Source organism: Actinomadura sp. NPDC048394, from assembly GCF_040651755.1.
Taxonomy (GTDB): domain Bacteria; phylum Actinomycetota; class Actinomycetes; order Streptosporangiales; family Streptosporangiaceae; genus Spirillospora; species Spirillospora montaniterrae.
In genome coordinates, this window is sequence record NZ_JBEZJL010000054.1 from 1 (window position 1) to 56411 (window position 56411).

Sequence of the window (56411 nt, forward strand, 5' to 3'; positions counted from 1 at the left end):
TCGCGACCGACAGCTCGGAGGCGAGCGGGCCGAAGAACGCGTGGATGAGGCCGTCGTAGCGGACGAGTTCGGTCTCCACTCCGGCGTCCTTCAACTGGACGGCGCGTTCCGCCGTCCGGCCCGGCACGGGCGCTACGCGGTCGCGATCTTCTCCTGGAAGGCGCGGAGGGCGGCGGCGCCGACGGCCTTGTCCTGGTCGCCGTTGCCGCCGCTGACGCCGACCGCGCCGACGACCTCGCCCTCGTGCACGATCGGGAAGCCGCCGACGAAGATCGCGAACTTGCCGGGCAGCATCTGGTTGATGCCGAACGCCTCGTTGCCGGGCAGCGCGGGCCCGTTCGGCGGCTCGTTGAACTTGTGGGTGTCGCGCTGGTGGCCGGCCGCGGTGAACGCCTTCGCGATCGCGATCTCCACGCCGGTGAGGCGGGCGCCGGTCATCCGGTGCAGCGCGATCGGGTGCGCGCCGTCGTCGGCGATGCAGATCGTCTGCTTCACCCCGATGCGTCGTGCCTCCTCCTCGGCGGCGGTCAGCATGACCAGGGCGTCTTCCAGGGTGAGCCGGTGAACGGTGTGCACGGGACCTCCGGTCGTCTCGAGCGGAAACGCCGTCCCGGAACGCCCCCGCCGCCGTTTCGATGGCGATTTGCGAGGGGTATTGCCGGAATCGGAATTGTCACGCAGGATGTGGCTGACGGTTGAAGCGCCGGCTCTCACCGTCCGCCACGCGTTGCCTTGATGTCCCGTCAGTCTCGGAGGACCGCCGCCACCGGGGCTATGTACACTCTGCCGAACGATCCGGACGGGATGTGGGCACATGGCACAACCATCGGTATCCGCGACGACCCCCGCACCGGCCGCCTCCGGGCCCGCGCCCGCACCGGCGCCCGCGCCCGCACCGGCCGGGGACCAGGTGCCGGTCCGGACCCTGCTCGCCGAGCCGCTGCTGCGCGGCACCCTGGTCGCCGGGGCGTCCGGGCTCGACCGCGGCGTCGGCTGGTGCCTGCCGCTGTCGGAGACCCGCACCGACCCGGGCACCGGCCCCGACCTCGCCGGCGTCGCCGTCCACCTGCCGGTGACCGCGCTGGCCCCGCCCGACGAGGCGGCGGCGCTGGTCGCCGGCCTCGTCCGCCGGGGCGCCGCCGCGCTGCTGGCCTGGCGCCCGCGCGGCGCCGCCGCCGACCCCGCCGACGCCGACCTCGCCGGCGCGGGCCTCGCCGCCGCCGTCCGGGCCGCCGACGCGGCGGGCGTCCCGCTGCTGGAGCTGCCCGCCGAGGCCGACTACCGGGCGGTGAGCCGGCTCGTCGGGCAGAAGGCGCTCGCGCAGGCCGCGCACATCCTGGAGTACGGGACGCGGGTGCACCGCACGCTCGCCGAGGTCCTCGCGCACGGCCCGGGCATCCCGGCGATGGCGCACGCGATCGTCGGGCTGTCGCGCTGCTCGGTGCTGATCTGCGACGCGGAGGGCGAGCGGCTGGCCTGGGCGGAGACGCCCGACGGCCCCGCCCCCGACCCCGACGCCGTGCAGGCCGCGCTCCCGGCGCCCGCCCCGCGCGCTCCGGACGCCGTCCTGGACGGCCACGCGCACGCCGCCGAGACGGAGCTGGCCGTCGCGCCCGGCGTGACGCTGAACGCGCTGATCACGCCCGTCGTGGTCGGCGGCGAGCCGTTCGGGCGGCTGGTGATGGTCGAGCGGACGTGCCCGCCGGACCCGCACGACCTCGCGCAGCACCGCGTCGTCGCCGAGCACGGCGCGACGCTGATCGGGTCGGAGATGCTGCGGCAGCGGTCGGTGCGCGCCGCGGAGGAGCGGGCCCGCGGCGACTTCGTCGAGGCCCTCGTCCACGGCCGGTTCGCCGACCCCCACGAGCTGGGCGCGCGCGCTCGGCACCACGACTTCGACGTGGACGGCCACTACGCGGTGCACGTGGTGTCGGCGGCGGCGCTACTGCCGGTCGGCCGCGACTACCTGCGCCGGACGGTCACCGCCACCCGCACCGCGCAGACGCTGGAGCCCGCGGGCTGCACGCTGACGGCCGCGATCGGCTCCACGATCGTGGTGATCCGGCAGGTGACGGCCGGGCCGGACCCGCTCAAGCAGCGGGCGGAGGCGGCCCGGTTCGCCGAGCGGCTGCACCGGGCGCTGCGCCCGCAGCTCGGCGACGACCTGCGGGTGACGCACGGCCGTCCGGGCGGCGGCGCCGCGGGCGTCGCGGCCGGGTACCACGAGGCGCGGCTCGCGATGGGCCTCGCCTGGCACACGTCGGCGGCGCCCGTCTGCGGCTACGACGACCTGCGGGTGTTCGCCGCGCTGAAGGACGTCGCGGGCAGCGCGGAGGCGAAGTCGTTCGCGCAGGAGACGCTCGCGCCGCTGCGCCGCGCGAACGGCGGCGACCTGGAGCAGATCGTCCTCGCGTACATCAGGACGTCCGGGAACCTGAACGCGGCGGCCCGCGAGCTGGGCATGCACCGCAACACGATGCTCTACAAGCTGGACCGGGCGTCGCGGGCGCTGCGGATGGACATCCGGTCGGCGGACGCGCAGTTCATGTTCTGGCTGGCGCTGCACATCGACACGCTGACGACGGTCACCGGCACCCTCGCCGACGAGATGGCCCCGCCCGCCGCCGCGCCCCGCTAACGGAGCGGGTCGCCCGCTAACGGAGCGGGTCGGGGCCCGCGAAGGACGCCAGGAGGCCCAGGGCGGCCGTCGCGGCGCAGGCGGTGAAGATCAGGCCGAACGCGGGAGCGTGGTCGAGGACGGCGCCGACCCACGCGGCGCCGACCGCGGACCCGCCGAAGCGCAGCAGGTTGAACAGGCCGAGGCCGGCGCCGATCCGGCCCGCGTCCGAGCGGGTCGCGCCGGTCGCGGCCGGGGTCTGGACGAACGCGACGCCCGCCCCGGTGAGCGCCAGCGCGGCGAGCAGCAGCGGGATCGTCCCGGACCAGGCGAGGACGGCGGCGACGAGCGCCTGCCCCGCGATGAGGACGGCGAGGCCGCCGCGCAGGACCATCCGGGCGCCGAGCCGCTCCATGAGCACGCCGGTGACGGGCCCGAGCAGCGACATCACCAGCGGCAGGCTCAGCAGGTAGGCGCCCGCGACGAGGGTCGCGGTGTGCCGCTGCGTGGTCAGGTACACGGGGACGGCGAGCAGCGTCGCGCCGAGGCAGAACATCTGCGCGAGGACGCTGAGGCACGACCGCAGGTAGCGGGTCTCGATCAGCAGGCGCGGCGGCAGGAACGCGTCGGGCCGCCCGCGCGAGGTCGCGACGTACCCGATCGCGGCGAGCAGCCCGGCGAGGGCGCCGCACCACACGACGGGCGAGGCGGCGCCGAGGCTCGCGGCGGCGGACGTGGCGCCGAGCCCGAACGCGGCGGCGAGGGTGAGCAGCGCGGCGCCGCGCCAGTCGAGCGGGACGGCCCGCGCCCGCCCCGGCGGGACGAGCCGGACCGCGAGGACGGCGGCGGCCAGGCACACCGGCACGACCGGCCAGAACACCGCGTGCCAGCCGAACCAGGTGGCGAGGCCGCCGCCGAGCGTGGGCCCGGCGGCCTGCCCGACGCCGTTGGCGGCGGCCCACAGGCCGAGCGCCCGGCCGCGCCGGTCGCCGTCGAACCGCGCGGCGATGAGCGCCATGACGGCGGGCAGCATCGCGGCGGTCGCGACGCCCTGCACGGCGCGCATCGCGACCAGGAGCGGCAGCGTCCCGGCGATCCCGGCGCCCGCCGACGCGACCGCCAGCACGACCATGGCCGCGACGAACACCCGGCGCGGGCCGATCCGGTCGCCGAGCCACCCCGACACGGGCAGCAGCACCGCGAACGTCAGCGTGAACGCGACGACGACCAGGGTCCCGGCGGAGATCGGCGCGTCCAGGTCCCGCAGGATCATGGTCAGCGGGACGTTGACGATCGTGTTGGCGACCGTGCCGGTGAACGTGCCGAGCAGCAGCGGGACGAGCGCCGCCCACGACCCGCGCCCCGCCTCACCGTGCCCCCGGGCGCCGCGGCCCCGGTCGAGCGTGGTCATCCGCGGGCGAGCTTGCGGCGGCGCGGGCCGCCGTCCGCGGCGTCCTCCGGCGGGACGTGCACGAGGATCCGCCCGTCCTCCTCCTTCACCGGGTACACGCGGATCGCCTTGGTCGCGGGAGGCGTGATCGGCTCGCCGGTGGCGAAGTCGAACACGCTGCCGTGGCAGGAGCACAGCAGGCCGTCCTCGGTGGCGCGGCCGGACGACAGCAGGCAGTCCAGGTGGGTGCAGTAGTTGGACATGGCGTGCACCTCGCCGTCCCAGCGGGCGACGGCCACCTCGGCCTCGCCCACGAAGAAGCGGCGGACGACGCCCTCGGGCACCTGGCCCGAGCGGGCCACGGGCTGGTATTCCATCGGTCGCTCCTGTGATCTCGGTGACGGCTAGAGCGCGTCGAACAGTTCGGTGAGGTCGGCGTCCTCGTCGCGCAGGACGTCCGGGTCGGGCGCGGCGCCGGCGCCGATGAGCTGCCGCGCCACGGCGAGGTCGCCGCCGCGGTCGACGGTGAACGCGCCGCGCAGCACCCCGCCGGTGAGGTAGAAGGCGACGAAGTCGAAGTCCTCGACCCGGCCGCGGACGACGATCCGGTCGGCGCCGTCGCAGTGCCCGGCGTGCTGGAGGTTGCGGCCGAACTGGTCGGACCAGAACCACGGCGGCGCGGTGTGCGCGGACCTGCCGCCGAGGATGTTCTTCGCGGCGGCCATCCCCTGCGCGTTGGCGTTGTCGAAGTGCTCGGCGCGGACGCGGCGCCCCAGCTCGGGCCGCCACTGCAGGGCGACGTCGCCCGCCGCGTAGACGCCGTCGACGGACGTCCGGCAGTACTCGTCGACGGGGATCCCGCCCGCGGTCTCGATCCCGGCGCCGGTGACGGCCTCGACGTTCGGGACCATGCCGGCGCCGACGACGACCACGTCCGCCTCCAGCGACGCGCCGCCGCTGGTCGTGACGACCGCGCCCGACGCGGTCTCGGCGTACCCCTCGACCTTCTCGCCGGTGCGCAGGTCGACGCCGCTGGTGCGCAGCAGCGCGGCCATGACGTCGCCCATCAGGTCGCCGAGGACGTGCCCGAGCGGCCGTGCCGCCTGCTCGACCAGCGTGACCTGCGCGCCGAGGCCGATCGCGGTGGACGCGACCTCGCAGCCGACGAACCCGGCGCCGATCACCACGACCCGCGCGCCCGGCCGTAGCTCGGCGCGCAGCCGGTCGGCGTCCTCGATGGTGCGCAGGTAGCGGACCCGGTCGCCGTCGATCCCCGGCAGGCGGCGCGGCCGCCCGCCGGTCGCGATCAGCAGCGCGTCGGCCCGCAGGGACGAGCCGTCCGCCAGCTCCAGGCTCCGCTCGCCGGGCCGGATCGCGGTCGCCGCGGCGCCGAGCCGCAGCTCTACGCCGTTGCACTCGCACCAGTCGGGGGTGAGCAGGTACAGCTCGTCGCGGTCGTCCTCGCCCGCCAGGTACTCCTTCGACAGCGGCGGGCGCTGGTACGGGACGTGCGGCTCGGCGCCGACCAGGGTCACGCGGCCCTCGAAGCCGCGGCGGCGCAGCGTGCGGGCGGCGACGGCGGCAGTCTGCCCCGCCCCGGCCACCACGACCGACTCGATCATTGTGCGCCCTCCTTCACGGGCTCCTCTTCCAGGACGCGCGGACGCGGGTCCACGTACACGGCGTCGCCGGCGATCCGCACGGCGTGGCTCGGCTGGCACTCGTCCCGGTCCTCGACGCGTCCGGTCGCCGGGTCGATCAGCCACTGGTGGCCGGGGCAGATCACCCGCCCGTTCAGCACCGTCCCCTTCGACAGGGACCGCTGCTTGTGGACGCACACGTCGTCCAGCGCGTAGACGTCGTCGCCGACCAGGAACAGCGCGATAGCCCGCCCGGCCACGGTCACGCCGAGCCGCTTCCGCTTGCGCAGCTGCGCCAGCGACGCCGCCTCCACCCACTCCTCCTCGGGCTGCTCGTCCACGTGCTCCTCCTCGCATGTGGTGCGGCGGCGGGGCCGCCGGGCCCCGCCGCCGGGTCGGGATCGGATCAGGCGCTGACGAGGTCGGGCTTGACGTAGGTGTCGTAGAGGCCCTGCGTGTAGGAGAAGCGCATCTCCGCGCCCCACCGGCACAGCTTCAGGCAGCGCTGCTGCAGCGCGGGCGTGTCGGCGTGGTCCAGGACGATCTGGTAGCCGCGCTCGCCGTGCACCACGTCGGACGTGATGTGCAGGTCGAAGAACTCGATCTCGTCCTCGGTGAACCCGTACACCTCGCGCAGCGGCACGATCTGCTTCTTGTAGATGCTCGGCACCTGCGACTCCAGGCCGACGACGAGGGCGGCGGTGGCGACCACGAAGTGCTCGCGCATCGCGACCGCGTAGCACCAGGCCTGCAGGCCGCGGGTGATGGCGTTCATGTTGTCGGGGTCCTCGACCCGCTCCCGGGTGGTGCCGCACGCCTCGGCGAACCGGATCAGCAGGTCGGTGTGGCGGATGTCGGCGAGCTCCTCCTCGTACATGTTCTGCAGGGTGAAGTCCTTGGCGCCGGTGAACTCGTCGGGCGTGTTGCCGTAGACGTAGCCGAGGTAGTCGGCGAACGGCCCGACGTAGTGGTAGTGGTTCTCCGCCCAGCGGGCGAAGTGCTCCCGCTTCAGCTCACCGTTGGCCCACGCCTGGCTGAACGAGGCGTTCTTCGCCTCGCGTCCCTTGATGGCGTTCTCCAGCTCGGCGCGGAACTCTTCCTTGGACAGCAGCTCTGCCATTTCCTTGCTCCCTTCCGGTGGTGCGGCGACTCGTTATTCGGGGGCCTTTTTCAGGGGGTGATGTAGACGCTCTTCTCGCGCAGGTAGAAGAGCATCATCGAGGGGCCGGCCTGCTCCTTGTAGGTCTGCGTGCTGGAGTCCTTGAGGCCGCCGAACGGCACGGTCATCGCCATTCCGGACGTCGGCTGGTTCACCTTCACCAGGCCGGTCTCGGAGCGGCGCGCGAACTCCAGCGCCCGGTCGAGGTCGCGGGTGACGATCCCGGCGGACAGCCCGTAGTCGGTGCCGTTCGCCAACTCGACCGCCTCGTCCAGCCCGGACGCCCGCTGGAACCCCAGCACCGGACCGAAGATCTCCTCGCGGGTGATCCGCATGTCCGGGGTCAGGCCGGCGAAGACGGTCGGGGCGGCGAAGTAGCCGTCGCCGGGCAGGCGCCGCCCGCCGGTGACGAGCTTGGCGCCCTCCTCCTCGCCGATCCGGACGTAGTCGAGGAACTTCTCCATCTGGAAGTCGGCGGCCAAGGGGCCCATGTGGACGCCGTCGTCCAGGCCGTTCCCGACGGTGCGGGCCTCGGCGGCGCGCGCGACCCGGTCGAGCAGCTCGTCGTGGACGGCGCCGTGCGCGATGACCCGGCTGGTGCCGGTGCACGCCTGCCCGGACAGCCCGAACGCGCCCTTGACGATGATCTGCGCGGCGCGGTCCAGGTCGGCGTCGTCCATGACGACGACCGGGTTCTTGCCGCCCATCTCCAGCTGGACGCGCCGCGACGGGCCGACGGCCGCGTGGACGGCGCGTCCCGCGCGGGTGGAGCCGGTGAACGTCACCGCGCCGACCCGCTCGTCCGCCGCGACGGCGGCTCCGGCCTCCGCGCCGCCGTGCACCAGCGCGATCGCCTTCGCCGGGAGCCCGCCCGCGAGCAGCGCCTCGACGAGCCGCTGCGCCAGCAGCGGCGTCACGGGCGACGGCTTGAACACCACCGCGTTGCCCGCCGCCAGCGCCGGCCCGAGCTTGCGGGACGGGATGTTCAGCGGGAAGTTCCACGGCGTGATCGCTCCGACCACCCCGACCGGCTCGCGCCGCGTGTAGACGAGGCCGCCGTCGGCGGACGGGTAGCTCTCGCCGCCGATCCGGTGCGCCTCGGCGGCGTAGAAGCGCAGGTTGCGGGGCGTCCGGGAGATCTCCATCGCGGCCTCGGCGCGGGTCTTGCCCTCCTCGCGCACCAGCTCGCCGACGAGGTCGTCCGCCCGGTCCTCCAGCCAGCGCGCCGCCGCCTCGAGAACGTCGGCGCGTTTCTCCGCGGACGCCGCGCCCCATTCCGCGGCGCCTTCCACGGCACCGTCGACGGCCTTTTCCACGTCCGCCGCCGACGACTCGGGGAATTCCCCGACGACCTCGCCGAGATCGGCCGGGTCATGGCGCCGGAACGTCACGCCCGAGGATGCGGGAACCCATTCCCCGCCGATCAGGTTCAGGCCCTTGTGCACGGTCACTCGTCCTCCACGTTCGGTGCGGCGATCGCGGTCAGCTCGATTTCCACCGGGGCCCCGCCGGGCAGCGCCCGGACGCCGATCGCGCTGCGCGCGGGGCGGCCGAGCCCGAGGCCGTCCAGGACCTCGGAGGCCCCGTCGGCGACGGCGGACAGCTCGGTGAACCCGTCGGCGCAGGCCACGTACACGGTCATCCGGAGCCAGCGCCGGACCCGGCCGGCGTGCCCGGCGGCCAGGGCGGCGACGGCGTTGCGGGCGGCGAGCGCGGCGGCGGCCCGGGCCTCCGCGACGTCGAGGTCCCGGCCGACGAGCCCGGTCACGACCAGCCGGCCGTCCTCGCGCGGCGTCATCCCGGCACTGGCGAGCAGCACGTCGCCCGCGCGCAGCGGCTCGGCGACGGCGGTGACGTAGGCGCCCTGCGGACGCGGCGGCGCCTTCGGCTCAGACACCGAGGGCCACCCCGTCCTGGCGGGGGTCGGACGCGCCGAGCAGGGCGCCGCCGGCGACCGAGACGATCTGCGCGCTGCCGCCCGCGTCCCACGCGTCCTGGACGGCGACGTCATGCCCGGACGCGCGGAGCGCCTCGATGCGGGCGGCGCCGAGCCGGGACTCGACGCGCAGCTCCGGCGGGCCGCCGATGACGTCGGCGTCGCTGCCGGGGTGGACGGTGAAGCGGGGCGCGGCGACGGCCGTCGCGGGGTCGTGGCCGTGGTCGAGCAGGTGCGAGAGCAGCTGGGCGTTCCACTGGACCTGGCCGTCGCCGCCCGGGGTGTTGCCGACGTGCAGCAGGCTGCCCGCCGCGTCGGTGACGAGCCACGCGTTCAGCGTGTGCAGCGGGCGGCGGCGCGGCCGGACCTCGTTGGGGTGGCCGTCGATGAGGTAGGCGCCGCGCCCGAGCCGGTTGTTCAGCACGATCCCGGTGCCGGGGACGGTCATCCGGGCGCCGAAGGTGAAGGCGAGCGAGTGGATGAGGCTGACGGCGCGGCCCTCGGCGTCCACCGCGACCATCGACGTGGTGTCGCCGCCCGCCGGCACCGGCGAGGGCGCGGAGGCGGGGATCTCGCCGGCGTCGAGGCGGGCGCGGGCCTCGGCGATCGCGTCCGCGGCGAGCAGGCCGCGCCAGTGGTCGCTGTCGGCGCCGCATCCGGCGAACCGGTCGGCGAACGCGAGCCGGGCGGCGCACGCCATCCGGTGGACGGCCTCGGCCGACAGCCACGGCAGCCCGGCGAGGACGCCGTCGCAGAGCCCGGCCTGCTGCGCGACCATCCAGCCGGGCGTCGGCGGCGTCGTGAGGTGGACGGTCGTGCCCTGGTACGTGCAGGTCAGCGGCGTCTCGGCGGTGGAGCGCCCGCTCGCCATCCACTCGTAGCCGGAGAACGGGGCGCCGGCGGCGACGAGCGCGTCCACGCACCGCTCGGCGAGCCCGCCCGCGTACAGGTCGTTCGGATCGCCGGCGAGACGGCGCAGGGTCCCGGCGAGTTCGCGCTGGTAGAGCGGCTCACCGGCGGACGGGACGCGCCCGTCCGGCAGGAACGTCCCGGCGGTGCCGGCGTCGCGGGCGAGGGCGTCGCGGCGCTCGACGATGTCGGCGCGGGTCTTCAGCGTGCACGGCAGGCCGTTCTCCGCGGCGTCGATCGCGGGCGCCCACAGCTCGGGCAGGCCCCGGGACGCGGAGTCGGCGTGCAGGGCGGCGAGCGCGCCGACCGCGCCGGGCGCGGCGACGGCGAGCGCCCCCTCCAGCGGGACGGCGGTGAGGCCGCGGTCGCGGTAGAAGGCGGGCTCGCCGCCGTCCGGGCCGAAGCCGCTGCCGTTGAACGCGGCGACCGAGCCGTCCGGGCGGCGCAGCAGCGCGAACGCGTCGCCGCCGACGCCGCACTGGCCCGGCAGCGCGAGCCAGGACAGCGCGGCCATGGCGAGCGCCGCGTCCACCGCGTTCCCGCCCTCGGCGAGGACCCGCGCGCCGGCCAGGCTGACCGCCGGATGGCTGGAGGCGACCATGCCGCCGGACGCGACGGCGGGGCCGCGGCCGGGGTGCCCGAAGCCCGCCGGCGTTGCGTTCTGTGCTGACATGCCGCCCAGTTTCGGCGGGTCGCGAACCGCGCCGATACGGGCCGAATGCCGAAGATCGGCACCCTTCCTTGGGCACCCTGCACAGGCGGAACGGACCCTGCTGATCGCTTGCCAAGGAGTCCGACATCGTGCACAAAATGACTGCCTGTGCCGTGTGCACGTTCCTCATTGCTCACCGGGGAGGGATCGACCAGATTCTCTGCAACCGTTGCGCCGATCGCCTCGCAGATGGCGCCGACAGGGAGGTGGCGCGCCCGTGGGAGCCGCTCACTGGGTCTATCTGTCCGGAATAGTCCTCATCATCGCCGTCATGATCGCCCGGAAGAACGTCGTGATCCCCGCCATCGCGGCGACGTTCCTCACCGCCTGGACGTTCACCGGCAGCTTCGTCAAGGGACTGGAGTCCATCTTCAATGCCAGCCTGACCTCCGCCTCCGAGCTGTTCAACATCTTCCTCATCATCGCGCTCGTCACGGCGCTGCTCGGCGCGCTGCGCGCGCTCGGCGCCGACCGCCGCATGGTCGAGCCGTTCCGGCTGGTCATGCGCTCGGGGCACTCCGCGTTCTGGGTGCTGGCGTTCGTCACCTACGCGATCAGCCTGTTCTTCTGGCCGACGCCGGCGGTGCCGCTGATGGGCGCGATCCTGCTGCCCGCCGCGATCGCCGCCGGGCTGCCCCCGATCGCCGCCGCGCTCGCCATCGCCGTCGCGGGCCAGGGCATGGCGCTGTCCAGCGACTACGTCATCCAGGTCGCGCCAGGGCTGTCGGCCAAGGCCGCCAACGTCGGCACCGACGCCGTCGCCGACAAGGCGATGGTGCTGTCGCTGATCACCGGCGGCGTGGCCCTGTTCCTCGGCTACCTGATGACCCGCTCGCAGTACCGCGAGCCGGACGCGCTGCTCCTCGAACGCTGGGAGGCCGGCGAGACGGAGGCCGCCGCGCCCGCGACGCGCCGCTCGCTGATCCCCGGCCTGCCGCTGCGCCGCCGGATCCTGCAGCCCGCGCCCGCCGCCGCGACCACCGCCGAGGGCGAGACGTCCGTCGCCGTCCTCGACTCCGGCCCCGGCTCAGGGACCGGGACCGGCTCCGTGACCGTGCCCGCGCCGCGCAACGGCGGCGGCGCGTCCGGCGGGACGCGGACCGGCGGCGCCGGACGCTCCGGAGGCGAGCCGAGCGACGCGATGGCCGCCGCCGCGCTGAAGTCCCTCAACGGCGGCGACCAGCCCGGGGACGACTGCCCGAAGCGGTCCAAGGCGTTCGCGGCGATCATCCCGCTCGCGCTCGTCGGGCTCGTCGGCTACATGCTGCTGGGCAAGTTCACCGACGCGGTCCCCGAGGTCGTCGGCGGCGACGCCGCCGCCCTGGTCGGCGGCGTCACCGTCGCGCTGCTGCTCGCCGCCGCCGTCGCCCGCGACGCCGGCAACGCCCTGCAGGCCTGCGCCGACCACATCGTGGACGGCCTCGTCTTCGCGGTCCGCGCGATGGGGGTCGTCATCCCGATCGCCGGGTTCTTCTTCATCGGCAACGCCGACTTCGCCGGCAAGATCATGAGCCTCGGCGACGGCGCGAAGGCGCCCGGCTTCCTGTTCGAGTCCGTCACGCACCTCGAGGGCGCCATCCCCGACAGCCGCTACGTCGTGGGCTTCGGCGTCCTGATCATCGGCATGATCACCGGGCTGGACGGGTCGGGCTTCGCGGGGCTGCCGCTCACCGGCTCGCTCGCCGGCACGCTCGGCCCGACGTCCGGCGTCGACCCGTCGCTGCTCGCCGCGATCGGCCAGATGGGCTGCGTGTGGTCCGGCGGCGGCGTGCTCATCGCCTGGTCGTCGCTGCTGGCGGTCGCCGGGTTCGCCCGGGTCCCGGTCATGGACCTCGTCCGGCGCTCGTTCGTGCCGGTGGTGGCGGGCCTCGTGGTCGCCACCGTGGCCGGCCTGATCATCTACTGACGCCCCCGCGCGTCCGGGCGCGCCGCCGCAGGCCGGCGCGTCCGGACGCGCGGCGTCCCGTCCCCTCGTGTAAGGAGCAAGGTGACCACCTCGTCCGACCTGTCCACGGCCGCCGCGCCCGGCGCCCCCGGCGCGGCGGCCGCGGGCCGGCCCGCCCTCTCCCCCGCCCGGCTGCGCGCCGTGCTGCTGGTGCTGCTGACGTTCGGCGCCGGCGCGACCGACATCGTCGGCTTCCTCGGCATGGAGAAGGTCTTCACCGCCAACATGACCGGCAACATCGTGCTGTTCGGCCTCGCGGCGGGCGAGGCGCACGGCGTCGACCTGGCCCGCTGCGGGATCGCCACGCTGGCGTTCGCGCTCGGCCTGTACGCCGGGTTCCGCGTCGCCGGACGCACCGACCCCGAGCACGTGTGGCCCGCCCGCGTCACCGCCGTCCTGTGCGTCGTCCTCGCCCTGCAGACGGTGTTCCTCGCCGGATGGGCGCTCGCCGGCGCGGAGCCGCACGGCGCCGGGCTGCTCGCGCTGATCGCGCTGTCGTCCACCGCGATGGGCGCGCAGACGGCGGCCGCGCGCAGCATGGCCGCCGACGGCGTCACCACCACGTTCGTCACCGGCACGCTCACCTCGATCATGGGCGGCCTCACCGTCGGCCAGACCGCCGCGGCCGGGCTGCGGACCTCGGTGATCGTCGCGCTCGCCGCGGGCGCCGCCGTCGCGGGCGCGCTGATGGCCCACGCCCCCGTCGCCGCGGCCGCGCTCAGCCCCGCCGTCCTCCTGATCGTCGTGCTGGCGGCCCGCCGCCTCCACCCCGGCCGCGCGTCCTGACGCACCCGCGCCCCGCCGGCCCGCGCGTCCGGACGGGCCCGCGGGTCAGGCGCGGCCGTCCCAGCGGGCGCGGGCCATGTCGACGCGGCGGCCGTCCGGGCGCAGCGGGGTGCCCTCGGCGCGGTAGTGCTCGTGCGCCTCGACCTCGTTGCAGGCCGGCGGGCGGCCGTCCGCGCGGATCACCCGCCACCACGGCACCCCGCCGCCGAACAGCGACATCACCCGTCCGACCTGCCGCGGCCCGCCCCGCCCCACCATCTCGGCGATGTCCCCGTACGCGAGGACGCGGCCCGGCGGGATGCGGTCCACCGTGTCCAGGACCGTCTCGGCGTACTCGTCAGGTTCCGACCACATGCGACGATTCTCCAGGCCTCGTCCCGCCACCGCCACCCGGTCGCCACCAGCCCCGCCAGGCACAGCGCGCAGAGGCCGACGCAGGTCACCACGAGCGCCCCGGACCGGTGGACGACCTGGACGGGCCGGACGTCCCCCGCCGCGAACCGGCGGCCGGCGGGCAGCCCCGCGCCGCCCGTCCGGGCGCCCGCGAGCGCGTCCGACGCGGTCAGCGCGCCGAGCGCGTCGACCCGCCCGAAACCGACGCCGAGGTCGTAGCCGCCGGCCGGATGGTGCCGGGCGCTCGCCACCACCGCCTGCGCGACCAGCGCCGGGGCGAGCCCCGGATGCCGCGACCTGACCAGCGCCGCGACGCCCGACACGAACGCGGTCGCGGGGCTCGTGCCGTCGCCGATCCAGTACCGGTCGCCGGGCCCCGCGCCGATGATCTGCACGCCGGGCGCCGACACGACGACGGCCGAGTTGCGGTTGGAGAAGTTCGCGTGCCGGCCCTGCTCGTCCACGGCCGCGACGGAGATGACGCCCGGGAACGACGCCGGATAGGAGTACCGGGTGTGGCCGCCGCGCTTGGCCGTCCGGTCGGCGCCGCCGTTGCCGGCCGCCGCGACCACCACGACGTTCCGGCCGATCGCGTAGGCGACGGCGGCGCGCTCACGCTCGGTCGGGTACGAGCGGCCGAGCGACAGGTTGATCACGTCGGCGCCGTGGTCGACGGCGTACCGGATGCCGTCCGCGATCGTGCCCGCGTAGCGGCGGTTCCCGGTGAACGCCGCGAAGCCCGGCTCGTCCCGTTCCAGGATCACCCGCAGGGACAGCAGCCGGGCCTGCGGCGCCACCCCGACCACGCCGAGGGAGCCGTCCGGGCCGTGCCCGTGACCGGCGATGATGGACGCCATGTTGGTCCCGTGCAGCCGCTTCGGCGGGACGCCGGCCGGCGACGCGCCCTCGGTGTAGTCGGGGCCCGTCGTCACCGAGCCGGCGAGGTCGGCCTGCCGCGGGTCCACGCCCGAGTCCAGGACCGCGACGGTGACGCCCGCGCCGCGCGCCAGCGTCCACGCCTCCGGCACGTCCAGGGACTCCAGCACCCGCGTCACCGCGTCCCGCACCTGGTCGGCGCGCGCGGTGCCCGGGACCAGCGGCGGGACGGCCAGCGCCGCCGCGACGAGCACCGCGCCCAGCCTCCTCGACACGACCGGCCTCCTCGACACGACCGGCCTCCCCGGCATGACGGGCCGCCTCAGCACGACCACTCCCGCGTGCCGCAGCGGATCCGGGCGGGCGCGGTCAGCGGGTGCAGCACCCCGTCGACGAGCTGCGGCGCGAGTTCGGCGAGGTCGGGCAGCTGCCGGGCGGCGCGCAGCGTCGGCCGCCCGTCGGCGTACCCGACGGTGGCGGCGACGACGTACGGGCCGCGCTGCGCGGCGGCGGCCGCCTGCCGGGCCCCGTCGGCGAACCGCGCCGCGACCGTCCCGGGGAACGGCAGCGCCCGCAGGCCCGGCGACGGCGCGCTCGCCGGGAACCACGCGACGGCGCCGCGCGCGGACGCGCCGTCCGGGAACGCGGCGACCCCGACCGTCACCGCGAGGCCCTGCGCCTGGTCGAGGTAGGTGGCGCGGACCACCGCCAGGCATCCGCGCGCGGTCAGCGACCCGGACAGCGGCGGGTCGACGGCGGTGTCGCAGCGGGTGTCGGTGCCGATCCCGACGCGCCGCGCCGTCTCCGCGGAGCCCTCGTCGAGGGTGTAGCGGAGCCCGGCCGGGAAGATCCGCCCGGCGGGCCAGGCGCGGTACCGGCGCCCGATCTCGGCGGCGACGGCGGCGGACCGCTCGGCGGCCGTCGGGCCGCGCGTCACCTCGCCGGCCAGCCGGATGCCCGCGACGGCGAGCACGGCCGCGCATCCCGCCGCTATCAGCAGCGGCGCCGCAGCGCGGGGCGGGCGCGGGTGCGGCGGCGCGGCGGGAGCCGCGTCCGGTCCGATGTCCGGGGCTGGGATCTCCGCGCGCGCCACGTGCGGAGCGTAACCGACCGGCCCCCGGCACCGCCCGGTGACCGGCCGGTCAGACGATCATTCGCCGGACGGTTCCTCCGGCGCCCCGAACGACGGCCGCGCGGCCGGGTCCGGCGGCGCGAACGCGGGCGGCCCGCCGTCCGCCGCGTCCCCCGGCGGAGCGGGCGCGGGCGGCGCGGGCGGTGCGGCGGCAGGGGGCGCGGACGCGGGCGCTGCGGACGGCGAAGGCGCGCCGAAGCCCGAGCCGGGGCCTGTCACGGGCGCCCCGTACGCCGGGCCGCCTCCCTGCGCGCCGCCGTACCGGGACGGGGCGTACGACGGCCCGGGTCGCGCCCCGAACCCGCCGCCCGGCGAACCACCAGGACCGCCGGGGCCGCCCGGACCGCCCGGACCGCCGGGACCGGGCGCGGCGCCGGCGGGCAGGACGCGCGGATGCCGGCGGTGGAACGCCGCCGCGACGAGGAAGGCGCCGATGACGCCCCCGACGCCGATCACGACGACGGCGATGACCGCGGGCGTCACCCAGGCGGGCCGGTCGATGATCGTGACGTCGCCCGGGTCGCGGTCGGCGAAGCGCTTCCCGCCGGGCTTGCCGGCCGACGCGGTGGACGCGCCCTTGGCGAGCGTGTCGGCGGCGGTGAGGGCGCGCTGGGCGTTGACCTCGCCGAACCCGACGTCGGGGCCGTAGCCGCTCTTCGGCCCGTAGCGGGTGCTCTCGATGAGGGCCTGGGAGACCAGCGCGGGCGCCATCTTCGGGTGCCGCGCGCGGATCAGCGCGGCGATCCCGGAGACCAGGGCGCTGGCGTCGCTCGTGCCGTCGGAGACGTAGTAGTCGCTGCCGGGCCCGGCGACGGGCAGGCCGGCGCCGGGCGCGGACACCACGACCGACAGGTTGCGGTTGGAGAAGGGCGCGCGCTCGTGCGACGGCTGCGTCGCGGCGACCGCGATGACGCCCGGGTAGGACGCGGGGTAGGAGTACGGGGAGAAGCCGTCGCCGTCCACGAGGCCGGGCTCGTCGCCGTTGTTGCCGACCGCGGACACCACGACGACGCCCTTGCCGATGGCGTAGCCGATGGCGTCGCGCTCGGCGGGGATCTCGGTGTCCCGGCCGGGGAGGCTGATCTTGCCGAGCGACAGGTTGATGACGTCGGCGCCGTGGTCGGCGGCGTACCGGATGCCCTTCGCGACGGCGTCCTCGGCCTCCCGCGAGCTCCGGTAGCGGGCGTAGCTCGGGTCCTCCTTCTCGCCGATGACGCGGATGGCGAGGACCCGCGCCTCCGGGGCCATGCCGATGATGCCGTCGCGGCCGCCCGGCCCGTGGCCGTGCCCGGCGATCAGCGACGCCATGTTGGTGCCGTGCAGATGGGCCGGCTTGGAGTTGCCGTCGATCTCGGCGAGCATGTTCGGGCCGACGGTGACGGACCCGGCGATGTCCTTCTGCTTCGGGTCGACGCCGGAGTCGACGAGGGCGACGGTGACGTTCCGGCCCTTGGTGATCTTCCAGGCGGCGTCCATGCTCAGCTCGTCGAGGACGCCGCGCTGCCGGTCCCGGACGATGTCGGCGCGCGCGGGCGACGGGACGAGCGGCACGCACGCGCCGGCGAGCGCCACCGCGAGCAGTGCGCGCGCCGCGCTCGGCATGCGCGCCGCGGTCGGCGTGCGCCGCCCGCCTGGGGTCTCGGCGCGGCGCGTCCGCGCCCGCGTCAGCATTTCCACCCGCGCGCGTGGCAGTCGGGCACGGCCTTGGCGGAGAGGGTCCGGGCGATCGTGGAGCCGAGCTGCGGCGCGATCGAGAACGGGTCGCCGGGCCGCTCCTTGCGGACGGCCGAGGCCGGGCGGCCGTCCGCCTCGCCGGAGGTGGTCAGCACGACGTAGGGGCCGCCGCGGTCGGACGTGCGGTCCTGGCGGGCGGCGTCGGTGAACCGGGCGGACGCGGTGCCGGGGAACGGGGCGGCGCGCAGCGCGGGGGTGACCCCGCCGCCGCCCGGGCCCTGCGAGCCGGGGATCGCCTTGTAGGCGCGGTCGGCGGCCCACGGGTCGGCGAACGCGACGACGCCGACGGTGACGACGATGCCCTGGAGCCGGTCGGTGTAGGTGGCGCGCAGGACGGCCTTGCAGCCCTGCTGGAGGAGCGGCTCCGCGAGCTCCTGGTCGACGCCGGTGGCGCAGTTGGTGTCGGGGACGATGCCGGTCCGGGACGCGTACTCGCCGCGCCCGTCCCCGGGGCTGTAGGTGATCTTGCTGGGGAAGATGCGTTCGGCGGGCCAGGCCCGCCACCGCTGCGCGACCTCGGCCTTGGCGGCCCACTCGACCTCGGCGTTGGTGGGGTCGCGGTGCAGCTCGGCCCAGACGCCGCCGATCGCGATCGTGCCGGTGACGAGGTAGACGCAGCCGACGACGATCGCGGCGATCATCCACTGGCGGGCGCGCAGCCCGAGGACGGTGAGCGAGGGCTCCTGCGGCGCGCCGGGCCCGCCCGCACCGGATCCGCCCGCGCCCGGCCCGCCCGCACCGGGCGTCCCCCAGCCGGGCGTCCCCCAGCCAGGCGCGCCCGGCATGCCGGGACCCCGCATACCGGGGCCGGGCATGCCGGATCCCGGGGGCGTCATGGGCCCGGGCGGTCCCGCGGGCGCGCCGGGGCCCGGGCCTGGCGGACCGCCGGGGGGCGCGCCCGGCCGCGCGCCGGAGGGAGCCGGGGGTCCGGGCCGCATGTGCGGGCCCGGCTGGGGCGGCTGCTGGGGGGAGGGGGGCAGGAATGCCACAACAGCCAAGATTAACTCTGGTTCATGACATTCCGCCCTTCCAACGGGGTGAGGGGACCCGTCCTAACCCGGACGCCCCGCCCGGACGAGCGAAGGGGCCCCTCCGCGGAGAGGCCCCTTCATTACGGCGGGATGCGCGGCGAGGTCACCGGTCGATGGTCCGGCGAGCCTCCTTCGCGGCGTCCTTGACCTGCTCGCCGACCTGCTTGGCGCCGCCGGCGGCACGGTCCTTGCGGCCCTCGGCCTCCAGGTAGGGGTCGCCGGACTCGCGCCCGGCCTCTTCCTTGCCCCGGCCCTTGGCCTTCTGGGTCTTGTTCTTGAGCTTGTCGAGGATGCCCATGGCTCCTTCTTCCGTACGAGGTCCGTACGTGGAACCGGTGCCCGGCACATCCCGATCTATGCCGTCCGAGGGGAGACGCCCGCCACACCGCGCCGCGTCCCGGACCGGCCGGCACCGGCCCTGGCATGGGCGTTTCCGGCCACCGCCCTTCGGGGAATGCGGGCGGTCATGGCAAGGTTGTCCCGTGAGGGGACGACGACGTCCCGCCCCCGTAACAGCCGAGCGTCAGCACAGGAGCACCCACCGTGTCGTTGCCACCTCTGGTCGAGCCCGCAGCGGAGCTCACCCGCGACGAGGTCAACCGCTACTCGCGGCACCTCATCATCCCCGACGTGGGGATGTCCGGGCAGAAGCGCCTCAAGAACGCCAAGGTCCTGGTCGTCGGCGCGGGCGGTCTCGGCTCCCCCGCGCTGCTCTACCTGGCCGCCGCCGGCGTCGGCACCCTCGGCGTCATCGACTTCGACGTCGTGGACGAGTCGAACCTGCAGCGCCAGATCATCCACCGGCAGTCCTCGCTCGGCAAGCCGAAGGTCGAGTCGGCCGCCGAGACCGTCCGTGAGATCAACCCGCTGATCGACGTGGTCGTGCACGACACCGCGCTCGACCGCGACAACATCATGGACATCTTCGGCCAGTACGACCTCATCGTCGACGGGACCGACAACTTCGCGACCCGCTACATGGTGAACGACGCGGCGGTGCTGCTCGGCAAGCCGTACGTGTGGGGCTCCATCTACCGGTTCGACGGCCAGGCGTCGGTGTTCTGGGCCGAGCACGGCCCGTGCTACCGCTGCCTCTACCCGGAGCCGCCGCCGCCCGGCATGGTCCCGTCGTGCGCCGAGGGCGGCGTGCTCGGCGTGCTGTGCGCGTCGATCGGCTCGATCCAGGTGAACGAGGCCATCAAGCTGCTGACCGGCATCGGCGAGCCGCTGGTCGGCCGGCTGATGATCTACGACGCGCTGGAGATGACGTACCGGTCGGTCAAGGTCCGCAAGGACCCCGAGTGCCCGCTGTGCGGCAAGAACCCGACGCAGACCGAGCTGCTGGAGGACTACGAGGCCTTCTGCGGCGCGGTGTCGGAGGAGGCCACCGAGGCCGCCAAGGACTCGACGATCACCGTCCTGGACCTGAAGGCGATGCAGGACCGCGGCGACGACATCTTCCTGGTGGACGTCCGCGAGCCCAACGAGTACGAGATCGTCTCGATCCCGGGCGCCACGCTGATCCCGAAGGGCGAGTTCCTGAACGGCTCGGCGCTGGAGCGGCTGCCCCAGGACAAGAAGATCGTCCTGCACTGCAAGTCGGGCGTCCGCTCGGCGGAGGCCCTGGCCGTGGTGAAGAACGCCGGCTTCGGCGACGCCGTGCACGTCGGCGGCGGCATCCTGGCCTGGGTGAACCAGATCGACCCGAGCCAGCCCAGCTACTGACGCGCCGACACCGAGCCCCCGGATCCGCCCGCGGATCCGGGGGCTTCGTGCTGCCCGGGCCCCGGCGCCCCGGAAGGCGCGCCGCCGCCCCGGCCGGTCACGCCTTGGCGGGCGGGGTGTAGGTGAGGCCGAGCGGCGGGGCGATCTCCTGGAGCATGATCTCGAACATCGGGGCGGCGTCGTCCAGCGCGAAGCTCAGGTGGCCGAAGGCCTCCAGGCTGACGCTGCCCTGCAGGCGCACCCAGCACTTGAGGAACTGCTGGATCACCCCGAGCGGGAGCGCGACGCCGAGGCGCTCCTCGCGGTAGCGGCGCAGCTGCGGCAGCAGGGCGGGGTCGATCTCCTCGTCGGGCGGGACGGGGAACGGCTTCTTCTGCCACAGCTCCAGGAACAGCGCCATGAACGTCCAGCCGAACTGGCGGGCGCACTCCTCGGCGAAGTCGGTCTGCTCGTCGGGGTCGAGGCCGCGGATGGGGGCGCCGAACAGCAGCGCGTACTCGCGGGGGTGCCCGAGCGACCAGCGGCGGAACTGCCGCGCCACGGACAGGAACTTGCCGCTCATGTCGTCGCGCGGCACCTGCGCGATGGCCGCCTGCAGCTCGGCCGTCAGCTCGGTGTAGATGTCGCCGACGACGTGGCGCAGCAGCTCGGAGTGGCTGTCGTAGTAGCGGTAGAGCGCGGGCGCGGTCATCCCCATCTCGCGGGCGATGGCGCGCAGCGTCACCGCCTCGGGCCCCTGGTCGACGAGGATCCGCCGCGCGGTCTCGGAGATCTCCCGGACCGTCGCCTCGCGCAGCCGGTCGCGCCGTGTCGTCACGCTCCGCCCCTCTTCCTCCCCGCGGCCGTCACCGGCCGCTCCCGCATGATTCCCCAAAAACACCATTGACGAAAGTGAACGTCATATGCAAAGTTTACAGCGTTCGCTAGTTTACGGCGTTCACCGATGTGACGCGGTGTAACAAGTAGGGGGAACGACGATGTTCGAGCGATGGGGCAGGTGGGTGCACCGCCGCCGGCGCTGGGTCCTCGCGGTCGCGGGCGCCGCGCTGGTCTTCGCCGGCGTATGGGGGACGGGCGTGTTCGGCGCGCTCACCTCGTCCGGCGGCTTCGACACGCCCGGCAGCGAGAGCGCGAAGGCGACGGCGATCGCCGAGCGCGACCTCGGGCGCGACCAGGCCGACGTGGTGATCCTCTACAAGGGGCGCCCCGGCATGACGGTGGACGACCCGGCCTACCGCGCGTCGGTGGAGAAGGCGCTGGCCGCGCTGCCCCAGGGCAAGGTCGCCGGGACGGCCACCTACTGGACGACCAAGGCGCCGCAGTTCGTCAGCAAGGACCGCGGCTCCACCTACGCCGTGCTGCAGCTCACCGGCAAGGACGAGGCGGCGCGGCAGGACTCCTACGACGCGATCAAGGACGACCTCACCGACGCCGGCGGCGGCCTGACCGCCAAGGTCGGCGGGCAGCTCGGCACGCAGACCGCGATCAACGAGCGGGTCTCCTCCGACATCGGCCGGGCCGAGGGCATGGCCATGCCGGTGCTGCTGGTGCTGCTCGTGCTGATCTTCGGCGGGCTGGTGTCGGCGAGCCTGCCGCTGCTGATCGGCGGCCTCGCCATCCTCGGCTCGTTCACCGCGCTGCACGCGCTCACCTACGTCACCGACGTGTCGATCTTCGCGGTGAACATCACCACGTTCCTCGGGCTCGGCCTCGCGATCGACTACGGCCTGTTCATGGTCAGCCGGTTCCGCGAGGAGATCCGCCGGGACGGCGCGACCGCCGAGGACGCGCTCGCCGCGACGATGGCCACCGCCGGCCGCACGGTCGCGGTGTCCGGCGTCACGGTCGCGGTGTCGCTGTCCGGGCTGCTGCTGTTCGACCAGAACTTCCTGGTCTCGATGGGCTACGGCGGCATCGCCACCGTCTTCGTCTGCATGCTCGGCGCGCTGACCGTGCTGCCGGCGCTGCTGGCCGTCCTCGGCCCGAAGGTGAACGCGCTGGCGATCCGGCGCCGCCGCAAGGCCGCCGGGGGCGGGCGCGGCGAGGCGGACGGCTGGTGGGGCCGGCTCGCGCACAGCGTCATGCGCCGCCCGGTGGTCTACGCCGTCGCCACCGTCGCGCTGCTGCTCACGCTCGGCAGCCCGTTCCTCCACATCAACTGGGGCGGTGTGGACGCCAAGGTGCTGCCGTCCGGCGCCGACGCCCGGGTCGTCTCCGAGACGCTGCAGAGCGACTTCCCGAGCAACCCGACCGAGGCGATCCAGGCCGTGGTGACCGGCACGTCCGACCGGGCCGCGATCCAGGCCTACGGGGACCGGCTCGCGGCGCTGCCCGGCGCGACCGGCGCCACCGTGACCGGGGCGAAGGGCGAGACGACCCGGATCGCGCTCACCTACTCCGCCGAGCCCGACTCCGCGGCCGCGCGCGACCTGGTCCACCGCGTCCGGGACGTCCCGCCGCCGCCCGGCGCGCACTCCTACATCGGGGGCGGCACCGCCGACGTCGTGGACCAGCTGTCCAGCATCGGCGGGACGCTGCCGTGGCTGGCGCTGCTCGTCGGCGGCGTCACGTTCGCGCTGCTGTTCCTCGCGTTCGGGTCGGTGGTGCTGCCGCTGAAGGCGATCGTGATGAACATGCTGTCGCTGTCGGCGACGTTCGGCGTGGTCGTGCTGATCTTCCAGGACGGGCACCTGTCCGGCCTCCTGGACTTCACCGCGACCGGCGCCATCTCCCCGTCGATGCCGATCCTGATGCTGGCGATGCTGTTCGGCATCTCGATGGACTACGAGGTGTTCCTGCTGTCGCGGGTCCGCGAGCAGTACGACCTGACCGGCTCCAACACCACCGCCGTCGCGACCGGGGTGCAGCGCACCGGCGCCATCATCACCAGCGCGGCGCTGCTGTTCATCGTCGTGATCGGCGCGTTCGCCACGTCCGGCGTCGCGTTCATCAAGATGACCGGCGTGGGGATGGCGGTCGCGATCCTGGTGGACGCGACGGTCGTCCGGGCGCTGCTGGTGCCGGCGACGATGCGGCTGCTCGGCCGCGCGAACTGGTGGGCGCCCGGCCCGCTCGCCCGGCTGTACGGGCGGTACGGGCTCCGCGAGGGCGACGCCCCCGCACCGCCGCGCGCGTCGGAGCCGGTGTCCGCGCACTGAGCCCGCCTCGCCCTCCCGGCCCCGGCCCCCTTCGCGGGGTGCCGGGGCCCGGTCGCGAGAAAAGGGCCCCAAGAATGGCAAAGCGCTTGTGGACCGATGCATCCGGCGGGAAACTGAATGACGTTCGCCCGGCGCCGAACGCGTGAGAACGACCGCGACGCCCCGCGCCCGGCGGCCTTCTTCCCACGGTTCACGGGTACTCCCCTGGAGGCATCATGCCCACGCTGGCGACCACCGAGGCCGACCTCGCCCTCGGCCACCTCGAGCGCCTGACGGAGGAACTGCGCTCGCGCGGCTGGACGGTGGAGCTGGCCCCGCCGTCGGACCGCTGGCCGTCCGCCCTCGTCGCCAACCCCGAGATGCGGATGTTCAACGAGAACGTCATCGCGGTGCAGGAGCGCTCCGACGACTCCTGGTCGTACTTCTACAGCTGGGGCGAGCGGATCGCGCCGTGCACCGACCCGTCCGCCGCCGCCGCGCTGCTCGGCCGCGTCCTCGCCACCCGCCGCGACAACTGACCCTCCGCCGCGACCGCACCACGCCGCCACGGCACCGCCACCGTCACGGCACCGCCACCGTCCCGCGAGAACTAACTCACATTCCGGACGGTCTGGCGATCAACGCAGGTCAAATAGCATGTTGCTCATGCTCTGGACGCGTTATGCGGCGATCGGCGACTCCTTCACCGAAGGGGTCGGCGACCCCTATGAAGGGGGCGCCGCCGGCGGGGGCTGGCGCGGTTGGGCGGACCGGGCGGCGGCCGAACTCGCCGCCCGGTCGAACGGACCCGGCTCGTCCGGGTTCGGCTCGTCCCGGTTCGGCTATGCCAACCTCGCGATCCGCGGCCGGCTGCTGGACCGGATCGTCGACGAGCAACTCCCCGCCGCCCTGGACCTGAAGCCCGACCTCGTGTCGGTGTCGGGCGGCGGCAACGACCTGCTGCGCCCCGGCCTGGACGTCGACGCGCTCGCCGCCCGGATGGACGAGGCCGTCGCCGCGATCCGCGCCGCGGGCGCCGACGCGGTCCTGTTCACCGGCGTCGACCCGGTCGGCTCCCCCGTCATCCGCCGCACCCGCGGGCGCGTCGCCGTCTACAACGAGCACCTGCGGGCGATCGCGGCCCGCCGCGGCGCGTTCGTCGTCGACCAGTGGTCCATGGACGTCCTGCGCGACTGGAGGATGTGGGGCGTCGACCGCCTGCACATGTCGCCCGAGGGGCACCGGCGCGTGGCGCTCGCGATGCTGGAGGCCCTCGGCGTCCCGGACGCGGGCGACTGGCGCGAGCCGGAGCTGGAGCCGCTTCCGGAGCTGAGCCGGGGCGCGCAGCGGCTCGCGAACGCCCGCTGGGCGCGCGGCTACCTGGCCCCGTGGGTCGGGCGGCGGCTGCGCGGCCGCTCGTCCGGCGACACCGTCACCGCCAAGCGCCCGGTGCTCGCGCCGATCGAGTAGCCGTCAGGCCGACTTGCGGGTCCGGCTCTTCGCCGGCTCCTTCTTGCCGCTCGACTTCGAGGCCGTCTTGCGGCCGCGCGACGCGGGCTTCTTCTGCGTCTCCTTCTCCGACGAGGCCGCCGCCTTCCCGCCGCCCCCGCCGCCGCGGCTCTTCTTCGCCGCCTCCACGCTGGCGCGCAGCGCGCTCAGCAGGTCCGCCGCGGGCTCCTCCTCGGCCTCCTCCGACGGCCGCGTCACCTCGCGCCCCTCGACCTTCGCGTCGATCACCGCCTGGAGCGCCTCCCGGTAGGCGTCCTTGTACTCGGTCGGGTCGAAGTCCCCCGCCATCGAGTCGATCAGCGACGACGCCATCGACAGCTCCTGCTTGCGGACCTCGATGTCCTCGTCCAGGAACGGGAAGTCGGGCTCGCGGACCTCGTCCGGCCACAGCATCGTCTCCAGGACGAACACCCCGCCCCGCACCCGCAGCGTCGCCAGCGACTCGCGCTGCCGCAGCGCCACCTTCACGATCGCGACCTGGTCGGAGTTCTCCAGCGCGTCGCGCAGCAGCACGTACGGCTTCGCGCCCTGCGCGTCCGGCTCCAGGTAGTACGACTTGGCGAAGTAGATCGGGTCGACCTCGGACTCCTCGACGAACTGGAGCACGTCGATGCGGCGGCTGGTGGACAGCGGCAGGTCGGCGAAGTCCTCGTCGGTGAGGATCACCATCTCGCCGCTCGGCAGCTCGAAGCCCTTCGCGATGTCGGAGTACGGCACCTCCTCGCCGTCGACGGTGCAGACCCGCTTGTACCGGATCCGGCCGCCGTCCTCCCGGTGCACCTGGTGGAAGCTGACGTCCCGCTGCTCGGTCGCGGAGTACAGCTTCACCGGGATCGTCACCAGCCCGAACGAGATAGCGCCCTTCCAGATGCTCCGCATGCCGTTGTCCTTACCCAGCCCGGTCCGCTCCTCCCCTAGCGTCGCAACCCCGTTCGATTTGCGCCACAACGGGCCCTTGATCCTTTTCTTGGGCGCGGGCATCGGGTAAGACGCCGGTATGACCATGCCATGGCCCGTCGAGCCGATGATGGCCGCCACCGGCGACCTCCCCGACGACGGCGGGCGCTGGGGCCTGGAGCTCAAATGGGACGGCGTCCGGGTCGTGTCGCAGGTGTCGCCGGACGGCGTCCGCGCCACCGGCCGGCGCGGGAACGACGTGACCGCGCGCTACCCCGAGCTCACCGCCCTCGCCGACCTGCTGCCCGACCACGACGCCGTGCTGGACGGCGAGGTCGTCGCGTTCGAGCAGGGCCGGCCGAGCTTCGAGCGCCTCCAGCGCCGGATGCACGTATCGGAGCCGCACCCCCGGCTGATCCGCGAGGTCCCCGTCCGGTACGTGGTCTTCGACGTGCTGTTCCTGGACGGCCGCGTGCTCTACGACGTCCCCTACGCCGAGCGGCGCGCGCTGCTCGCGGGGCTCGACCTCGCCGGCAGCGGGCCCGTCGAGGTGCCCCCCTACCTGCACGGCGGCGACACCACCCAGGTGGACGAGCTGCTCGCCTTCACCATCGAGGAGCACCTGGAGGGCCTGCTCGCCAAGCGCCTGGACTCCCCGTACCGGCCGGGCCGCCGCGTCGACTTCTGGCGCAAAGTGAAGAACTTCCAGACCCGCGAGGTGGTCGTCTGCGGCTGGAAGCCCGGCCGGGGCCGCCGCGAGGGCGGCGTCGGGTCGCTGCTGCTCGGCGAGTACGACCCGAAGGGGCGGCTCGGGTTCGTCGGGCACGTCGGCACCGGCTTCAGCGACCGCGTCCTCGACGAGCTGTACGAGGCGCTGTGGCCGCTGCGCCGCCCGACCAGCCCGTTCGACGAGCCCGTCCCGCGCGAGCACGCCCGCGACGCCCAGTGGGTTGAGCCGCGCCTCGTCGGGGAGGTCGCCTACAGCGCCCGCACCAGGGACGGCCGCCTCCGCTTCCCGTCCTGGCGCGGGCTGCGCGACGACAAGGACCCCCTGGAGGTCACCAGTGAGCAGTGACGCCCCCGCGCGGGAGCACGCATGGTGAGCGGCGGACGGCAGGTCGAGGTGGAGGGGCGCCGGCTGAACCTGTCCAACCTCGGCAAGAACCTGTACCCCGAGTTCACCAAGGGCGAGGTCATCGACTACTACGCGCGGATCGCGCCGGTGATGCTGCCGCACCTGAAGGACCGCCCGGCCACCCGGATCCGCTGGCCGGAGGGCGTGGACGGCGGGAAGTTCTTCGAGAAGAACGCCCCCTCGCACACGCCGGACTGGGTGCGGACGGCGGAGATCCCCACGCCGGGCAGCTCGTCCGGCCGCGAGACGGCGGACTTCGTCGTCGTCGACGACCTGCCGACGCTCGTGTGGTGCGCGAACCTCGCCGCCCTGGAACTGCACGTCCCGCAGTGGAAGGTCGGCCCGCGCGGCGGCCTGCACGCCCCCGACCTCGTGGTGTTCGACCTGGACCCGGGGCCGCCCGCGACGATCGTGGAGGCGTGCGAGGTGGCCGCGCTGCTGCGCGACGTCCTCGCCGAGGACGGCTTCGACTCCTACCCGAAGACCAGCGGCAAGAAGGGCCTGCACCTGTACGTCCCGATCAAGGAGCCGAACGAGGCGGCGCGGACGTCGGAGTACGCCAAGGCCGCCGCGCAGCGCCTGGCGTCCGAGCATCCGGACCTGGTCGTCGCGAAGATGGAGAAGCGGCTGCGCAAGGGCAGGGTCTTCGTGGACTGGAGCCAGAACAACCCGGCGAAGACGACCGTCGCGGCCTACTCGCTGCGCGCCGCGTCCAGCCCGTCGGTGTCCACCCCGATCACCTGGGACGAGCTCGGCTCGTGCGAGGACGCCGCCGACCTGGTCTTCTCCCCCGACGAGGTGCTCGGCCGGGTCGAGAAGCACGGGGACCTGCTGGAGCCCCTGCTGGACGGGCGCCGCCGCGCCCTGCCCTGAGGCGGCCCTGACACGATCTCTCACTTTTCGGGCGCCGTATGTGTCCGAACGGCCACGCTCCGGCGTCGACTTCCGCCACCATGAGCACGGGGACGCCATGTGAGCGGGGACACACCCGCGGTGCGGAAGGAAGATCAGTTGTCGCAGAACCATCACTACGACGCCGTGGTGCTGGGCGGGGGGACGGCGGGAGAGCTGGTCGCGACCGGCCTCGCCCGCGCCGGGCGCGACGTCGCGCTCGTCGAGAACCGCCTGGTCGGCGGCGAGTCGCGGTATTTCGCGTGCGTTCCGTCCAAGTCGCTGCTGCTGTCGGCGCGGCGCGGCGAGACCTGGGAGATGGCGGTCGCCCGCCGCGACGCCCTGACCGGGCACCGCGCCGACGAGCGGATCGTCGCCGGGATGGCCGAGGAGGGCGTCACCGTGCTGCGCGGCCGCGGCCAGGTGACCGGCCCCGGCCGGATCGAGGTGGACGGCGCCGAGCACGGCTTCGGCGACCTCGTGCTGTGCACCGGCAGCGAGCCGGTGATCCCGCCCGTCGACGGGCTCGCCGACGTCCCGCTGTGGACGAGCGACGGCGCCCTCTCGGTGCCCGACCTGCCGCGCCGGCTGGTCGTCCTCGGCGGCGGCCCGGTCGGCTGCGAGCTCGCGCAGGTGTACGCGGCGTTCGGGTCGCAGGTGTCGGTGGTCGAGGCGTCCGGGCGGCTGCTGACCGCCGAGGCCCCGTTCGCCGGCGAGGTGCTCGCCGACGCGCTCCGCCGGATGGGCGTCGACCTGCGGCTCGGCGCCGACCTCTCGCACGTCGAGCGCAAGGAGTCGGGGCTGCGGCTGTGGCTGTCGGACGGCGGCACCCTCGACGCCGACCGGATCCTCGTCGCCGCCGGGCGCCGCCCCCGGGTCGAGGGCCTCGGGCTGGAGACGCTCGGCGTCGCCACGTCCCCCGGCCACGGCGTGCCGGTGGACGAGACGTGCCGGGTCCCGTCGTCGTCCGGCGACGTCTGGGCGGCCGGCGACGTCACCGGGGTCGCCCGGACCACGCACGCCGCCCGCTACCAGGCGCGGCTCGTCCTGGCGAACCTGCTCGGCGAGCACCGCGCGGCGGACTACCGGGCGATCCCCCGGGTCGTGTACACCACGCCCACCGTCTACGCGGTCGGGATCTCCCCGAAGCAGGCCGAGGAACTCGGAATAGACCTGCTCACCGCCGGGTACGACCTCGCCGCGACGGCGCGGGCGGCGGTGGAGGCCGACGAGCGCGGCCGGGTCGAGCTGTACGCCGACCGCTCCCGCGGGCTGCTGATCGGCGCCGCCGCGGCCGGACTCTACGCTGAGGAGTGGATGAGCGAGATCGCGCTGGCCATCCGCGCGGAGACGCCGCTGAGCGTGCTCACCGACGTCGTGCACGCGTTCCCGACCTACGGCGAGTCCGTGGAGGCGCCGCTGCGGGAACTGGCCGGGCGCCTGTGACGGACCTTCCGATGGGCTCTTCCGAGGAGGACGCGTGATGAGCGAGACCGACGACCTGGAGCGGGAGCCGCTGCCCGACGACGCCAACGAGGCCGACACCGCCGAGCAGCGGGCCGATCTCGACGAGGAGGGCGAGGAGGCGACCGAGTGGGCGGCGCAGCTGCCCATGGACGTCAACGAGGCCGACGCCGCCGAGCAGCACCGCGAGATCCCGCTCGACGAGGACGACTACCGCTGACCGCCGGCGGCCCCCCGGCCGCGGTGTCCGGCCGCGGCGGACGAGGCGTCCGGCTGCGGCGGGGCGCCGCCGGAAATACACTGACCTGCGCGCGCGAGGAACGTCGGCGGTCTTTGTTAGTGACCCACGAGGTTACCGGCGCGTAGGATAGTGGGATTGTTTCCCCGCGACGGACACCCTCTACCGTCGCACTGATCTGGTGATCGGAGAGTGTGGTGACGGCTACCCCGGACGCCCGCCCCCGTGGCACGCGCCTGCCGCGGCTGGCGCGCCGCAGGCAACTGCTCGGCGCGGCCCAGGAGGTGTTCGTCGCGCAGGGGTACCACGCGGCGGCGATGGACGAGATCGCCGAACGTGCGGGAGTCAGCAAACCCGTGCTCTACCAGCACTTCCCGGGCAAGCTGGAGCTGTATCTGGCCCTGCTGGACGAGCACGCCGAGGCGCTGGTGAAGACCGTGCGCGACGCGCTCGAGTCCACCACGGACAACAAGCTGCGGGTCCAGGCGAGCATGCAGGCGTTCTACGACTTCGTCGCCGGCGACGGCGAGGCGTACCGGCTGGTCTTCGAGTCCGACCTGCGCAACGTGGCGCCCGTCCGGGCCCGCGTCGACCGCGCCAACCAGCAGTGCGCCGAGATGATCGCGCAGGTGATCGCCGAGGACACCGGCGCCGCCAGCGACGAGGCGCACCTGCTCGGCATGGGCCTGGTCGGGATGGCCGAGGTCAGCGCCCGGTTCTGGCTGTCGCAGCAGCGCGTCGTCCCGAAGGACACCGCCGAGAAGATCATCGCGCGGCTCGCCTGGCGCGGCATCTCCGGCTTCCCTGCGCTCTGATGGCAGGGCCCTTGGCGGTCGGGCGCCAGGGCGCCCTCCCTTCGGCGGGCCCTGCGTGCGATCGCTGCATCGCTCCGGCTCGGCCCTGGGGGCCTCGCTGCGCGATCAAGTTCTCGCTTCGCTCGAACTTGGCTTCGCTCGCGATCGCGACGGCTCGGGTCGGCGCGTGGCCGGGGTCGCGGGCTGATGTGGTCGCGTCCGTGATCGTGCGACCATCGCTCGTGCGACCATCGTGGGAGACCGCCGGTCGTTCGGCGGTACGGGACGGACGAGGGGAGCAGCGCGTGCAGGTTCGCATCGGCGTGCAGAACGTGCCGAAGGAGATCGTCGTGGAGACCGACCAGTCCGCCGACGAGGTGCAGGAGGCCCTCGCCGGCGCGCTGGCGGAACCCCGCGGGGTGTTCGTGCTGAAGGACCGGCGCTCGGGCCGGGTCGTCGTTCCCGCCGAGCGGGTCGGCTACCTGGAGATCGCCGAGGACGAGCGGCGCGGCGTCGGGTTCGGCACCCAGTACGCGTGAGGGGCGGGCGCGGCACCGCTTTGCCGCGGCCGTACCCGGCTTGACCAGGACTTTGTTTCATTCCGGCAGAACGGGCATACCGGACTGCGACCACGGGCCCGAGGGCGACTCCGGGCCCACGGAAACGGAATGGACTGATCTGACATGCTCACGACGATCCTCTGGTTCATCGTCGTCGGTGCCGTCATCGGGGCGCTGGCACGGCTCCTCGTTCCCGGTCGCAACCCGATCGGGATCCTGCTGACGATCGCGGTGGGCATCGTCGGCGCGATCCTCGGCGGGGTGATCGCGAGCGCCCTCGGCGCCGGCTCGATCATCGCCTTCGTCTTCGCGCTGGTGATCGCGGCGCTCGGCGTCGCGGCGCTCACGTCGGCGAACACCCGGGGCCACGGCTGGCGCCGTGGCGGCTGGCGCGGCCGGCGCCGCAGCCGCACCTTCTGACCGCGCCTCAAGAGGCAGCACCGGCCCCCGCCCGCACGGCGGGGGCCGTCGCCTTTCCGCCGCTACGGGGACGGGACGGGCACGCCGGCCGCACGGAAGATCTCCGGCCGGACGAACCGGCCGAGCCGCCGGTAGGGCACGCTGAACGGCCGCCAAGCCCGCCCGCACGCCATGCTGTAGCCCAGCGCGGGCTCCGGCGGGTAGAAGTCGATGCCCGCGCGGGTCGGCATCACGTTCACCCTGCCCTCCTTGATCATCTCGGGCGTGACGTCCCCGCCGTCCGGGTCCGGCGACTCGTCCTCGCACAGCGAGCCGCCGCCGGGCCCGTACTCGATCAGCAGGCGGGTGAAGGCGCGGGTGCCGGCCGCCGTGAGCGCGTCCGCCCGGAAGAAGTCGCGGGGCGGCACGGCGCGCCCGGTGGTGAGGTCGACGGTGACCATCTGCGCGAGCGCCGTGTTCCTCGTCAGGACCGTCCCGCTGTAGGCGTACCGGACGGAGAACAGCTTCGGCCCGTTCAGGCCCACCTGGTAGGTCACCTTGCCCGTGTAGGGGGTCGGCGGGTCGGCGGTGCCGGTGAAGGCGGACAGCTCACGGCCCGCCGTCCGCGCCCAGGTCTCGGCGGGCTCGCGGACCGCCGCGTTGACCTTCGCCTGCAGCGCGGCGGGCAGCCCGGTCAGCTGCGGATAGCTGGCTGTGACGCGCGTGGCGGGATGGCCGGTCGTCCGGACGACCGACACGGGCCGCACTCGCAGGTCCGTCCGCACGTGCGGGGTTCCGCCCCCTGAGGCGGCCGTGTAGGCGCCCGCGCCGCCCGCCGCGAGCGCCGCGGCGGCCGCGACCGCCGCGGCGACCTTGGCGCCGGTCGCCGCGAACAGGCCGCCACCGGCCGCAGCACCGGCCCCGGCGCCCCCGCCCGCAGCCGCCCCTCCAGCCGCCGCGCCGCCCGCCGCCGCACCGCCCGCGGTCGCGGGGACCAGCCCGGCGGCGGCCAGCGGGAACACGGCCGCGAACGCCACGGCCGCACCCGCCAGCGCGCGCACGCCCCGCCGCTCCCAGCCCGGCCCGTACGCCGCGGCGGCGGCCGCCTCCAGTTCGGCGGCGAACGCGGCGGCGCCCGGCGGGCGCTCCTCCGGGGACTTGGCCATCCCCCGGACGATCAGGTCGCGCAGCCCCGCCGGAACGCGGTCCGCCGGGACGGCGCCGTGCAGATGCCCGGCCCGCAGCGCCGCCAGATCCCCGGAGAACGGCCGGCCGCCGGTGACGCACTCGAAGAACACGCAGGTCGCCGCGTACACGTCGGTGGCCGGCGAGGCGGGCCGCCGCTCCCACTGCTCGGGCGCCATGTACGCGGGCGTCCCGGACCCGGCGCCGTCCCCGGCCGCGGTCGCGATCCCGAAGTCGATCAGCTTGCTCAGCCCGTCCGCCCGGACGACGACGTTGGCGGGCTTGTAGTCGCGGTGCACCACGCCCACCGCGTGGGCGGCCGCGAGGCCCCGCAGGGACCCCTTCAGCACCGTGAGCGCCGCCTCCGGCTCCAGCGCGCCGTGCTCGGCCAGGATCCGCTTGAGCGAGACCCCGTCCACCGCCTCCATCACGAGCGCGGCCCCGCGCGCGGCGCTGACGAACCGGTAGAGCCGGACGACGTGCGGGTCGTCGACGCGGCCGAGCATCACCGCCTCGGCGCGCAGCCGCTCGATCGCCGCGTCGTCGCCGTCCCGGCGGACCAGGTACTTGATCGCGACCGGTGCGCCGGCCGCCGCGTGCCGCGCCAGCACCACCCGGCCCTGCGCGCCCGCGCCCAGCTCCCGCACCTCGGTGAACCCCTCGACCCGCCACGGCGGCGCCTCAGCGGACGGCGACGGCCCCGCAGGCGGCGGCCCCGCAGCGGGCGGCCCAGGAGACGGCGGCTCCGCGGAAGGCGCCTCAGCGGGCGTCTCAGCGGCCTCCGCGGCGGGCGGCGGCTCGGGCGGCGGCTCGGCGGGCGCGGGGGCGGGGGCGGCCTCGGACGGTTCGGCGCCGGACGGCACGGCCCCGGACGGTTCGATCATGCCCCTCAATCTGGGGCACGGGACGGCCCCGGGCAACCGGTGATCGTCCGCGCCCCCGGGTGTCCGGATGTGGCCGCCGGGGCGGGCCCCCGCGCCGGTCCGTCCGGGCCCGTTCCACGCCACGGATCGGCGCTGGCGAGCGGGGATGGAATAGACGAAAACGCGGAAACGTTGGGTCCAGTGATCGGCTATTGGTGTATGCAACTGACGGTCGGTACACTGCGTGGCGGAGTGTGACCGCACGCAGCCACAGCGAGTGACTGCTTTCAACCCCTGACTGCGGTCGCCGAGACATTTTGATTGACGGCTGGTCCCTCCCGCGCGAGCGCGCGGCCACAGGAAGCGATCGGCGGACGCGCCCGGACGGCGGAGTCCCGCCGGTGGCCACTGTGACCTCGATCGAGAGCGCCCCTGACGGGCCCGCCCACCGGCATCCGGCCGACGTGGGCGCCGAGCCGCGCCGCACCGGGGAGCGAGGACCCCGCATATTGGAGGCTGAAAGCCCTGACTACCTTTCGTGAACTCGGGGTCGTCCCCGAGATAGCCGATGCCCTGCAGGCCGAGGGCATCGTGGAAGCGTTCCCCATCCAGGAGCTCGCCCTGCCGATCGCGCTGGGCGGCCACGACATCATCGGGCAGGCCCGCACCGGCACCGGCAAGACGCTGGCGTTCGGCGCGGCGCTGCTCCAGCGCATCGAGCACGGCGGCAAGAAGCCGCAGGCGCTCGTCGTCGCGCCGACCCGCGAGCTGGCCCTGCAGGTCACCGACGACCTGCTGGTCGCCGGCGGCAAGCTCGGCACCCGCGTCCTGTCGGTGTACGGCGGCCGCGCCTACGAGCCGCAGATCGACGCGCTGCGCGAGGGCGTCGACGTCGTCGTCGGCACCCCGGGCCGGCTGCTCGACCTGGTCAAGCAGAAGCACCTGGACCTCTCGCAGGTCGGCGTGCTGGTGCTGGACGAGGCCGACCGCATGCTCGACCTCGGGTTCCTGCCCGACATCGAGCGGATCATCGACCGGATCCCCGCGCAGCGGCAGACGATGATGTTCTCGGCGACCATGCCGGGCGAGATCGTCGCGCTGTCGCGCCGCTACCTGACCCGCCCGACGAACGTGCGGGCCGAGGCGCACGCCGAGTCCGACGCGACGCCGCAGGTCGTCCAGCACGTCTTCCAGGCCCACCAGATGGACAAGCCGGAGATGCTGGCGCGGCTGCTGCAGGCCGAGGGCCGCGGGCTGACGATGATCTTCTGCCAGACCAAGCGGGCCTGCGACCGGGTCGCCGCCGACCTGGCGCAGCGCGGCTTCGACGCCGCCGCCGTGCACGGCGACCTCGGGCAGAGCCAGCGCGAGCGGGCGCTGCGCGCGTTCCGCAACGGCAAGATCGGCGTGCTGGTCGCCACCGACGTGGCGGCCCGCGGCCTCGACGTCGACGACGTCACGCACGTCGTCAACTACGAGTGCCCGGACAGCGCCGACACCTACGTGCACCGCATCGGCCGCACCGGCCGCGCGGGCAAGGAGGGCGTGGCGGTCACGCTGATCGACTGGGCCGACCTGACCCGGTGGAAGCTGATCAACAGCACGCTCGACCTGCCGTTCGCGGCGCCGGAGGAGACCTACTCCACCTCCCCGCACTTCTTCGAGGCGCTCGGCATCCCCGAGGGCACGAAGGGCACCCTGCCGAAGGAGCACCGCCACGAGCGGGCCGGGCTGGACGCCGAGGAGCTGGAGGACATCGGCGAGACCGGCAAGGTGCGCAGCACCGCGCGCCGCGAGGAGCGGGAGCGTCCGCGCCCCCGCCGCCGCAAGCGCGCCCGGACCCGCACCCGCGGCGGGAAGCCGATCGAGGGCAAGGCGACCGAGAGCGGCGCGGCCGCGTCCTCGGAGGGAGCGTCCGACAACGTCGTCGACGCCGTCGCCACCGAGCGCAAGCGGAGCCGCACCCGGCGCCGCACCCGCGCCGGCCAGCCCGCCGCCGACACCACCGAGGCCACCCAGACGGCCTGACGATCACGCGACCGCGAGACACGGCCCGCCCGTGCTCTCGCGGTTGTCCGTTTTCCGGGCATGGCCCGCCCATCGGGGCGGCGGTCGTCAGTGACCGTTGTCCCGCATGCTGAGGGCGGTGTCGGGATGGTCGGTGACGAGGACGGCGACGCGGGGGTCGCCGAGGAAGCGGCGCATCAGCGGCTCGGCGTTGACGGTCCAGATCATCGCGGGGATCCCGGCGCGGCCGCACTGGCGCAGCACCCCGACGCGGGCGAGCCGGTGGTTGAGCGCGACCATGTCGGCGCCGGCGCGGCGGATCTGCCGCAGCGGCGCGAGGTCGCGGGCGACGCCCGGCTCCCACAGGTTGCGGCCCACCGACAGGGCCGTCCGGGTCCGCGGGAAGCTCTTCTTGATCTCGACGAGCGAGGCCACCTCGCGGGTCGTCACGACGAACCGGCCGGGCCCGAACGCGTCGATCGCGAGCGCGACGGTCTCGTGCTCGCAGCCGCGCTCCTTGAGGTCCAGGTGGCCCTGCGCGCCGGACGCGGCGATGATCTCCATGGCCTCGTCCACCAGCGGCAGCGGGCGGGGTGACAGTTCCTTCGCCCGCCGGTAAGACAGCCGTGCCAGCGGCAGCCCGCCGACCTCGCGGTCGTGGTGCACGACGAGCCGCCCGTCGCCGGTGCGCCGGACGTCGATCTCGACGTACTCGGCCCCCGAGCCGACCGCGTCCCGCAGGCCGTTCAGGCCCGCCTCGTCCCGTCGATGCGCCGAGATCGCCGGCTTCGCTCGCACGCTGCGACGCTACCACCGCGGGGTTTCGGGCCGGTGGCCGGCGGATGCCCGTTTAGTATGGTTGCACTCCGTGAGTACGCCCCGGTTCCTGACCCTGCCCCCCGGCGTGAGCCGGACGATCGTCGAGACGTCCCGCGGCCCGTTCGCCGTGCTGGAGGCGCTCCCGGGGTCGCGGGTGCCCGAGCGGTGTCCCGCCCTCCTCGTGCCGGGCCTGACCGGCAGCAAGGAGGACTTCCTCGCGATGCTGCCGACGCTCGCCGCGTCCGGCCGCCGCGTCGTGGCGATCGACATGCGGGGGCAGCACGAGACGCCGGGCCCGGACGACCCGGACGCCTACGGCCGCGCGGCCCTCGGCGCCGACCTCGTCGCGCTGCTGGAGGCGCTCGGCCCGGACCCGGTGCACCTGGTGGGGCACTCGTTCGGCGGGCTGGTGGCGCGGGAGGCGGTGCTGGCGGGGCCGGCGCGGCCGGCGTCGCTGACGCTGATGAGCTCCGGGCCGTCCGCCGTGACGGGCCCGTCGGCGGACAAGGCGCGGGCGCTGCGCGACGCGATCCCCGAGCTGGGCATGGCCGCGATCTGGAGCATCGGGATGGAGCCCGACTACGTCGCGAGCGGCGTCCAGGCGGAGATCCTGGCGTTCCTGAAGGACCGGACGCTCGGCAACTCCGAGGCCGGGCTCGTCGGGATGTCCCGCGAGATCCTCACCGCCCCCGACCGCGTGGACGAGCTCGCCAAGCACTGCGGCGACACGGGCCTGCGCGTCCTCGTCCTGTACGGCGAGGACGACGACGTGTGGGACCCGCGCGTCCAGGCGGAGATGGCGGAGCGGCTGGGCGCGGCGAAGGTCGTGATCCCGAGCGCCGCGCACTCCCCCGCCTGGGAGGCGCCGGAGACGACCGCCGCCGCCCTCTCCGACTTCTGGAACCAGTCCGAGCACACTCTGAAGTGATCCCGGCGGGCCGCGGCGCGCGCCGCGGCCCGCCGGGGCCGCTCAGACGGCCGCGGTGAACAGGTAGTTCATCGGGAGGCCCTTGGTGTCGCGGGACAGCGGCGGCCACGGCCAGCGGCCGAACGAGGCGCCCTCCTCGCCCGGCAGCCGCACCTCCCCGGGCGTCCAGCCGCAGGCGGCGAGGACGTCCTCGGGGCGGTCGGTGCCCCACAGCCAGGGGCAGCCGTCGGCGCGCAGCCGCGCGAGGCCGTCCCGGGTGAACTCGCTGATCATGGACTGGTGGGACAGCAGGTCCCCGGCGAGGACGCTGCCGGGCGCCGACAGCGCCGCGAGCCGGGCGAGGAGCGCGCGGGCGGCGTCCTCGGGCAGGTAGAACAGCAGGCCCTCGACGATCCACAGGGTGGGGACGGACGGGGTCCACCCGGCGGCGCGCAGCGGCGCGTCCCAGGGGCCGGTCAGGTCGGTGCCGATGCCGCGCCGGTCGCAGCGGTGCCGGACGTCCAGCTCGGCGAGCCTCTTCTCCTTCCACTCCATGAGGTCGGCCTGGTCGAGCTCGTACAGGACGGTCCCGGTCGGCCAGGCCAGCCGGGCCGAGCGGGTGTCGAGACCGGCCGCGACCAGGACGACCTGGGTGTGCGCGGACCTCGCGATCACCTCGTCGAGCCAGCGGGTGCGGATGGCGAGGAACTCGGTGGTGCCGGGGTTGTCGTAGCGTTCCCAGCGGGCGAAGCCCTCGGGCCCGGCGAGATCCTCGGCGAGGTCGTCGGTGAACAGGGCGTCGGGGCGGCGGGACTCCACCGCGCGGGCGGCGGCCGTCCAGCGGGCCGTCGCGGACACGCCTTCCATGGTCATTCTCCTTCGCATCGGCGGCTCAGCGGCGGCCGGCGGTGACGGCGTCGACGAGGCGGCGCATCGACTCGGGGAGCCGGGCGGGCGCCATGTTCCCGTCGGCGTCGGGGCGGACGCAGGCGACGCGCTGCTCCCCGGTGGCGACGAGCTCCTCGCCGCCCGGGCGCTGCCGCCAGTACTCGAACCTCATGGTCATCTGGGTCTGGCCGACCTCGCCGGGCGTCATCCGGACGATGACCTCGTCGAAGATCGTCAGTTCGCGGAGGTACTCGCACTGGCAGCTGACGGTGAGCAGCCGGACCCCGTCGCCGAACCCGGCGACGACGTCGGGGGTGTACTCGCGCAGGCAGAGCTCGCGGGCGCGGCCCTGCCAGCTGATGTAGTTGACGTAGTTGACGTTGCCGAGCAGGTCGGTGTCCTCGATGGTGACGACGTGCCGGTACTCGTAGCCCTTCACGCCCGCACCTCCCCGTACGGCTCCGTCAGGACGGCGAGCACGACCGGTTCGGCGACGCCCCGGACGCCGGTCGCCATGGTCGCGACGCGGACGTCCCCGGCGGCGAGCACGGCCCAGCCGTCCTCGTGGGTGGAGTGCAGGGTGAACGGCGTCCCGGCGGGCAGCCCGGCCTTGACCGCAGACTCGCCCGCCGCCCACACGCGCGTCGCGGCGGTGTCGAAGTCCTCGGCCGTGTCGGAGTCCTCGGTGAGGGCTTCGGCGAGGGCGAGGCCGTCCGCGCCGAGCAGGCCGGCCCAGGCGTCGCGGTCGCGTGCGGTGACCAGCTCCAGGTCGCAGCCAGGGGTGCTGGTCGCGAGGGTGACGCCGGAGCAGTGCGCGACCGACACGGTCTCGCCGCTGCTCGCCTCCGGCTTGCCGTCCGGGCGGTGCCGCAGCGCGACGTCCCCGCCGAGCAGGCGCCGGACGATCAGCTCGGCGGCCTCGCGCCGGGACGCCCCGTCCGGGTCGGTGTCGACGGCCGCCCGTCCGGCCAGGCCGAACGCGACGAGGGCGTGCTCGACGTAGGGGCCGAGGAGGGCGGGCACCCAGCCGGCGGGCAGCGGGAACTTCTCCACCATCCGGGTCGTGAAGCCCTCCCAGGTCTCGATCAGCTCGCCGTCCGCGTCGGTGACCTCCATGTCCCAGCAGTCCTCGGCCGTCCGGTAGCGGGCGTGGACGAACGCGGGCGTCGCGCCGGCCTGCGGGCCGGGGACGAGCCTCCGCACGCCCGCCGGGATCGCGAGGACGGTCGGCGCGCACAGCGCGAGCGGCTGCATGTAGGCGTCGCGGGCGGCGGGGTCGCCGAGCAGCAGCCTGGCGGGCAGGTAGCGGCCGAACCAGTCGACGCGGGTGTCGGGCAGCAGCCGGGCGGTGACGTGCGTGGCGTCGGCGCGCCGGATGTCGCCCATCAGCCGGAACCGGGGGCCGTGGAACAGCATCGGCCCGTACAGCTCGGTCTGCGGGTCGATCGCCATCGGCGGCAGCGCGGCGTTCTCCGGCCTGACGAGCCCGTTGCCCTTCGGCGTCGCGGCCGGGGCCTCGCAGACCGCCCGGAAGTGGTCCACCTGGAAGTTGGTGGTGCTGCACCGCACGACGGTCGTGACGGCGCCGGACTCGTCGCGCAGCGCCGCGACCCGGACGGTCACGGTGGCGTCCTGCGCGACGGCGATCGCCCGCAGGAACTCCACGTCGGTGAGAACGGGCGCCGTGCCCGCCCCCGAGCCCGCCTCGACGTCCAGGCCGAGCAGCGCCGCCGCGGCCTGCGCCATGATCTCCATGCCGACGGTGCCGGGCAGGACGGCCTCGGTGCCGCCGCCGAACACGTGCTCGGCGAGGTACGGGTCGCTCGCCCAGGAGACCTCGGCGTCGGCGACCAGCTCGATGCCGGGGTAGTTCACCCGGGTCCGCTCCAGGAACCGCAGCAGCGGCGGCTCGTCCGCGCCGAACGACACGGTCGGCATCTCGCCGAACCGTCCGGTGACGACGGCGACGACGGGCGCGTCCGGGTCGGCGGCCAGCGCGCGCAGCATCGCGACGCCCTGGTCCGGGGTGATCGTGGTGACGCCGGCGCGGGACAGGTTCTCGACCGACCCGAGCCGCTCGCCCATCCCGACGCCCGACCACAGCGACCACTCGACGGCGCGGAACCGGCAGTGCGGCAGCTCGGCGGCGAGCCGCTCGACCAGGTCGCTCTGCCATTCGTTCGCGACGGCGTAGTGCGCCTCGCCGCGCAGCCCGGCGCGTCCGGTCATGCTGCCGAACGTGACGACGAGCCGCAGCCGCGCGGTGTCGACGGCGGCGAGGACGGCCTCCAGCCCGGCGACCTTGGGGTCGATCGTGCGGGCGTAGTCGTCGTCGGTGAGCTCTTCGAGCAGCTTCGGGACGTTGCCGCCCGCGCCGTGCAGGACGGCGGTGACCGTCCCGAGCTCCGCCTCCGCCTCGGCGACGATCTCGGCGACGCGGGCGGCGTCGGTGACGTCGGCGCGCAGGTAGCGGGCGGTGACGCCGGCGGCCTCCATCCGTTCGAGGTTGGCGGTCAGCTCCGCGTCGCCGGCCGGGTCGGACCGTCCGACCAGGGCCAGCTTCGCGCCGCTCTCGCGGGCCAGGGCGAGCGCGCACTCGGCGGAGATGCCCTTCCCGCCGCCCGTGACGAGCAGGACGTCGTCCGGGCCGAGCGGCAGGTCGGTGCCGTGCGGCGCGACCGGCGCGAGGACGGGCTCGCGGCGGACGCCGCCGTCGTGGATCACCTCGCGGAACCGGACCGTGGCGGCGGCGTCGGCCGCGACGCGTCCGGGCGTCGCGGAGTCGGCGAGGTCGGCGGACACGGCGGTGGTCGCCACCCAGGGCGCCTCCAGGTGCAGCGTCTTGGCGAACCCGGCCGCGCCGGGCCCGTCCTGGACGATCACGCAGCGCGTCACGTCCTTGCCCGCGAGCACCGCTTCGGCGCCCGCGCGCAGCGCCGCGAGCCGCCCCTCCCCCGGCGGGACGATCACCAGCACGCCCTCGCCCAGCTCCGCCGCCTCCAGCGCCTCGCGCAGCGCGGGCGCGGCCGGGTGGTCGCCGACGACCCGCCAGGCGCCCGGGGTGCGCGGCGCGGCGCGTCCGGGCGCGGCGGTCTCGCGGCGGTCCACCGCGAAGGCCCGCACCCACGGGCCCACGCCCGGCGGGACGATCTTCGCGGCGGCGGCCTCCGCGTCGTCGCCTCCGGCGCCGCCGGTCGCCACGAGCTCCTGCAGCGTCTCGGCGACCTGGCCGAGCGTCGCGGTCGCGTAGCCGGTCGGCGCGGCGGTCTCGGCGAGGTCGAGGGTCCGCATGGCCTCGCCGACCAGCTCCGACACCACGATGGAGCTGAGGTGCAGGTCGTCGAGGAACTTGCTGTCCGCCTGGACGGCCTCCAACGGGAACTCGGCGCGGCGCGCGACCAGCGTGCGCATCAGCATCAGCGGGTCGTCGGTGTCGACCTCGCCGGGGACCTCGCCGCCGGGCGCGCCTCCGGTGGCGGCCGCTCGCGCGGACGCGGCGGCGAGCAGCCCCGCGTCCACCTCCGGGACGTCCTCGCAGAAGTTGTAGATGAACACCGGCTCGGCGTCCGGGTCGAACGGGCGGATCAGCCGGTCGGCGAACAGGTCGGCGACGCGGACGCCCGCGCCGGCGGCGAACGCGGCGCCGAGCGCGGCGAGCAGCCCGCCGAGCGAGTCCTCGTCGGTGCGGGTCGCGACGGCCGGGACCTCGGTGATCTCGCGGGCCAGGTGGGTGAGGACCTGGCCGGGGCCGACCTCGATCAGCAGGTCGGCACCGTCGGCGGCGGCCGAGAGCGCCTCGGCGAACAGGACCGGCGCGGTGATCTGCTCGCGCAGCAGGCCGCGCAGCTCGTCCGGCGCCATCGCGGCGGCCAGCGGCGCGCCGGTCACGGTCGAGAACACCTGGCGGCGCGGCCCGGCGAGAGGCTCGCCGGCGAGGCGTCCGGCGAACGCGTCGGCGGCGGGCGCGACGAGCGGCGAGTGGAACGCGTGCGACACCGGCAGCCGGACGGCCTGCAGCCCGGCCCGGGTCGCGCGTCCGATCACCCGCAGCAGCCCGTCGGACGGCCCGGACACCACGGTCTGCCCCGGCCCGTTGTGGCCCGCGATGACGACGCCGTCGTCCTGCTCGGCGAGCAGCGCCGCGACGGTCTCCGCGCCGGCGGACACGCCCGCCATCGAGCCGCCGTCCTCGGCCAGCTCGCTCATCGTCGCGCCGCGCGCCGCCGCGATCCGCAGCAGCGCGTCCTCGTCGAGGGCGTCCGCCCAGTGCAGGGCGGTGATCTCGCCGAGGCTGTGCCCGACCGCCGCCTGCGCCTGCACGCCGAGCCCGGTCAGCACCCGCAGCCCGGCCGCCGACGCGGTCGCGATGCGCGGCTGCGCCACCGCCGTCTCCACCTGGTCGGCGCCGGCCGGCAGCGCGGCCGCCTCGTACAGCTCGTCGACCGCGTCGAAGCGGCGGCGCAGCGCCCCGCCGTCCGACCGGGTGCCCGAGCCCTGGCCCGGGAACAGGAACACGATGCGCGGCAGCTCGCCCGGGCCGCCGACGAACACGCCGGCCGCCGGGTCGATGTGCCGGGCGGTCTCCGCCTCCGCGAGTTCGGCGACGCGGCGCAGGCTCGCCGCGAGCTTCGCCGGGGCGCTCGCGACGACCGCGGCGCGCCACGGCCGCCGGTCCAGCCGTCCGGCCAGGTGCGCCGCGAGGTCGGGCAGCTCCGACCGCGCCGCCGCCTCCGCCACCGCGGCCAGCGCGGTCGCGCGCTCGGCCAGCGCCGCCGGCGAGTCGGCGTCCAGCGCGAACAGCTCCGCGTCCTGCGGCGAGTTGATCACCGACCGGGTGCGGTTGCCGACGCGCGCGCGGCGGGACGGCCGCGGCGCCTCGACCACCACGTGCGTGTTGATGCCGCCGAAGCCCATCGCGCTGACGCCCGCGCGCAGCGGCACGCCCTCCGGCCACGCCTCGCCCTTGCGCAGGACGCGCAGCGCGTCGCCGCCCTCGTCCAGCAGCGGATGCGGCCGCTCGCACCCCGTCGTCGGCGGCAGCACGCCCGTCCCGGCCGCCTGCACGCCCTTGATCAGCCCGGCGATGCCCGCCGCCGCCTTCGTGTGCCCGATGTTCGCCTTGATCGAGCCGACCGCCGCCGGGACCCCGCGCGCGCCCGCCGCGCGGCGCGCCTCGATCAGCGTCTCCAGCTCCGCCGCGTCGCCGACCGCCGTCCCGGTGCCGTGCCCCTCGAAGTAGCCGACCTCGTCCGGGCCGAACCCGGCCCGCCGGTACGCCCGGTCCAGCGCGAGCCGCTGCCCGTCGGTCTCCGGGCGGGTGATGCCGCCCGCTCCGTCGGACGACACGCCCCACCCGTCGACGAACCCGTGCACGTGGTGGCCGCGCGCGACGGCGTCCTCCTCGCGCATCAGCACGACCATCCCGCAGCCCTCGCCGGGCCAGAACCCGGCCGACCGCTGGTCGTAGACCCGCATCTCCTCGACGGCCAGCGCGCCCGCCCGGGAGAACCCGATCAGCTCCGTCGCGTCCACGCTGATGTCGACGCCGCCCGCTACCGCGAGGTCCATGTCGCCCGCGACCAGCGCGTTGCAGGCGGTGATGACCGACAGCAGCGACGACGCGCACGCGCCGTCCACGACGTAGCCGCCGCCGTTGAAGTCGAAGTGGTTGCAGATCCGCCCGGCGATCGTGTTGGACAGCCCGCCGGCCAGCGAGTCGCCGTCCGGCACCGGGAACGGCGCCTTGTAGGAGTGCTCCAGCTCCGCCAGCAGCGCCGCGAGCCGGTCGCCCGCCACGTCGTCCTTGAGCGCGTCCGCCACCACCCGCCGCACGTACGGCCAGCGCAGCCGCATCTGCGCCGCCCGGATGCCCTCGCCGGTCAGCGAGTTGCCGACCAGCACCCCGGTGGTCTCGCCCGGCGCGCCGCGCCCCTCCGGGAACCCGGCGTCGGCCAGCGCCTCCGCCGCCGTCTCCAGCGCCAGCCAGTGCGTCAGGTCCGCGTTGCGGAACGTCGACCCGGCGACCTTGAAGCGGACCCGGTCGAACTCCCAGTCGCGCAGCAGCGCGGCCTCGGTGATGTAGATCTGGTCGGCGGCGTCGCGGTCGGCGCTGTAGTAGTCGTCCAGCCTGATCCGCTGGGACGGGATGCGCCGGAACGAGCGGCGCCCGGCCAGCACGTTGTCCCACAGCTCGCCGGGGGTCGCGGCGTCCGGGAACCGGCACGCCATGCCGACGATCGCTATTCGAGAACTCACGGAAAACCCTCCATAACGCGGGGCGGCGAACGGTCTGGTGTTTCCCGCGCGACGGAATCCGGGCATGCCGGAATGACCACCGCGCGGATGAGTGAAAGAAATACGGCGACCGCCGCGAATGGCGTCCCGGGAGCGCGCGGGCGACCACGTCGGCGCCCGCTCCACCCCAAGATCAACCTAAGTTACTCGACTGTAGGCAAGCACTCTCACCGACGTCAAGCGGCCGGACCCCTCAGCCGATGACAAATTTTCACCCCTCGTGAGGCCATTCTCGGCCCGCCCGTCCCCGCGCTGCACGTTTCCGCCCGACCGCCCCTCGAAGAGGTTCCCCATGCCCTTTTGACCGTTTCACCGCACACACCGCGACCGGGACGCCGCCGACCGTGATATCGCACCCATTCAATGGACGGCAAAACCAATAACCCCGCCCGGAAAATGAAAATTCAACCGTCCCGCCGCGGAGATCGTCACGCCCCGCGACCGGAAAACCGCGCACCGGAACCGGACTGCTCCTACCCTGGGAGCATGCCGGTGGATTACCGAGCCCCGAACATCAACGCGCGCAGCCTCGGGCAGCAGCTGCGGAAGATCCGGGAGCTCCTCGAGCTGTCCTACCCCGACGCCGCCGCCCTCGTCGGCCGCGACGCCGACTGGCTCGCCCGCGTCGAGACGGGCTTCGGCGACGCCACCCCCGAGCAGGTCGGCGCGGTCCTCGACGCCTACGGCGTGCCGGACAAGGTCCGCGCCGTCCTGGTCGACCTCGCGGCCCGCCCCGCCGGCCCGCCCTGGCTGGCCCGCCACGTCGGCCGCCTCAAGGCCCTCGTCCGCGACATCTACACCGTCGAGTCGGAGTCCCCGTACATCCACACGTTCGGCATCTCCCGCATGCCGGAGCTCACCTGGTGCGAGGAGTACGCCCGCCTGGTCTTCGGCCACCGCGAGACGGACCCCGACGAGGAGTGGGACCTGCTCCGCAACCGCCAGGAGCACCGCCCCTTCGGCGAGCCCCGCACCCTCGACGTCATCATCGACGGCTACATGCTGCAATGCGCCGGCCCGCACGCCGACGTGCTGCACACCCAGGTCACGCACCTGCTCGACATCGCCGCGGGCGCCCACGCCACCGTCCGCGTCGTCCCCGCGGGCGTCGGCGCGTACCCCGGCCTGCACGGCGCCTTCGACGTCCTGGAGTTCCCCGGCGTCACCGAGCGGATCTCCCTCGTCCACTCCGCCCTCGGCATCGACGCCGCCCAGGCCGACCTGTGGGACACCTGGAAGCTCGTCGAGGACAAGGCCCTCACCCCCGCCGCCTCCCGCACCCTCCTGGAGACCACCCGAACCACCCTCGCCGCCCGATAGCGAGGACGGCGGCGCGTCCCCGCCGCGGACGGGTGGTCATACTCGGGGGATGGGGAAGAGCTATGAGCGTATTGAGGGCAGGCTGCGGGAGTTCATCGAGGCGCAGCACATCTTCTTCACCGCGACGGCGCCGCTCGACGGGAACGGCACCGTCAACCTCTCGCCGAAGGGCCTCGCCGGGTCGTTCGCGGTGCTCGACGAGCTGACCGTCGCCTACCTCGACTTCGCGGGCAGCAACGCCGAGACGATCGCCCACCTGCGGGAGAACGGCCGGATCACGCTGATGTGGTGCGCGTTCGACGGCCCGCCGAACATCGTGCGGGTGCACGGGCGCGGCGAGCCGGTGTTCCGGGACGACCCGCGCTGGAGCGGGCTGATGCGCCATTTCCCGGACATCGACGTGACCCGGCACGGGCTGCGCGCGATCATCGTCGTCAGGGCCGAGAAGATCCGCGACACCTGCGGGTACGCCGTGCCGTTCATGTCGTACGAGGAGGACCGCCCGCTGCACGGGTCGCGGTTCGCGCGCGAGACCGACGAGTCGCTCGACGCCTACTTCCACAAGAAGGAGCACGTCGCGACCAGCATCGACGGGCTGCCGGGGCTGCCGCTTCCGCTGCCGCCGCTCCCCCGGGAGACGTGACCCCGCCCGGCCGGGACCGGGCGGGGTCACCTCTCAGGGGCGCCGGAAGGGTGCGGCGACGGCGGCCGTGGACAGCAGGGCCGTGAGGTCGGTCTGGTATCCGTCCCCCATGTCCTGCACCACCTTCGTGCCGAGGTAGCGGTACGTGCCCGGGGCCAGGATGATCGCCAGGCTGCCCGGGACCGTCCGGTCGTCGAAGGACCGGGCCAGCGCGATCCCCGGCCGCCCGAGCGCGTCCTTCTGGCCGCGGACGGCGTCGACGCCCGGGATCGTCGCGAGCGTCTGGAACAGCGCGGCCCGCAGGTCGGGCGGGATGGTCATGCTCAGCAGGCGTCCGATGCGGTCGAAGACGAGCTGGTCGCGCGAGCCCGTGTTGTCCGGGTTCTGGCCCCTGCCGTGGGCGGCGTCGGAGTACAGCCGCGCGCGGAGCGCGGACGGGCCGGTCGGCAGGGAGCGGACGTCGGCGTGCGGGCGCCGGTCGTCGTGCCCCGGGCCGAGGGCCGGAGTCCGGCGCGGCCGCGTCGCGGGATCGCAGCGGCCGCCGTACCTCTCCGAGTACGTGTCGAAGGCCGCCATCGATCCGTCCCGCCGGAGCCAGGTCTCCGTGCACTGGTTCCCGCCCGGCGCACCGGGGTGGACGACCAGTTCCCGCGTGTAGCTGTACGGCCCCGGCCCGACCTGGGGTCCGCTGCGGGCGGTGGCGGCGGCGTCGCGCAGCACCTCCGCGGCGGCGGCCGTCGCGGACCCGTGGCCCTCCGGCGCCACGACCTGCGCCATCGTGATCGCGGCGGCGGCCGCCGCCGCGGCCCCGGCGAGAAGGCCCATGGCCGCCGTCCGGCGGAAGCGCGGCGACCACCGGCGGGTGGGGCGCGCGGCGGCGGCGAGCCGGTCGCGTCCCGCGCGCAGCGCGTCGTCCGTGGGCGGCGCGACGCTGGTCCCGGCCTCGCGCAGCAGCGCCATCTCATCCATCGACGTCCTCCTCGGTGGGGTCGGCGCCGCCGAGCGCCGCGCGGAGCCGGGCCCGGCCGCGCGACAGCCGGGACCGGACGGTGCCCACGGGGATCTCCAGCGCCGCGGCCACCTCCTCGTAGGTCAGGTCGGCCCAGGCCACCAGGAGCAGCGGCTCCCGGTAGACCTCGGGCAGGCCGGCGAGCGCCCGGGCGAGCGGTCCCCGCAGCGCCTGCGCGGCCACCCGCGCCTCGCTGTCGACGGGTTCGGCGGCCGTCTCGCCGCCGAGCCGTTCCAGCAGCAGGTAGCGGGCCGTCTCGGCCTTGCGGTGCCGGGCGACGAGCCGGGTCGCGATCCCGTACAGCCACGGCCGGGCGTCCGCGCGGGCCGGGTCGTAGCGGCGCCGCTTGCGGAAGGCGATCAGGAACGTCTCGGCCATCAGGTCGTCGGCCGCGTCGGGTCCGAGGCGGCGCGCGACGTACCGGTGGATCGCGGGCGCGTGCCGGTCGTACAGGCCGGTGAACGCCTCCGGTTCCGCGAGCGATCTGCGGATCAGTTCGGCGTCGCCCTGCGCCGTCGCGGCCGGGCGGCCCGGGCGCGCCCGGATACCGATCACCACGCGGCCGGTCGTGCGGACGGCTCTGCCATCGGGGGCCTCCCAGGGTCGCGGTGTGCCTACACCGGTTATCCCTCGAACGGCGTCTCCGGGTTCCCGGCAGGTCAGCCGAGCTCGGCGAGGTCTTCTTGCGTGAGGCGGAGGCCGGCGGCGGCGACGTTCTCCTCCAGATGGGCCGGGGAGCCGGTCCCGGGGATGAGGAGGATGTTCGGGGAGCGGGCCAGCAGCCACGCGAGCGCGACCTGCGGGACGGTCGCGCCGTGGCGGGCGGCGACGGCGTTGAGGTGGTCCGCCGTGAGCGGCTGGTAGCCGCCGACCGGGAAGAACGGGACGTAGGCGATGCCCGCCTCGGCGCAGGCGTCCACGACGGGGTCGTCGTCGCGCTGGGCGATGTTGTACTGGTTCTGGACGCACGCGATCGGCGCGATCCGGCGGGCCTCGGCGACCTGCGCGGCGGTGACGTTGGAGACGCCGAGGTGGCGGATCAGGCCCTCGTCGCGCAGCGCGAGGAGGGTTTCGAGCGGCGCCGCGAGGGACTCGTCGGAGGTGCCGAGGACGCCCATCCGCAGGTTCACGACGTCCATGCGGTCCAGGCCGAGGGCGCTCAGGTTCGCCTCGACGGCCCGGCGCAGGCCGGACGGGGTGAGGCCGGTGTGCTCCTCGGCGGGCAGGTGGATGTCGGAGCCCTCGACCAGCGCGCCGACCTTGGTGACGATCACCAGGTCGTCCGGGTAGGGGTGCAGCGCCTCGCGGATCAGCTCGTTGGCCGACACCCCGTCGTGGGAGTAGTAGTTCGAGGTGTCGATGTGGTTCACGCCGAGTTCCACGGCGCGGTTCAGGACGGCGAGGGCCGTGTAGCGGTCGGGGCGGGGGCCGCCCGGCCAGCCCGACAGCCGCATCGCGCCGTACCCGATCCGCGCGACGTCCAGGTCGCCGCCCAGTGCCCACCGCTCCGTCATGATCGCCAGCCTAGCCTCCGGGGTTCACGGCCAGCGGTAGGCGGCGCCCTGCGCGGGGACGTGGTGCGGGAGGTAGCACTTCGTGGTGACGTGCTCGTCCTTGCAGTCGAGGCAGAGGTAGGTGCGGTGGCCGCGCAGGCCGCGGGCGCGGCCGCCGCAGGGCGGGCAGACGCAGGGCGACCAGCCGACGATGACGCGGCCGGGGACGAGGCGGTGGCCGCGCGGGCACAGAAACGGGACATGCACGACTCGAACATACTATCGAGTCATTCGGGAGGTAAGGTCAGGCCGGTGAGCGCGCCCGACCCCGACCCGGTGAGCGCGCCCGGACCCGATGTCGTGCGGCGCGCGCAGCGCGGCGACCTGATGGCGCTGGACGAGGTGCTCGCGGCGCTCGCCCCGTACGTGCGGCGGCTCTGCGGCCCGATCGCGCTGCAGGACGCGCCGGACGCCGCGCAGGAGGCGCTGATCGCGGTCATGCGCAACCTGAAGGCGCTCCGCGACCCGGCCGCGCTGCTCGGCTGGGTGCGGGTCATCGCCGTCCGGGAGGCGGTCCGGGTCGCCCGGCGGTCGGCGCGGGCCGTGCCCGCGGAGCCGGCCGACCTGCCCGCGCCCGGCGACCCGTCGCTGGCCGCCGACGTCCGCGACGTGCTCGACCGGCTGTCCCCCGAGCACCGCGCCGTGCTGGTGCTGCGCGACCTGGAGGGGCTGGACGAGGAGACCGCCGCGCGGATGCTGCGCGTCCCGGCGGGCACCGTCCGGTCCCGGCTGTTCCGGGCGCGGGCGCGGTTCCGGACGAGCTGGCGCAACGAAGGGAGCCCGCCGTGACCTGGCCCGCCGGAGAGCTGGACGACGTGCGCCGGCTCCGCGCGCTCGCCGCCGCGTACCCCGGCGTCCTGCTGGAGGAGGCGCTGCTGCCGGCCGCTTTCGAGGACGTGTGGACGGTGCTGGGCGACCCGGAGAACGGCTTCCCCGGCCTGGTGCCCGACGTCCGGTCCCTGCGCGTCACCGAACGCGAGGGCGAGCGGATGCGCGCGATGGTGCACGGACGGTCCGGCCTGCGCGCGCGCTTCGACATGGTGCTGCGTCCCGGCTGGTGCCTGATGCAGAGCCGTTTCCTGGTGTTCGGCATGGCGGCCGTTCCCGAAGGGAGCGCGACGCGCTTCGCCTACATGGCCGGGCTCCGCCTCCCGGGCATGCGGGTCGCGGGCCCGGTGCTGCGGCGCGCGGTCGGCCCGCTCGTCCTGCGCCGGTTCGTCCGGCGGTTCACGCCGCCGGAGTGACGCGGATCACGGGAGTGGTGCGGGACGTCCGCGTCCTCTTCCAGGCATGAGCATTCTCGAACTGGCGGCTCTCCTCGCCGCCGCCGTCCTCGGCCTCGACGCCGCACTGCACGTGTACTGGATGACCGGACGCACCTGGCCCGCCCGCGACGTCACCACCCTGTCCCTCGGCCTGCTGAACGCGGAGGTCCCGTTCACTCCGCGGGTCCTGGCACCGCTCGTCGCCGTCCTGACGGCCGGGGCGGTTGCCGTGCCGGCGCGGGCCGGGATGATCCTCACCGGCGTCCCCGGCTGGATCCCGGCGGCCGGGACCGTCGCCGTCGCCGCGGGCGTCGCCCTCCGCGCGGGCGCGGGCGTCGTCTGGGCGCTGGGCGTCGGAGCCCGCCGGGACTCCGCCTTCTACAAGCTCAACCTGGCCGTCTACACGCCGCTGTGCATCGTGCTGACGGCCGCGACCCTGCGCGTGGCCATCGGCTGACCTTCCGGGACGCCCCGGCCGTGGCGGTCCGCCGCCACGGCCGGGCAGCAGGGTTGCAAGGCGACGGGGTCAGGCGAGCCCGGCGTCGTGGGCGAGCAGGGCGATCTGGGTGCGGTTGTCCAGGTCCAGCTTCGTCAGGATGCTCGACACGTGCGCCTTGACGGTCGCCACGCTCATGAACAGCGCGGCGCCGATCTCGGCGTTCGACCGTCCCTCCGCGATCGCGACGACCACGTCGCCCTCGCGCGGGCTGAGCCGCCCGAGCGCGGCCCGCGCGCGCTCGTAGGCGCCCGCCTGGACGGCGGCGCGGTCCATCAGCCGACGGGTGATCCGCGGCGACAGGATCGGGTCGCCGGACGCCACCTGCCGGACCGCCTCGACGATCTGCGCGGGCGGCGTGTCCTTCAGCAGGAACCCGCTCGCGCCCGCGCGCAGCGCGTGCAGGATGTTCTCGTCGGTGTCGAACGTGGTCAGGACGATGACCTCGGGCGCCGGGTCGCGGCGGCGCAGGCCGCGGGTCGCGGCGATGCCGTCGACGCGGGGCATCCGCAGGTCCATCAGGACGACGTCGGGCGCGTGCCGGTCGGCGGCCTCCGGCACCTCCGCCCCGTCCGCCGCCTCCCCGACGACCGAGATCCCGTGCACGCCGTCCAGCATCATCGACAGGCCGGCACGGACCAGGGCGTCGTCGTCCACGATCAGCACGCGCAGGGGGCGGGTCACGCCGGCCATGGTAGCCAGGCGCGGAGCCGGAACTCCCCGGCGGCGACCTCGTGGTCCAGCCGCCCGCCCGCGAGGTTCACCCGCTCGGTCAGCCCGACCAGGCCCGTCCCGGTGCCGGGGGCGAGCGGGGCGGTGCCGTCCGGCGGCAGCGGGTTCCGGATGTCGATCACCAGCCGGGTGCCGGGGCGGCCCTCGATCGCCACCCGGACGGGACGGCCCGCCGCGTGCTTGCGGGCGTTCGTCAGCCCCTCCTGGACGACCCGGTACGCGGTGCGCCCGGCGGCGGCGGGCAGCGCGGCGGGCTCCTCGACGTCGTCGCGCAGCTGCACGCTGCCGCCCGCGTCGCGGGACTCCGCGACGAGCGCCGGCAGGTCGGTGAGGACGGGCTGGGGCCGGTCGTCGTCGCCGCCGTCCTCGTCCCGCAGCACGTTGATCACCTCGCGCAGCTCGTCGAGGGCCTGGTGCACCCCGGCGCGGACCACCCCGGCGGCCTGCGCGAGCTTCTCCGGCGGCGCGTCCGGACGGTACTCCAGCGCGCCCGCGTAGGTGGCGAGCAGCGACAGCCGGTGCGCGAGGACGTCGTGCATCTCGCGGGCGATGCGGGTGCGCTCCAGCATCCGGGCCTCGGCGACGCGCCGGCCCTGCTCGGCCTCGGCGCGGCGGGCGCGCTCGCGCAGCGAGGCCAGCAGCGCGCGGCGCGCCTGCGTCAGCGCGCCCCACCCCACCAGCGCGCCGTAGGCGAGGGCGACCAGCAGCACCCACCAGCCGTAGCTGATGCCGCCCATGGGCCGCCAGAGCCCGCGCGCCGCGTGCGCCGCGAGCCCCGCGGCGCCGACCGCGACCGCGACGGGGAACCGGCGCCGTTGCGCGATGTGCAACGCGCCGAAGGTCGCCGCCGGCGTCGCCGCCGGGGACAGCGCGGCCAGCACGGTCAGCGCGAGCGTGCCGGCCACCGGGCGCCACAGGACGAGCGGCGACAGCAGGCAGGCCAGCGCCCCGATCGCGATGTCCGGAGCGAGCGGCATCGGGTCCCCGGCGGCCCGGCCCCAGAGCGTCACCGCGCCGAGCGCCCCGACGGCGGCGACGACCCCGGCCGCGCCGGCGGCGAGCCGCGGGCTGCGCCGCTCCACTTCGCAGACGTCCTCGCTGTTCACGGGGCCAGCGTAGGACGGCCCCCGCGACCGCGACACCTACCGAAGTAGGGGGTGCCCCGGCCCCGGGACGGATCCGCCGCAGCCGCGCGCCCGATGCGCCGCGCCCCGCCCGGCGGCGATCGTTGCCGGCATGAACGAGATGACCCGAACCCCTCCCGCCACCGGAGGCGTCGCCGCCCGGCGCGCCCTCACCATCGTCGCCGCGGCCGGCGCCGCGCTGCTCGTCTGGGTCGCCGCCGACCCGATCGGCGGCGCCGGGATGCACGCCCGCGGCCAGCACGTCGGCCCCGCCGCCATCGTCGTGTTCACGCTGCTGATCGGGCTGGCGGGCTGGGGCCTGCTGGCCGTCATGGAGCGCCGCGCGAAGCGCCCGGCCCGCACCTGGGGCCTCACCGCCGGCATCGTCCTCGGGCTGTCGATGACCGGCCCGATGGACTCCGAGGGCCTCGGCACCTACGCCGCGCTGTCGGCGATGCACCTGGTCGTCGGCGCCGTCCTGATCGCGGGCCTCGGCCGCACCGCCGCGCGCGCCCGCTGCTAGTCCGCTGCTAAGAGGCGGGCTTCGTCGTGTAGCAGTAGTTCGACTTGCCCTTGAAGTAGTGCTGGGCGCGGGGGTCGTCGTACCGCCAGCGGCACCCCGCGTCGAGCTGCGCCTTCGACATCAGCTGCGCGGCCCGCTTGTGGGCCACGCAATACGCGCCGGGCTGCGGGGTGTCCCGGTACTCCTCCCACTCCCAGCCGAGCTTCGCGCAGTACGCCGAGAAATGGCCGGGCCCGAGCTCGACCCGCTTGTACGACGGTGTGGACGACGGCCCGCCGGACGGCTTCCTCGACGGCGCCGTCCGCGACGTCGGCGAGCTCGGTCCCGGACTGGCGCCCGGGCTCCGGCTCGCGCTCGGGCTCTCGCTGCCGGGCACGTCCGCACGTCCCGCCTCCCCGGCGCGCCCCTGGTCGGCGACGGTGCCCGGCGTCCCGTGCGGCGACGCGTGCGGGCCGCCGCCCGTCTCGCCGTCCGCCATCTGCACGATCCCGAACACGGCCGCGCCCGCGACGACCGCGGCTCCGGCCCCGGCCAGCACGCCCGCCCGCCGCCGGACGCGCCGCCGCTCGTTCGGGACGGTCGACGCGTCCGCCGCCGGAACCGCCCCGGACGAGACGGGCCCGGGCGGCGGGGCCGCCGGAACGCCGCTGCCCGCCGGAACGCCGCCGGGGGCGGTCTGCTGCGAGCGCCGGACGAGCCGGTCCAGCACGTTCTGCGCGGTCGGACGCCGCGCCGGGTCCTTGGCGAGGCACTCGGCGAGCAGCCCCCGCAGCGGCTCCTCGACGCCGTCGAGCCGCGGCGGCTCGTGCGCGATCCGGTTCATCACGATCGGGATCGACTCGTTGCCGAACGGCGGGCGGCCCGTCGCGGCGAACACCATCGTCGACGCCCACGCGAACACGTCGACCGCGGGCCCGAGCTCGCCGGGCTGGAGCTGCTCGGGCGCCATGTACGCGGGGGTGCCGACGGCGCGGCTCACGACGGTCTGCGCACCGGACAGCGCCCGCGAGATGCCGAAGTCGATGACGCGCGGGCCGTCCGCGGCGAGCAGCACGTTGTGCGGCTTGAAGTCGCGGTGCACCACCCCGGCGTCGTGCAGCGCGACCAGCGCCGTCGCCGTCGCGATCGCGAGCCGGTCCAGCGCGCTGCCCGACCGCGGCCCGCCCTGCCGGACGACGCTGCTCAGCGGCGGCCCGTCGACGTACTCGCTGACGATGAAGCGGCGGTTGCCGAACGCCCCGGAGTCCAGCACCTGGGCGGTGCAGAACCGCGCGACCTGCTTGGCGGCCTCCAGCTCGCGCGCGAACGTGTCCAGCGCGCCCGGATCGCCCGTCAGCTGCGCGTGGAACAGCTTGACCGCGACGCGGTCGCCGCCGCCGTCGGGGACGGCGGCGTAGACGACGCCCTGCCCGCCCTCCCCGATCCGCCCGGTGATCCGGTAGCCGCCGAGGCGCGGCGGGTCGGTGGGTTCGAGGGGATGGAGGTCCGGCACACCGGCACTATAACGACGGCGACGCCGGGTTTTCCCGGGGTTGACAGCGTCTGTCCGGCGGGCCGGGTGCTCGCCCGGGGCGGGCACCCGGACCCGGACGAAAGGCGGGTCAGTGGTCGCGGTGGGTGAGCAGGTGCGCCACCGACCGCAGCTCCGCGGCGGCCGCCGGGACGGGGTCCGCGGCGTCCAGCTCGGTGAGGGCGCGCGCGACCAGCGCGTCCGCCTCCGCCGCCGCCCACGCGCGCCCGCCCGCCGCCTCGATCAGCGCGGCGGCGCGGGCCGGCTCGTCGCCCGCGAGCGCCCCGCGCCGCAGGTACAGCGCCGCGAGCTCCTCCCCCGCCGCCGTCCCGGACGTCAGCGCCGCCACCACCGGCAGCGACTTCTTCCGGTTCCGCAGGTCGGAGTGGACGGGCTTGCCGGTGACCTCCGGGTCGCCCCAGATGCCGAGCAGGTCGTCGACCAGCTGGAACGCCAGCCCGAGCCGCTCGCCGAACGCCTGGAACCGGGACGCGCGCCCGGCGCCGCCCCCGTACAGGGCGCCGAGCGCGCACGCGCCGCCGAGCAGCGCGCCGGTCTTCCCGCCCGCCATCGCCAGGCACTCGGCCAGCGTGACGTCGGCGCGGTCCTCGAACGCGGTGTCCGCGCTCTGCCCCTCCACCAGCTCCAGGACCGCGCGGCTGAGCACCCGGACCGCGCCCGCCGGGTCCGGGGACGGCGCGTCCGCGAGCGCCTCGTAGGCGCCGGCGAGCAGCGCGTCCCCGGCGAGGATCGCGGCGCTGACCCCGAACACCGTCCACGCGGTGGGCCGGTGCCGGCGGGTGCGGTCGCCGTCCATGACGTCGTCGTGCAGCAGCGAGAAGTTGTGCGTCAGCTCGACCGCGACGGCGGCCGGCAGGGCGGCGGCCGCCGTCCCGCCGGCCGCCTCGGCCGCCAGCAGCGTCAGCGCCGGGCGGACGGCCTTGCCGCCCGCCCCCGCCGCCGGGCGGCCCGCCTCGTCCCGCCAGCCGAAGTGGAACTCGGCGATGGCGCGCATCGAGCCGGGCATCGCCTCGACCACGGCGCGCATCGCGGGCTCCACCAGGTCCCGGCTCCACGCCAGGATCTCGGCGGCGGATCGGGCGGAGGTCTCCACCGGCATGTCCCGTCCTCCCGTCAGCGGCCGATCTCGACGTTCTCCAGCACGCCGAGCGCGTCCGGCACCAGCACCGCGGCCGAGTAGTAGGCGCTGACCAGGTAGGACAGGATCGCCTTGTCGTCGATGCCGGTGAAGCGCACCGACAGGCCGGGCTGCACCTCGTCGGGGATGCCGGTGCGGTGCAGCCCGATGACGCCCTGGTCGTCCTCCCCGGTCCGCATCGCGATGATCGAGGTGGTGCCGGTCGGGCCGATCGGGATCTTGTCGCACGGGTAGATCGGGACGCCGCGCCACGCCTGGACGCGGCGCCCGCCGTCCACCTCGGCGGTGCCCGGGTACACGCCGCGGCGGGTGCACTCGCGGCCGAACGCGGCGATCGCCTTCGGGTGGGCGAGGTAGAAGCGGGTCTTGCGGCGCCGGGCGAGCAGGTCGTCCAGGTCGTCGGGGGTGGGCGGGCCGCCGCGGGTCTGGATGCGGTGCCGCAGGTCGGCGTTGTGCAGCAGGCCGAAGTCGCGGTTGTTGACCAGCTCGTGCTCCTGCCGCTCGCGGATCTCCTCGATGGTGAGGCGGAGCTGCTGCTCGATCTGGTTCATCGGCTTGTTGTAGAGGTCGGCGACGCGGGTGTGGACGCGCAGCAGCGTCTGCGTGACGGCCATCTCGTACTCGCGGGGCGAGGCCTCGTAGTCGACGAACGTGCCGGGCAGGACGGCCTCGCCCTCGTGACCGGACGCCAGGTCGATGGCGGCCTCGCCGTGCCGGGTCTGCGGCGGCTTGGGCGCGTCGCGGTACTCGTCCAGGCGCGCGCGCAGCGTCTCCGAACGCTCGGTGAGCTCGACGATCGCGGTCGGGGACAGCGTCAGCACGATGGCGGGGGTGAGGGCGCGGAACGTGTGCGGCCACTCGCCCGCGTCGCCGAGGAGGGCCTCGTCGCCGAAGAAGTCGCCGCCGTCGCGGATCGCGACCTGCGTCTCGCCGCCGTACTCGCCGGTCCCGATCTCGGCGATCTTGCCGTGCGCGATCAGGTGGACGCGGTCGAGCGGGTCGCCGGCCGTCGCGATCGTCTCGCCGGGCGCGTACTCGGCCTGCGTGAACCGGCCGGCGACGGCGTCCAGGACCATCGCGTCGAGCCCCTTCAGCTGCGGCAGCT

At 75.1% G+C, this 56411-nt stretch carries 53 protein-coding genes (1 of these 53 running past the window's edge); 22 read left to right on the forward strand and 31 right to left on the reverse strand.

The genetic code is table 11. The annotated features are described in order from the left end of the window. Positions 1–132: 132 nt before the first annotated feature. Positions 133–576 (reverse strand): heme-binding protein, encoded by a 444-nt coding sequence (locus tag AB0C78_RS33155; RefSeq protein WP_344261414.1) that lies wholly within the window; start codon positions 574–576, stop codon positions 133–135. 238 nt (positions 577–814) lie between these two features. On the opposite strand from AB0C78_RS33155, the gene AB0C78_RS33160 reads away from it, so the two are divergent. Continuing rightward, positions 815–2638 carry a helix-turn-helix domain-containing protein gene (locus AB0C78_RS33160; protein ID WP_360755658.1) on the forward strand — a complete coding sequence of 608 codons (1824 nt, stop codon included), beginning with the start codon at positions 815–817 and terminating at the stop codon, positions 2636–2638. 16 nt (positions 2639–2654) lie between these two features. Here AB0C78_RS33160 and AB0C78_RS33165 read toward each other — a convergent pair whose 3' ends face one another. From AB0C78_RS33165 to AB0C78_RS33200, 8 genes are all read right to left on the reverse strand, one after another. Beyond that, entirely contained in the window at positions 2655–4028 is a 1374-nt protein-coding gene (locus AB0C78_RS33165; RefSeq protein WP_360755661.1) for an MFS transporter, read from the reverse strand. Next, complete coding sequence (locus AB0C78_RS33170; RefSeq protein ID WP_360755664.1) at positions 4025–4384, reverse strand: Rieske 2Fe-2S domain-containing protein; 360 nt, start codon at positions 4382–4384, stop codon at positions 4025–4027. The genes AB0C78_RS33165 and AB0C78_RS33170 overlap by 4 nt, the downstream gene beginning before the upstream one ends. A 27-nt stretch (positions 4385–4411) precedes the next feature. Then, positions 4412–5629 carry an FAD-dependent oxidoreductase gene (locus AB0C78_RS33175; RefSeq protein ID WP_360755667.1) on the reverse strand — a complete coding sequence of 406 codons (1218 nt, stop codon included), beginning with the start codon at positions 5627–5629 and terminating at the stop codon, positions 4412–4414. Next, the gene (locus AB0C78_RS33180) at positions 5626–5988 is read right to left on the reverse strand and encodes a Rieske 2Fe-2S domain-containing protein (protein WP_360755670.1); all 363 of its coding nucleotides are present in this window, start codon (positions 5986–5988) and stop codon (positions 5626–5628) included. Before AB0C78_RS33180 ends, AB0C78_RS33175 begins: the two co-directional genes overlap by 4 nt. 65 nt (positions 5989–6053) lie before the next feature. Further along, on the reverse strand, positions 6054–6767 hold the full coding sequence (locus tag AB0C78_RS33185; RefSeq protein ID WP_360755673.1) for an iron-containing redox enzyme family protein: 714 nt from the start codon (positions 6765–6767) through the stop codon (positions 6054–6056). 50 nt (positions 6768–6817) lie between these two features. Continuing rightward, the gene (locus tag AB0C78_RS33190; RefSeq protein ID WP_360755676.1) at positions 6818–8257 is read right to left on the reverse strand and encodes an aldehyde dehydrogenase family protein; all 1440 of its coding nucleotides are present in this window, start codon (positions 8255–8257) and stop codon (positions 6818–6820) included. After that, on the reverse strand, positions 8254–8703 hold the full coding sequence (locus AB0C78_RS33195; RefSeq protein WP_360755679.1) for a RidA family protein: 450 nt from the start codon (positions 8701–8703) through the stop codon (positions 8254–8256). The genes AB0C78_RS33190 and AB0C78_RS33195 overlap by 4 nt, the downstream gene beginning before the upstream one ends. Then, positions 8696–10324, reverse strand: a complete 1629-nt coding sequence (locus tag AB0C78_RS33200) for a gamma-glutamyltransferase (RefSeq protein ID WP_360755682.1) — start codon at positions 10322–10324, stop codon at positions 8696–8698. The genes AB0C78_RS33195 and AB0C78_RS33200 overlap by 8 nt, the downstream gene beginning before the upstream one ends. A gap of 310 nt (positions 10325–10634) precedes the next feature. Between AB0C78_RS33200 and AB0C78_RS33205 the strand changes: the two genes are divergently transcribed. Continuing rightward, positions 10635–12269, forward strand: coding sequence for a hypothetical protein (locus tag AB0C78_RS33205; RefSeq protein WP_360755685.1), 1635 nt, complete (start codon positions 10635–10637; stop codon positions 12267–12269). 81 nt (positions 12270–12350) lie between these two features. After that, entirely contained in the window at positions 12351–13094 is a 744-nt protein-coding gene (locus tag AB0C78_RS33210) for a YoaK family protein (protein ID WP_360755687.1), read from the forward strand. Between the two features lie 45 nt (positions 13095–13139). Here the strand turns inward: AB0C78_RS33210 and AB0C78_RS33215 are convergent, their stop codons facing one another. The 6 genes from AB0C78_RS33215 to AB0C78_RS33240 form a co-directional block, all read right to left on the reverse strand. After that, positions 13140–13403: an MGMT family protein gene (locus AB0C78_RS33215; protein ID WP_360755690.1), complete on the reverse strand. Its 264-nt coding sequence runs from the start codon at positions 13401–13403 to the stop codon at positions 13140–13142. Next, positions 13313–14638, reverse strand: coding sequence for a S8 family serine peptidase (locus AB0C78_RS33220; RefSeq protein ID WP_360755693.1), 1326 nt, complete (start codon positions 14636–14638; stop codon positions 13313–13315). The genes AB0C78_RS33215 and AB0C78_RS33220 overlap by 91 nt, the downstream gene beginning before the upstream one ends. Before the next feature lie 47 nt (positions 14639–14685). Continuing rightward, on the reverse strand, positions 14686–15456 hold the full coding sequence (locus AB0C78_RS33225) for a hypothetical protein (RefSeq protein ID WP_360755696.1): 771 nt from the start codon (positions 15454–15456) through the stop codon (positions 14686–14688). A 57-nt stretch (positions 15457–15513) separates the two neighbouring features. Next, positions 15514–17166: a S8 family serine peptidase gene (locus AB0C78_RS33230; protein WP_360755698.1), complete on the reverse strand. Its 1653-nt coding sequence runs from the start codon at positions 17164–17166 to the stop codon at positions 15514–15516. Then, positions 17160–18014, reverse strand: coding sequence for a hypothetical protein (locus AB0C78_RS33235; protein ID WP_360755701.1), 855 nt, complete (start codon positions 18012–18014; stop codon positions 17160–17162). Before AB0C78_RS33235 ends, AB0C78_RS33230 begins: the two co-directional genes overlap by 7 nt. A 349-nt stretch (positions 18015–18363) precedes the next feature. Continuing rightward, complete coding sequence (locus tag AB0C78_RS33240) at positions 18364–18558, reverse strand: CsbD family protein (RefSeq protein ID WP_151545617.1); 195 nt, start codon at positions 18556–18558, stop codon at positions 18364–18366. Positions 18559–18803: 245 nt separating this feature from the next. Here AB0C78_RS33240 and moeZ point away from each other — a divergent pair, with 245 nt between their 5' ends. After that, positions 18804–19985, forward strand: coding sequence for an adenylyltransferase/sulfurtransferase MoeZ (moeZ, locus tag AB0C78_RS33245; RefSeq protein ID WP_360755704.1), 1182 nt, complete (start codon positions 18804–18806; stop codon positions 19983–19985). Between the two features lie 97 nt (positions 19986–20082). On the opposite strand, the gene AB0C78_RS33250 is transcribed toward moeZ, so the two are convergent. Next, a complete protein-coding gene (locus AB0C78_RS33250) occupies positions 20083–20802 on the reverse strand; it encodes a TetR/AcrR family transcriptional regulator (protein ID WP_360755706.1) in 720 nt (239 codons plus the stop codon). Between the two features lie 160 nt (positions 20803–20962). Here AB0C78_RS33250 and AB0C78_RS33255 point away from each other — a divergent pair, with 160 nt between their 5' ends. The 3 genes from AB0C78_RS33255 (at position 20963) to AB0C78_RS33265 (ending at position 24592) form a co-directional block, all read left to right on the forward strand. Next, positions 20963–23143, forward strand: a complete 2181-nt coding sequence (locus AB0C78_RS33255; RefSeq protein WP_360755709.1) for an MMPL family transporter — start codon at positions 20963–20965, stop codon at positions 23141–23143. 215 nt (positions 23144–23358) lie between these two features. Beyond that, positions 23359–23661, forward strand: coding sequence for a hypothetical protein (locus tag AB0C78_RS33260; protein WP_360755711.1), 303 nt, complete (start codon positions 23359–23361; stop codon positions 23659–23661). Between the two features lie 127 nt (positions 23662–23788). Continuing rightward, entirely contained in the window at positions 23789–24592 is an 804-nt protein-coding gene (locus AB0C78_RS33265) for an SGNH/GDSL hydrolase family protein (protein WP_360755714.1), read from the forward strand. Positions 24593–24595: 3 nt separating this feature from the next. Here AB0C78_RS33265 and AB0C78_RS33270 read toward each other — a convergent pair whose 3' ends face one another. After that, a complete protein-coding gene (locus AB0C78_RS33270; RefSeq protein WP_360755716.1) occupies positions 24596–25510 on the reverse strand; it encodes a Ku protein in 915 nt (304 codons plus the stop codon). Between the two features lie 118 nt (positions 25511–25628). Between AB0C78_RS33270 and ligD (AB0C78_RS33275) the strand changes: the two genes are divergently transcribed. The 7 genes from ligD (AB0C78_RS33275) (at position 25629) to AB0C78_RS33305 (ending at position 31030) form a co-directional block, all read left to right on the forward strand. Next, positions 25629–26603 carry a non-homologous end-joining DNA ligase gene (gene ligD / locus AB0C78_RS33275; RefSeq protein WP_360755718.1) on the forward strand — a complete coding sequence of 325 codons (975 nt, stop codon included), beginning with the start codon at positions 25629–25631 and terminating at the stop codon, positions 26601–26603. Positions 26604–26624: 21 nt separating this feature from the next. Further along, positions 26625–27536, forward strand: coding sequence for a non-homologous end-joining DNA ligase (gene ligD, locus AB0C78_RS33280; protein WP_151545625.1), 912 nt, complete (start codon positions 26625–26627; stop codon positions 27534–27536). A gap of 138 nt (positions 27537–27674) precedes the next feature. Next, entirely contained in the window at positions 27675–29000 is a 1326-nt protein-coding gene (locus AB0C78_RS33285; RefSeq protein WP_225992384.1) for an NAD(P)/FAD-dependent oxidoreductase, read from the forward strand. A 37-nt stretch (positions 29001–29037) separates the two neighbouring features. Next, on the forward strand, positions 29038–29238 hold the full coding sequence (locus tag AB0C78_RS33290) for a hypothetical protein (RefSeq protein WP_151545626.1): 201 nt from the start codon (positions 29038–29040) through the stop codon (positions 29236–29238). Positions 29239–29453: 215 nt separating this feature from the next. Further along, complete coding sequence (locus tag AB0C78_RS33295; RefSeq protein ID WP_151545627.1) at positions 29454–30071, forward strand: TetR/AcrR family transcriptional regulator; 618 nt, start codon at positions 29454–29456, stop codon at positions 30069–30071. Positions 30072–30355: 284 nt separating this feature from the next. Continuing rightward, positions 30356–30589, forward strand: a complete 234-nt coding sequence (locus tag AB0C78_RS33300) for a DUF3107 domain-containing protein (protein WP_151545628.1) — start codon at positions 30356–30358, stop codon at positions 30587–30589. Between the two features lie 144 nt (positions 30590–30733). After that, a complete protein-coding gene (locus AB0C78_RS33305; RefSeq protein WP_360755723.1) occupies positions 30734–31030 on the forward strand; it encodes a hypothetical protein in 297 nt (98 codons plus the stop codon). Positions 31031–31092: 62 nt separating this feature from the next. Here the strand turns inward: AB0C78_RS33305 and AB0C78_RS33310 are convergent, their stop codons facing one another. Next, positions 31093–33078, reverse strand: a complete 1986-nt coding sequence (locus AB0C78_RS33310; protein ID WP_360755726.1) for a protein kinase — start codon at positions 33076–33078, stop codon at positions 31093–31095. Positions 33079–33648: 570 nt separating this feature from the next. On the opposite strand from AB0C78_RS33310, the gene AB0C78_RS33315 reads away from it, so the two are divergent. Continuing rightward, a complete protein-coding gene (locus AB0C78_RS33315; protein ID WP_360755728.1) occupies positions 33649–35085 on the forward strand; it encodes a DEAD/DEAH box helicase in 1437 nt (478 codons plus the stop codon). 87 nt (positions 35086–35172) lie between these two features. Here AB0C78_RS33315 and AB0C78_RS33320 read toward each other — a convergent pair whose 3' ends face one another. Continuing rightward, positions 35173–35862 carry a glycerophosphodiester phosphodiesterase family protein gene (locus tag AB0C78_RS33320; protein WP_360755730.1) on the reverse strand — a complete coding sequence of 230 codons (690 nt, stop codon included), beginning with the start codon at positions 35860–35862 and terminating at the stop codon, positions 35173–35175. A gap of 70 nt (positions 35863–35932) precedes the next feature. On the opposite strand from AB0C78_RS33320, the gene AB0C78_RS33325 reads away from it, so the two are divergent. Next, the gene (locus AB0C78_RS33325; RefSeq protein WP_151545309.1) at positions 35933–36811 is read left to right on the forward strand and encodes an alpha/beta hydrolase; all 879 of its coding nucleotides are present in this window, start codon (positions 35933–35935) and stop codon (positions 36809–36811) included. 42 nt (positions 36812–36853) lie between these two features. Here AB0C78_RS33325 and AB0C78_RS33330 read toward each other — a convergent pair whose 3' ends face one another. From AB0C78_RS33330 to AB0C78_RS33340, 3 genes are read right to left on the reverse strand one after another with little or no spacing between them, the layout of a single operon-like run. Beyond that, positions 36854–37657, reverse strand: a complete 804-nt coding sequence (locus AB0C78_RS33330) for an SAM-dependent methyltransferase (protein ID WP_360755734.1) — start codon at positions 37655–37657, stop codon at positions 36854–36856. Positions 37658–37682: 25 nt separating this feature from the next. Beyond that, on the reverse strand, positions 37683–38117 hold the full coding sequence (locus AB0C78_RS33335; RefSeq protein WP_360755737.1) for an acyl-CoA thioesterase: 435 nt from the start codon (positions 38115–38117) through the stop codon (positions 37683–37685). Beyond that, positions 38114–43933 (reverse strand): type I polyketide synthase, encoded by a 5820-nt coding sequence (locus AB0C78_RS33340; protein ID WP_360755740.1) that lies wholly within the window; start codon positions 43931–43933, stop codon positions 38114–38116. Before AB0C78_RS33340 ends, AB0C78_RS33335 begins: the two co-directional genes overlap by 4 nt. A gap of 525 nt (positions 43934–44458) precedes the next feature. On the opposite strand from AB0C78_RS33340, the gene AB0C78_RS33345 reads away from it, so the two are divergent. Both AB0C78_RS33345 and AB0C78_RS33350 read left to right on the forward strand, forming a co-directional pair. Next, positions 44459–45292 (forward strand): helix-turn-helix transcriptional regulator, encoded by an 834-nt coding sequence (locus tag AB0C78_RS33345; protein WP_360755742.1) that lies wholly within the window; start codon positions 44459–44461, stop codon positions 45290–45292. Between the two features lie 49 nt (positions 45293–45341). After that, positions 45342–45935: a pyridoxamine 5'-phosphate oxidase family protein gene (locus AB0C78_RS33350; protein ID WP_360755745.1), complete on the forward strand. Its 594-nt coding sequence runs from the start codon at positions 45342–45344 to the stop codon at positions 45933–45935. 33 nt (positions 45936–45968) lie between these two features. Here the strand turns inward: AB0C78_RS33350 and AB0C78_RS33355 are convergent, their stop codons facing one another. The 4 genes from AB0C78_RS33355 to AB0C78_RS33370 all read right to left on the reverse strand — a co-directional run bounded on the left by AB0C78_RS33355 (position 45969) and on the right by AB0C78_RS33370 (position 48704). Beyond that, complete coding sequence (locus AB0C78_RS33355) at positions 45969–46904, reverse strand: CU044_5270 family protein (RefSeq protein WP_360755747.1); 936 nt, start codon at positions 46902–46904, stop codon at positions 45969–45971. Next, positions 46897–47502, reverse strand: a complete 606-nt coding sequence (locus AB0C78_RS33360) for an RNA polymerase sigma factor (RefSeq protein WP_360755750.1) — start codon at positions 47500–47502, stop codon at positions 46897–46899. The genes AB0C78_RS33355 and AB0C78_RS33360 overlap by 8 nt, the downstream gene beginning before the upstream one ends. 101 nt (positions 47503–47603) lie before the next feature. Next, positions 47604–48458 carry an oxidoreductase gene (locus AB0C78_RS33365; RefSeq protein WP_360755752.1) on the reverse strand — a complete coding sequence of 285 codons (855 nt, stop codon included), beginning with the start codon at positions 48456–48458 and terminating at the stop codon, positions 47604–47606. Between the two features lie 24 nt (positions 48459–48482). Then, complete coding sequence (locus AB0C78_RS33370) at positions 48483–48704, reverse strand: hypothetical protein (protein WP_151546928.1); 222 nt, start codon at positions 48702–48704, stop codon at positions 48483–48485. A 45-nt stretch (positions 48705–48749) separates the two neighbouring features. Here AB0C78_RS33370 and AB0C78_RS33375 point away from each other — a divergent pair, with 45 nt between their 5' ends. Genes AB0C78_RS33375 through AB0C78_RS33385 form a run of 3 tightly spaced genes read left to right on the forward strand, consistent with a single transcriptional unit; the run spans position 48750 to position 50219 of the window. Beyond that, positions 48750–49286: an RNA polymerase sigma factor gene (locus AB0C78_RS33375; protein ID WP_360755755.1), complete on the forward strand. Its 537-nt coding sequence runs from the start codon at positions 48750–48752 to the stop codon at positions 49284–49286. Beyond that, positions 49283–49741 (forward strand): hypothetical protein, encoded by a 459-nt coding sequence (locus AB0C78_RS33380; protein ID WP_360755757.1) that lies wholly within the window; start codon positions 49283–49285, stop codon positions 49739–49741. Before AB0C78_RS33375 ends, AB0C78_RS33380 begins: the two co-directional genes overlap by 4 nt. A gap of 46 nt (positions 49742–49787) precedes the next feature. Next, positions 49788–50219 carry a DUF3995 domain-containing protein gene (locus AB0C78_RS33385; RefSeq protein ID WP_360755760.1) on the forward strand — a complete coding sequence of 144 codons (432 nt, stop codon included), beginning with the start codon at positions 49788–49790 and terminating at the stop codon, positions 50217–50219. A 69-nt stretch (positions 50220–50288) separates the two neighbouring features. Here the strand turns inward: AB0C78_RS33385 and AB0C78_RS33390 are convergent, their stop codons facing one another. Together AB0C78_RS33390 and AB0C78_RS33395 are read right to left on the reverse strand one after the other, a co-directional pair. Further along, a complete protein-coding gene (locus tag AB0C78_RS33390; RefSeq protein ID WP_360755763.1) occupies positions 50289–50951 on the reverse strand; it encodes a response regulator transcription factor in 663 nt (220 codons plus the stop codon). Next, on the reverse strand, positions 50939–52096 hold the full coding sequence (locus AB0C78_RS33395; protein WP_360755765.1) for a histidine kinase: 1158 nt from the start codon (positions 52094–52096) through the stop codon (positions 50939–50941). The genes AB0C78_RS33390 and AB0C78_RS33395 overlap by 13 nt, the downstream gene beginning before the upstream one ends. 130 nt (positions 52097–52226) lie before the next feature. Here AB0C78_RS33395 and AB0C78_RS33400 point away from each other — a divergent pair, with 130 nt between their 5' ends. Further along, entirely contained in the window at positions 52227–52637 is a 411-nt protein-coding gene (locus tag AB0C78_RS33400) for a DUF6069 family protein (protein WP_360755768.1), read from the forward strand. A 7-nt stretch (positions 52638–52644) separates the two neighbouring features. On the opposite strand, the gene AB0C78_RS33405 is transcribed toward AB0C78_RS33400, so the two are convergent. The 3 genes from AB0C78_RS33405 to AB0C78_RS33415 form a co-directional block, all read right to left on the reverse strand. Further along, a complete protein-coding gene (locus AB0C78_RS33405; protein WP_360755771.1) occupies positions 52645–54129 on the reverse strand; it encodes a protein kinase in 1485 nt (494 codons plus the stop codon). A 109-nt stretch (positions 54130–54238) separates the two neighbouring features. Beyond that, positions 54239–55267, reverse strand: a complete 1029-nt coding sequence (locus tag AB0C78_RS33410; RefSeq protein WP_360755774.1) for a family 2 encapsulin nanocompartment cargo protein polyprenyl transferase — start codon at positions 55265–55267, stop codon at positions 54239–54241. Between the two features lie 14 nt (positions 55268–55281). Next, on the reverse strand, positions 55282–56411 hold the 3' portion of the coding sequence (locus AB0C78_RS33415; RefSeq protein WP_360755777.1) for a family 2B encapsulin nanocompartment shell protein. 241 nt of this gene lie beyond the right edge of the window; only the last 1130 of its 1371 coding nucleotides appear in the window; its start codon lies beyond the right edge, outside the window — the gene reads right to left on this strand; its stop codon occupies positions 55282–55284.

What these genes read in the sequence shown, in the direction of transcription:
- AB0C78_RS33160 (WP_360755658.1), top strand. Translation starts at nt 815, where the DNA reads ATGGCACAACCATCGGTATCCGCGACGACCCCCGCACCGGCCGCCTCC.
- AB0C78_RS33165 (WP_360755661.1), bottom strand. Translation starts at nt 4,028, where the DNA reads ATGACCACGCTCGACCGGGGCCGCGGCGCCCGGGGGCACGGTGAGGCG.
- AB0C78_RS33170 (WP_360755664.1), bottom strand. Translation starts at nt 4,384, where the DNA reads ATGGAATACCAGCCCGTGGCCCGCTCGGGCCAGGTGCCCGAGGGCGTC.
- AB0C78_RS33175 (WP_360755667.1), bottom strand. Translation starts at nt 5,629, where the DNA reads ATGATCGAGTCGGTCGTGGTGGCCGGGGCGGGGCAGACTGCCGCCGTC.
- AB0C78_RS33185 (WP_360755673.1), bottom strand. Translation starts at nt 6,767, where the DNA reads ATGGCAGAGCTGCTGTCCAAGGAAGAGTTCCGCGCCGAGCTGGAGAAC.
- AB0C78_RS33200 (WP_360755682.1), bottom strand. Translation starts at nt 10,324, where the DNA reads ATGTCAGCACAGAACGCAACGCCGGCGGGCTTCGGGCACCCCGGCCGC.
- AB0C78_RS33205 (WP_360755685.1), top strand. Translation starts at nt 10,635, where the DNA reads ATGATCGCCCGGAAGAACGTCGTGATCCCCGCCATCGCGGCGACGTTC.
- AB0C78_RS33230 (WP_360755698.1), bottom strand. Translation starts at nt 17,166, where the DNA reads ATGCTGACGCGGGCGCGGACGCGCCGCGCCGAGACCCCAGGCGGGCGG.
- AB0C78_RS33235 (WP_360755701.1), bottom strand. Translation starts at nt 18,014, where the DNA reads ATGCCGGGCGCGCCTGGCTGGGGGACGCCCGGCTGGGGGACGCCCGGT.
- AB0C78_RS33240 (WP_151545617.1), bottom strand. Translation starts at nt 18,558, where the DNA reads ATGGGCATCCTCGACAAGCTCAAGAACAAGACCCAGAAGGCCAAGGGC.
- AB0C78_RS33255 (WP_360755709.1), top strand. Translation starts at nt 20,963, where the DNA reads ATGTTCGAGCGATGGGGCAGGTGGGTGCACCGCCGCCGGCGCTGGGTC.
- AB0C78_RS33260 (WP_360755711.1), top strand. Translation starts at nt 23,359, where the DNA reads ATGCCCACGCTGGCGACCACCGAGGCCGACCTCGCCCTCGGCCACCTC.
- AB0C78_RS33265 (WP_360755714.1), top strand. Translation starts at nt 23,789, where the DNA reads ATGCTCTGGACGCGTTATGCGGCGATCGGCGACTCCTTCACCGAAGGG.
- AB0C78_RS33270 (WP_360755716.1), bottom strand. Translation starts at nt 25,510, where the DNA reads ATGCGGAGCATCTGGAAGGGCGCTATCTCGTTCGGGCTGGTGACGATC.
- ligD (WP_360755718.1), top strand. Translation starts at nt 25,629, where the DNA reads ATGACCATGCCATGGCCCGTCGAGCCGATGATGGCCGCCACCGGCGAC.
- ligD (WP_151545625.1), top strand. Translation starts at nt 26,625, where the DNA reads ATGGTGAGCGGCGGACGGCAGGTCGAGGTGGAGGGGCGCCGGCTGAAC.
- AB0C78_RS33290 (WP_151545626.1), top strand. Translation starts at nt 29,038, where the DNA reads ATGAGCGAGACCGACGACCTGGAGCGGGAGCCGCTGCCCGACGACGCC.
- AB0C78_RS33305 (WP_360755723.1), top strand. Translation starts at nt 30,734, where the DNA reads ATGCTCACGACGATCCTCTGGTTCATCGTCGTCGGTGCCGTCATCGGG.
- AB0C78_RS33310 (WP_360755726.1), bottom strand. Translation starts at nt 33,078, where the DNA reads ATGATCGAACCGTCCGGGGCCGTGCCGTCCGGCGCCGAACCGTCCGAG.
- AB0C78_RS33330 (WP_360755734.1), bottom strand. Translation starts at nt 37,657, where the DNA reads ATGGAAGGCGTGTCCGCGACGGCCCGCTGGACGGCCGCCGCCCGCGCG.
- AB0C78_RS33345 (WP_360755742.1), top strand. Translation starts at nt 44,459, where the DNA reads ATGCCGGTGGATTACCGAGCCCCGAACATCAACGCGCGCAGCCTCGGG.
- AB0C78_RS33350 (WP_360755745.1), top strand. Translation starts at nt 45,342, where the DNA reads ATGGGGAAGAGCTATGAGCGTATTGAGGGCAGGCTGCGGGAGTTCATC.
- AB0C78_RS33355 (WP_360755747.1), bottom strand. Translation starts at nt 46,904, where the DNA reads ATGGATGAGATGGCGCTGCTGCGCGAGGCCGGGACCAGCGTCGCGCCG.
- AB0C78_RS33365 (WP_360755752.1), bottom strand. Translation starts at nt 48,458, where the DNA reads ATGACGGAGCGGTGGGCACTGGGCGGCGACCTGGACGTCGCGCGGATC.
- AB0C78_RS33385 (WP_360755760.1), top strand. Translation starts at nt 49,788, where the DNA reads ATGAGCATTCTCGAACTGGCGGCTCTCCTCGCCGCCGCCGTCCTCGGC.
- AB0C78_RS33390 (WP_360755763.1), bottom strand. Translation starts at nt 50,951, where the DNA reads ATGGCCGGCGTGACCCGCCCCCTGCGCGTGCTGATCGTGGACGACGAC.
- AB0C78_RS33400 (WP_360755768.1), top strand. Translation starts at nt 52,227, where the DNA reads ATGAACGAGATGACCCGAACCCCTCCCGCCACCGGAGGCGTCGCCGCC.
- AB0C78_RS33410 (WP_360755774.1), bottom strand. Translation starts at nt 55,267, where the DNA reads ATGCCGGTGGAGACCTCCGCCCGATCCGCCGCCGAGATCCTGGCGTGG.